Annotated in this window: 49 protein-coding genes (2 of these 49 cut by a window edge); 24 read left to right on the top strand and 25 right to left on the bottom strand. The window is 65.6% G+C overall.

Annotated features, from left to right (window positions below; genetic code table 11):
* The 9 genes from ACQR1H_RS09825 to ACQR1H_RS09865 all read left to right on the top strand — a co-directional run.
* Positions 1-736, top strand: partial view of a 3-hydroxyacyl-CoA dehydrogenase NAD-binding domain-containing protein gene (locus ACQR1H_RS09825; RefSeq protein ID WP_315805744.1) — the end only. Its footprint begins 1358 nt before the window's first position; only the last 736 of its 2094 coding nucleotides appear in the window; its start codon lies off the left edge, out of view; its stop codon occupies positions 734-736.
* A 175-nt stretch (positions 737-911) separates the two neighbouring features.
* Positions 912-2576 carry a dicarboxylate--CoA ligase PimA gene (gene pimA, locus ACQR1H_RS09830; RefSeq protein ID WP_434907484.1) on the top strand — a complete coding sequence of 555 codons (1665 nt, stop codon included), beginning with the start codon at positions 912-914 and terminating at the stop codon, positions 2574-2576.
* A gap of 19 nt (positions 2577-2595) precedes the next feature.
* On the top strand, positions 2596-3783 hold the full coding sequence (locus ACQR1H_RS09835) for an acetyl-CoA C-acyltransferase (RefSeq protein ID WP_434907485.1): 1188 nt from the start codon (positions 2596-2598) through the stop codon (positions 3781-3783).
* A 226-nt stretch (positions 3784-4009) separates the two neighbouring features.
* On the top strand, positions 4010-5200 hold the full coding sequence (gene pimC / locus ACQR1H_RS09840; RefSeq protein WP_434907486.1) for a pimeloyl-CoA dehydrogenase large subunit: 1191 nt from the start codon (positions 4010-4012) through the stop codon (positions 5198-5200).
* A 145-nt stretch (positions 5201-5345) separates the two neighbouring features.
* Positions 5346-6488, top strand: a complete 1143-nt coding sequence (gene pimD / locus ACQR1H_RS09845) for a pimeloyl-CoA dehydrogenase small subunit (protein ID WP_434890308.1) — start codon at positions 5346-5348, stop codon at positions 6486-6488.
* 214 nt (positions 6489-6702) lie between these two features.
* Positions 6703-7476: an SDR family NAD(P)-dependent oxidoreductase gene (locus ACQR1H_RS09850; protein WP_315805749.1), complete on the top strand. Its 774-nt coding sequence runs from the start codon at positions 6703-6705 to the stop codon at positions 7474-7476.
* Between the two features lie 355 nt (positions 7477-7831).
* Positions 7832-9334, top strand: a complete 1503-nt coding sequence (gene glpK, locus ACQR1H_RS09855; protein ID WP_434907487.1) for a glycerol kinase GlpK — start codon at positions 7832-7834, stop codon at positions 9332-9334.
* Between the two features lie 9 nt (positions 9335-9343).
* Positions 9344-9937 carry a GNAT family N-acetyltransferase gene (locus tag ACQR1H_RS09860; RefSeq protein ID WP_434907488.1) on the top strand — a complete coding sequence of 198 codons (594 nt, stop codon included), beginning with the start codon at positions 9344-9346 and terminating at the stop codon, positions 9935-9937.
* Between the two features lie 60 nt (positions 9938-9997).
* Positions 9998-10630 (top strand): glutathione S-transferase family protein, encoded by a 633-nt coding sequence (locus ACQR1H_RS09865; RefSeq protein ID WP_315805752.1) that lies wholly within the window; start codon positions 9998-10000, stop codon positions 10628-10630.
* A gap of 255 nt (positions 10631-10885) precedes the next feature.
* Here the strand turns inward: ACQR1H_RS09865 and ACQR1H_RS09870 are convergent, their stop codons facing one another.
* The 5 genes from ACQR1H_RS09870 to metF form a co-directional block, all read right to left on the bottom strand.
* The gene (locus tag ACQR1H_RS09870; protein WP_434907489.1) at positions 10886-11908 is read right to left on the bottom strand and encodes an HlyD family secretion protein; all 1023 of its coding nucleotides are present in this window, start codon (positions 11906-11908) and stop codon (positions 10886-10888) included.
* On the bottom strand, positions 11905-12624 hold the full coding sequence (locus tag ACQR1H_RS09875) for an ABC transporter ATP-binding protein (RefSeq protein WP_434907490.1): 720 nt from the start codon (positions 12622-12624) through the stop codon (positions 11905-11907). The genes ACQR1H_RS09870 and ACQR1H_RS09875 overlap by 4 nt, the downstream gene beginning before the upstream one ends.
* A complete protein-coding gene (locus ACQR1H_RS09880; RefSeq protein ID WP_316238189.1) occupies positions 12621-13754 on the bottom strand; it encodes an ABC transporter permease in 1134 nt (377 codons plus the stop codon). The genes ACQR1H_RS09875 and ACQR1H_RS09880 overlap by 4 nt, the downstream gene beginning before the upstream one ends.
* Before the next feature lie 337 nt (positions 13755-14091).
* Positions 14092-17961: a methionine synthase gene (gene metH, locus ACQR1H_RS09885; protein ID WP_434907491.1), complete on the bottom strand. Its 3870-nt coding sequence runs from the start codon at positions 17959-17961 to the stop codon at positions 14092-14094.
* Positions 17961-18878, bottom strand: coding sequence for a methylenetetrahydrofolate reductase [NAD(P)H] (gene metF, locus ACQR1H_RS09890; RefSeq protein WP_315805757.1), 918 nt, complete (start codon positions 18876-18878; stop codon positions 17961-17963). The genes metH and metF overlap by 1 nt, the downstream gene beginning before the upstream one ends.
* Positions 18879-19250: 372 nt before the next feature.
* On the opposite strand from metF, the gene ACQR1H_RS09895 reads away from it, so the two are divergent.
* The gene (locus ACQR1H_RS09895) at positions 19251-20270 is read left to right on the top strand and encodes an LLM class flavin-dependent oxidoreductase (RefSeq protein WP_315805758.1); all 1020 of its coding nucleotides are present in this window, start codon (positions 19251-19253) and stop codon (positions 20268-20270) included.
* A 17-nt stretch (positions 20271-20287) separates the two neighbouring features.
* Here ACQR1H_RS09895 and ACQR1H_RS09900 read toward each other — a convergent pair whose 3' ends face one another.
* Together ACQR1H_RS09900 and ACQR1H_RS09905 are read right to left on the bottom strand one after the other, a co-directional pair.
* Positions 20288-20953: an NAD(P)-dependent oxidoreductase gene (locus ACQR1H_RS09900; protein WP_316177205.1), complete on the bottom strand. Its 666-nt coding sequence runs from the start codon at positions 20951-20953 to the stop codon at positions 20288-20290.
* Positions 20954-21021: 68 nt separating this feature from the next.
* Positions 21022-21891 (bottom strand): SDR family oxidoreductase, encoded by an 870-nt coding sequence (locus ACQR1H_RS09905; RefSeq protein ID WP_434907492.1) that lies wholly within the window; start codon positions 21889-21891, stop codon positions 21022-21024.
* Positions 21892-21993: 102 nt separating this feature from the next.
* Between ACQR1H_RS09905 and ACQR1H_RS09910 the strand changes: the two genes are divergently transcribed.
* The gene (locus ACQR1H_RS09910) at positions 21994-22884 is read left to right on the top strand and encodes a LysR family transcriptional regulator (RefSeq protein ID WP_434894972.1); all 891 of its coding nucleotides are present in this window, start codon (positions 21994-21996) and stop codon (positions 22882-22884) included.
* A gap of 7 nt (positions 22885-22891) precedes the next feature.
* Here ACQR1H_RS09910 and ACQR1H_RS09915 read toward each other — a convergent pair whose 3' ends face one another.
* A complete protein-coding gene (locus tag ACQR1H_RS09915; RefSeq protein WP_315805762.1) occupies positions 22892-23752 on the bottom strand; it encodes a prephenate dehydratase in 861 nt (286 codons plus the stop codon).
* A gap of 33 nt (positions 23753-23785) precedes the next feature.
* Complete coding sequence (locus tag ACQR1H_RS09920; RefSeq protein ID WP_434894973.1) at positions 23786-24526, bottom strand: 3-deoxy-manno-octulosonate cytidylyltransferase; 741 nt, start codon at positions 24524-24526, stop codon at positions 23786-23788.
* Positions 24527-24776: 250 nt separating this feature from the next.
* Here ACQR1H_RS09920 and ACQR1H_RS09925 point away from each other — a divergent pair, with 250 nt between their 5' ends.
* From ACQR1H_RS09925 to ACQR1H_RS09950, 6 genes are all read left to right on the top strand, one after another.
* Entirely contained in the window at positions 24777-25325 is a 549-nt protein-coding gene (locus ACQR1H_RS09925) for a c-type cytochrome (RefSeq protein WP_434881855.1), read from the top strand.
* A 373-nt stretch (positions 25326-25698) separates the two neighbouring features.
* Positions 25699-27543, top strand: coding sequence for an extracellular solute-binding protein (locus ACQR1H_RS09930; protein ID WP_434907550.1), 1845 nt, complete (start codon positions 25699-25701; stop codon positions 27541-27543).
* Positions 27540-29417: an extracellular solute-binding protein gene (locus ACQR1H_RS09935; RefSeq protein WP_434907493.1), complete on the top strand. Its 1878-nt coding sequence runs from the start codon at positions 27540-27542 to the stop codon at positions 29415-29417. The genes ACQR1H_RS09930 and ACQR1H_RS09935 overlap by 4 nt, the downstream gene beginning before the upstream one ends.
* A 3-nt stretch (positions 29418-29420) precedes the next feature.
* Complete coding sequence (locus ACQR1H_RS09940) at positions 29421-30533, top strand: microcin C ABC transporter permease YejB (protein ID WP_315805766.1); 1113 nt, start codon at positions 29421-29423, stop codon at positions 30531-30533.
* Positions 30533-31711 carry an ABC transporter permease gene (locus ACQR1H_RS09945; RefSeq protein WP_315805767.1) on the top strand — a complete coding sequence of 393 codons (1179 nt, stop codon included), beginning with the start codon at positions 30533-30535 and terminating at the stop codon, positions 31709-31711. Before ACQR1H_RS09940 ends, ACQR1H_RS09945 begins: the two co-directional genes overlap by 1 nt.
* A gap of 5 nt (positions 31712-31716) precedes the next feature.
* A complete protein-coding gene (locus ACQR1H_RS09950; protein ID WP_315805768.1) occupies positions 31717-33354 on the top strand; it encodes an ABC transporter ATP-binding protein in 1638 nt (545 codons plus the stop codon).
* A gap of 294 nt (positions 33355-33648) precedes the next feature.
* On the opposite strand, the gene ACQR1H_RS09955 is transcribed toward ACQR1H_RS09950, so the two are convergent.
* From ACQR1H_RS09955 to ACQR1H_RS09965, 3 genes are all read right to left on the bottom strand, one after another.
* The gene (locus tag ACQR1H_RS09955) at positions 33649-34497 is read right to left on the bottom strand and encodes an outer membrane protein (protein ID WP_315805769.1); all 849 of its coding nucleotides are present in this window, start codon (positions 34495-34497) and stop codon (positions 33649-33651) included.
* A gap of 1216 nt (positions 34498-35713) precedes the next feature.
* Entirely contained in the window at positions 35714-36553 is an 840-nt protein-coding gene (locus ACQR1H_RS09960; RefSeq protein WP_434873374.1) for an NlpC/P60 family protein, read from the bottom strand.
* Complete coding sequence (locus ACQR1H_RS09965; protein ID WP_434907494.1) at positions 36546-37928, bottom strand: leucyl aminopeptidase family protein; 1383 nt, start codon at positions 37926-37928, stop codon at positions 36546-36548. The genes ACQR1H_RS09960 and ACQR1H_RS09965 overlap by 8 nt, the downstream gene beginning before the upstream one ends.
* A 193-nt stretch (positions 37929-38121) precedes the next feature.
* Between ACQR1H_RS09965 and ACQR1H_RS09970 the strand changes: the two genes are divergently transcribed.
* The gene (locus ACQR1H_RS09970; RefSeq protein WP_434907495.1) at positions 38122-38931 is read left to right on the top strand and encodes a tetratricopeptide repeat protein; all 810 of its coding nucleotides are present in this window, start codon (positions 38122-38124) and stop codon (positions 38929-38931) included.
* Positions 38932-38956: 25 nt separating this feature from the next.
* On the opposite strand, the gene ACQR1H_RS09975 is transcribed toward ACQR1H_RS09970, so the two are convergent.
* From ACQR1H_RS09975 to ACQR1H_RS10020, 10 genes are all read right to left on the bottom strand, one after another.
* A complete protein-coding gene (locus ACQR1H_RS09975; RefSeq protein ID WP_434907496.1) occupies positions 38957-40198 on the bottom strand; it encodes a Zn-dependent hydrolase in 1242 nt (413 codons plus the stop codon).
* Positions 40199-40282: 84 nt separating this feature from the next.
* Positions 40283-41257 carry a type II secretion system F family protein gene (locus tag ACQR1H_RS09980; protein WP_315753445.1) on the bottom strand — a complete coding sequence of 325 codons (975 nt, stop codon included), beginning with the start codon at positions 41255-41257 and terminating at the stop codon, positions 40283-40285.
* 8 nt (positions 41258-41265) lie between these two features.
* Positions 41266-42240 (bottom strand): type II secretion system F family protein, encoded by a 975-nt coding sequence (locus tag ACQR1H_RS09985; RefSeq protein ID WP_315804693.1) that lies wholly within the window; start codon positions 42238-42240, stop codon positions 41266-41268.
* Between the two features lie 11 nt (positions 42241-42251).
* Positions 42252-43715, bottom strand: coding sequence for a CpaF family protein (locus ACQR1H_RS09990; protein ID WP_316177231.1), 1464 nt, complete (start codon positions 43713-43715; stop codon positions 42252-42254).
* Between the two features lie 21 nt (positions 43716-43736).
* The gene (locus ACQR1H_RS09995) at positions 43737-45005 is read right to left on the bottom strand and encodes an AAA family ATPase (protein WP_434838568.1); all 1269 of its coding nucleotides are present in this window, start codon (positions 45003-45005) and stop codon (positions 43737-43739) included.
* Entirely contained in the window at positions 45002-45742 is a 741-nt protein-coding gene (locus tag ACQR1H_RS10000) for a CpaD family pilus assembly protein (RefSeq protein WP_316177233.1), read from the bottom strand. The genes ACQR1H_RS09995 and ACQR1H_RS10000 overlap by 4 nt, the downstream gene beginning before the upstream one ends.
* A gap of 22 nt (positions 45743-45764) precedes the next feature.
* Positions 45765-47246 carry a type II and III secretion system protein family protein gene (locus ACQR1H_RS10005; protein ID WP_316177235.1) on the bottom strand — a complete coding sequence of 494 codons (1482 nt, stop codon included), beginning with the start codon at positions 47244-47246 and terminating at the stop codon, positions 45765-45767.
* Between the two features lie 17 nt (positions 47247-47263).
* A complete protein-coding gene (gene cpaB, locus ACQR1H_RS10010) occupies positions 47264-48064 on the bottom strand; it encodes a Flp pilus assembly protein CpaB (protein ID WP_315713815.1) in 801 nt (266 codons plus the stop codon).
* 126 nt (positions 48065-48190) lie between these two features.
* Positions 48191-48715, bottom strand: a complete 525-nt coding sequence (locus ACQR1H_RS10015) for an A24 family peptidase (RefSeq protein WP_315734617.1) — start codon at positions 48713-48715, stop codon at positions 48191-48193.
* 326 nt (positions 48716-49041) lie between these two features.
* Entirely contained in the window at positions 49042-49206 is a 165-nt protein-coding gene (locus tag ACQR1H_RS10020; protein ID WP_231317342.1) for a Flp family type IVb pilin, read from the bottom strand.
* A 451-nt stretch (positions 49207-49657) separates the two neighbouring features.
* Here ACQR1H_RS10020 and ACQR1H_RS10025 point away from each other — a divergent pair, with 451 nt between their 5' ends.
* The 4 genes from ACQR1H_RS10025 to ACQR1H_RS10040 all read left to right on the top strand — a co-directional run bounded on the left by ACQR1H_RS10025 (position 49658) and on the right by ACQR1H_RS10040 (position 52828).
* Positions 49658-50485 (top strand): sterol desaturase family protein, encoded by an 828-nt coding sequence (locus ACQR1H_RS10025; protein ID WP_315804697.1) that lies wholly within the window; start codon positions 49658-49660, stop codon positions 50483-50485.
* Positions 50486-50619: 134 nt separating this feature from the next.
* Positions 50620-51120, top strand: a complete 501-nt coding sequence (locus tag ACQR1H_RS10030) for a pilus assembly protein N-terminal domain-containing protein (RefSeq protein WP_315804698.1) — start codon at positions 50620-50622, stop codon at positions 51118-51120.
* Between the two features lie 533 nt (positions 51121-51653).
* Positions 51654-52199, top strand: coding sequence for a TadE/TadG family type IV pilus assembly protein (locus ACQR1H_RS10035; protein WP_315804699.1), 546 nt, complete (start codon positions 51654-51656; stop codon positions 52197-52199).
* Positions 52200-52267: 68 nt separating this feature from the next.
* Positions 52268-52828 carry a TadE/TadG family type IV pilus assembly protein gene (locus tag ACQR1H_RS10040; RefSeq protein WP_315804700.1) on the top strand — a complete coding sequence of 187 codons (561 nt, stop codon included), beginning with the start codon at positions 52268-52270 and terminating at the stop codon, positions 52826-52828.
* 171 nt (positions 52829-52999) lie between these two features.
* Here ACQR1H_RS10040 and ACQR1H_RS10045 read toward each other — a convergent pair whose 3' ends face one another.
* The 3 genes from ACQR1H_RS10045 to ACQR1H_RS10055 form a co-directional block, all read right to left on the bottom strand.
* Positions 53000-53212, bottom strand: a complete 213-nt coding sequence (locus tag ACQR1H_RS10045; protein ID WP_006612155.1) for a cold-shock protein — start codon at positions 53210-53212, stop codon at positions 53000-53002.
* A gap of 301 nt (positions 53213-53513) precedes the next feature.
* Positions 53514-53804, bottom strand: a complete 291-nt coding sequence (gene infA, locus ACQR1H_RS10050; RefSeq protein WP_315804701.1) for a translation initiation factor IF-1 — start codon at positions 53802-53804, stop codon at positions 53514-53516.
* Positions 53805-53828: 24 nt separating this feature from the next.
* Positions 53829-55238, bottom strand: coding sequence for a DEAD/DEAH box helicase (locus tag ACQR1H_RS10055; RefSeq protein ID WP_316238217.1), 1410 nt, complete (start codon positions 55236-55238; stop codon positions 53829-53831).
* Positions 55239-55746: 508 nt separating this feature from the next.
* On the opposite strand from ACQR1H_RS10055, the gene urtA reads away from it, so the two are divergent.
* Positions 55747-57069, top strand: a complete 1323-nt coding sequence (urtA, locus tag ACQR1H_RS10060) for an urea ABC transporter substrate-binding protein (RefSeq protein ID WP_315804702.1) — start codon at positions 55747-55749, stop codon at positions 57067-57069.
* 88 nt (positions 57070-57157) lie between these two features.
* Positions 57158-57671, top strand: the beginning of a protein-coding gene (gene urtB / locus ACQR1H_RS10065) for an urea ABC transporter permease subunit UrtB (RefSeq protein WP_409997975.1). It continues 1100 nt past the right edge of the window; only the first 514 of its 1614 coding nucleotides appear in the window; the start codon lies at positions 57158-57160; its stop codon lies beyond the right edge, outside the window.

Genomic DNA, 57671 nt, shown 5'->3' on the forward strand with positions numbered 1-57671 from the left:
GGACGCGCTCGTCACCGCCGTGTCGATCGCCCGCAAGATCGCCAAGGTGCCGGCCGTGGTCGGCGTCTGCGACGGCTTCGTCGGCAACCGCATGCTGGCGCAGCGTGGCAAGCAGGCCGAGAAGCTGTTGTTCGAAGGCGCGCTGCCGCAGCAGGTCGATGCCGTCGTCACCAAGTTCGGCATGCCGATGGGCCCGTTCGCGATGGGCGATCTCGCCGGCCTCGACATCGGCTGGCGCTCGCGCAAGGACCGCGGCATCAAGAGCGAGATCGCGGATGCGCTGTGCGAAGCCGGCCGCTTCGGCCAGAAGACCGGCAAGGGCTACTACAAATACGAGGCCGGCTCGCGTGCGCCGCTGCCGGATCCCGATGTCGAGAAGTTGATCGACGAGACGCTCGCCAAGCTCGGCCTCAAGCGCCGCGCGGTCAGCGACGAGGAGATCCTCGAGCGCATGATGTATCCGATGATCAACGAGGGCGCGAAGATCCTCGCCGAGGGCATCGCCGCGCGTCCGTCCGACATCGACGTTGTCTGGCTCTACGGCTATGGCTGGCCGATCTATCGCGGCGGCCCGATGTACTGGGCCGACAGCGTCGGCCTGAAGCACATTGCCGAGCGGCTGGCGTTCTATGCCAAGGAGACCAATGACCCGTCGCTGGAGCCAGCGCCGCTGCTGAAGAAGCTCGCCGACGAAGGCAAGACCTTCGCCTCGCTGGCGCAGGGGAAGGCCGCTTGAGGCGGCCCAACTATCACTCTGCGCCCGGCTGCGCTCCCCTCCCCCTTGCGGGGAGGGGTTGGGGGTCCACACGGGCAGTCTCGCCCGGGGCCGCCCCCCTCCCTGACCCTCCCCCACAAGGGGGGAGGGAACGGAGACAGCGGGGCCGTCTTACGCCAACGGACATTGAGCTCGCATGACCCATCCTGGCGAACAGTTCTATCCCGAAGGTGTCCGCTGGGATGCGCCGCTTGCGCGTGGCACCTTGCCGGATCTGCTGGCAAAGGCGGTCAGTGACTTCGGCAATGGCGACGCGCTGGAATTCCGCGACCGCCCCATCACTTTCAAGCAACTCGCGGCGCTCGTCGACCAGGCCGCCGCGGCGTTCCTGCGCGCCGGCTTCGGCAAGGGCGCGTCGATCGCGCTGTTCCTCGGCAATACGCCGGATCATCCGATCAACTTCTTCGGCGCGCTCAAGGCCGGCGCCCGCGTGGTGCACCTGTCGCCGCTCGATGGCGAGATCGCCTTGTCGCACAAGCTCAGCGATTCCGGCGCGCGCATTCTCGTCACGTCGAACCTATCAGCGCTGCTGCCGACCGCGTTGAAGTTCCTCGCCAAGGGACTGATCGATCGCCTGATCGTCTGCGAGGATGATGATTGGGGCAAAGTCGGCACGCCGCAGACGGCGCTGCCGGACAATCCCGCGGTGATTACGCACCGCGCCTTCGTCGAAGGCGCCGTTGCGCCTATGGCGTGGCCTTCGATCTCGCCCGACGACATCGCCCTGCTGCAATATACCGGCGGCACCACCGGCCTGCCCAAGGGTGCGATGCTGACCCATGGCAATCTCACCTCCGCGGTGTCGATCGCCGAAGTCTGGGGCCGCGCGACGCGTGCAAACGGTAACGGCTCCGACCGCGTGATCTGCGTCTTGCCGCTGTTCCACATCTATGCACTGACGGTGGTGCTGCTGACCTCGCTGCGCCTCGGCAGCCTGATCTCGCTGCACCAGCGCTTCGATCTCGACGCCGTGATGCGCGACATCGAGGTCAAGCGCGCGACCTATTTTCCCGGCGTGCCGACGATGTGGATCGCGATCGCCAACCTGCCCGATCTCGACAAGCGTGATCTGTCGTCGTTGACCAGCGTCGGCTCCGGCGGCGCGCCGCTGCCGGTCGAGGTCGCGCGCATCCTGGAGCGACGCGTCGGCATGAAGCTGAAGAGCGGCTGGGGCATGACCGAGACCTGCTCGCCCGGCACCGCCCATCCCAAGGGGGGCCCGGACAAGCCCGGCTCGATCGGGATCACGCTGCCCGGCATCGAGATGGACGTCGTGTCGCTCGAGGATCCCGCAAAGGTGCTCGGCGTGAACGAGGTCGGCGAGATCCGGATCAAGGGGCCGAACGTCACCAAGGGTTATTGGAACCGGCCGGAGGAAACGGCGCAGTCGTTCGTCGGCGATCATTTCCTGACCGGCGACATCGGCTATGTCGACGCCGACGGTTTCTACTTCCTGGTCGACCGCAAGAAGGACATGATCATTTCCGGCGGCTTCAACGTCTATCCGCAGATGATCGAGCAGGCGATCTACACCCATCCGGCGGTGCAGGAGGTCATCGTGATCGGTATTCCCGACGCCTATCGCGGCGAGGCGGCCAAGGCCTTCATCAAGCTGCGAGACGGCTTCGCGCCGTTCCCGGTCGAGGATCTCCGCGCCTTCCTCACCGGCAAGCTCGGCAAGCACGAGCTGCCGGCGGCGGTCGCGTTCGTCGACGAGCTGCCGCGCACGCCGGTCGGCAAGCTGTCGCGTCACGAATTGCGCCAGCAGCAATCACCCGCGTCTCACATCAAACATCAGTGACAACAACAGGAGGTCGCCCATGACCGATGCCGTCATCGTTTCCACCGCCCGCACGCCGATCGGCAAGGCCTATCGCGGCGCGCTCAATGCCACCGGCGGCGCGACGCTGCTCGGCCACGCCATCGGCGAGGCGGTCAAGCGCGCCAAGGTCGATCCGGCAGAGGTCGAGGATGTCGTGATGGGCGCGGCCTTGCAGCAGGGCTCGACCGGCGGCAACATCGCGCGCAAGGCGCTGCTGCGTGCCGGCCTGCCGGTGTCGGTCGGCGGCACCACGATCGACCGCCAATGCGCCTCCGGTCTGCAGGCGATTGCGCTCGCGGCGCGCTCGGTGATCTTCGACGGTGTCGAGATCGCAGTCGGCGGCGGCGGCGAATCGATCTCGCTGGTCCAGAACGACAAGATGAACAGCTTCCAGGCCACCGATCCGGCGCTGCTCGAGATCAAGGGCGACGTCTACATGCCGATGATCGACACCGCCGAGATCGTCGCCAAGCGCTATGGCATCTCCCGCGAACGGCAGGACGAATATGCGCTGGAGAGCCAGCGCCGCACCGCAGCCGCGCAGCAGGGCGGCAAGTTCAACGACGAACTGGCGCCGATCTCGACCAAGATGGCGGTCACCGACAAGGCCACCGGCAACGTCTCGTTCAAGGACGTCACCCTGTCGCAGGACGAAGGTCCGCGCCCCGAGACGACCGCCGAAGGTCTCGCCGGCCTCAAGGCCGTGCGCGGCGACGGCTTCTCGATCACCGCCGGCAATGCCAGCCAGCTCTCCGACGGCGCCTCCGCCTGCGTGATCATGAGCGACGCCACCGCGGCGAAGCGCGGCCTGCAGCCGCTCGGCATCTTCCGCGGCTTCGTCGCGCATGGTTGCGAGCCGGACGAGATGGGCATCGGCCCGATCTTCGCGGTGCCGCGTCTGTTGAAGCGCCATGGCCTGACCGTCGACGACATCGGCCTGTGGGAGCTCAACGAGGCGTTCGCCGTGCAGGTGCTGTACTGCCGCGACAAGCTCGGCATCGACCCCGACAAGATCAACGTCAATGGCGGCGCCATCGCGGTCGGCCATCCCTACGGCATGTCGGGCGCGCGGCTCACCGGCCACGCCCTGATCGAAGGCCGCCGCCGCAAGGCCAAGTACGCCGTCGTCACCATGTGCGTCGGCGGCGGCATGGGCGCCGCCGGCCTGTTCGAGGTGCTGCAGTAACGAACGACCGAAATCCCACGCGCAACTCGCGCGGGATTTCACTCGGTGTCGTCCCGGGCAAGCGAAGCGCAGACCCGGGACCCATACCGCGTGATGTTGCTTGGGGCATGACGGCAGATGCCTGTGCTCTCAAACGACCGTCGGTGGTTATGGGTCCCGGCGTTCGCCGGGACGACGGCGGAACAAGACGAACGAACGCGATTCAAACTACACACGGGAGGATCCGATGGATCTTGCATTCACGAAGGAAGAGCAGGCGTTCCGCGAGGAAGTCCGGCAGTTCTTCAAGGACAACGTGCCGCCGGAGACACGGCGGAAGATGATCGAGGGCCGCCATCTGTCGAAGGACGAGATGGTGACCTGGTGGCGCATCCTCAACAAGAAGGGTTGGGGCGTCTCGCACTGGCCGACGGAATATGGCGGCACCGGCTGGACCTCGGTGCAGCACTACATCTTCAACGAGGAGCTGCAGGCCTATCCGGCGCCGCAGCCGCTCGCCTTCGGCGTCAGCATGGTCGGCCCGGTGATCTACACCTTCGGCAACGAGGCGCAGAAGAAGCAGTATCTGCCGCGCATCGCCAATGTCGACGACTGGTGGTGCCAGGGCTTCTCGGAGCCGGGCTCCGGCTCCGACCTGGCCTCGCTGAAGACCAAGGCCGAGCGCCGCGGCGACAAGTGGATCATCAACGGCCAGAAGACCTGGACCACGCTGGCCCAGCACGCCGACATGATCTTCTGCCTGTGCCGCACCGATCCCTCCGCGAAGAAGCAGATGGGCATCTCCTTCATCGTCTTCAGCATGAAGTCGAAGGGCGTCACCGTGCGTCCGATCCAGACCATCGACGGCGGCCACGAGGTCAACGAGGTGTTCTTCGACGACGTCGAGGTACCCTATGAGAACCTGATCGGCGAGGAGAACAAGGGCTGGGACTACGCCAAGTTCCTGCTCGGCAATGAGCGCACCGGCATCGCCCGTGTCGGCGTCTCCAAGGAGCGCATCCGCCGCATCAAGGAGCTCGCCGCCAAGATCGAGTCCGGTGGCCGTCCGGTGCTGGAAGACCCGTCGTTCCGCGAGAAGCTCACCGCATGCGAGGTCGAGCTCAAGGCGCTCGAGCTGACCCAGCTGCGCGTCGTCGCCGACGAGGGCAAGCACGGCAAGGGCAAGCCCAATCCGGCGTCTTCGGTGCTGAAGATCAAGGGCTCGGAGATCCAGCAGACCACCACCGAGCTGCTGATGGAGGTGATCGGCCCGTTCGCCGCGCCCTACGACATCCATGGCGACGACGACAGCAACGAGACCATGGATTGGACCGCCCAGATCGCGCCGAGCTACTTCAACAACCGCAAGGTCTCGATCTACGGCGGCTCCAACGAGATCCAGCGCAACATCATCGCCAAGGCGGTGCTGGGGCTCTGACCTGTGAGCCGCAGCGCCTCGACAACGCACGCCGTCATGGCCGGGCTTGACCCGGCCATCCACGCGCAGCCCTGCCCGGGCACGACGTGGATGCCCGCGACAAGCGCGGGCATGACGGAGAATGGGGATACTGGAGAGTCAACCAATGGATTTTGATCTCACCGAGGAGCAGCGTCTCCTCAAGGACAGCATCGACGGCCTGCTGGCGGATGCCTATGATTTCGACAAGCGCAAGCTCTACATGAAGGAGAAGGGCGGCTGGAGCCGCGCGATGTGGTCCAAGCTCGCCGAGCAGGGCCTGCTCGGTCTGCCGTTCTCCGAGGAAGACGGCGGCTTCGGCGCCGGCGGCGTCGAGACCATGATCGTGATGGAGGCGATGGGCCGCGCGCTGGTGCTCGAGCCTTACCTCGCCACGGTCGTGCTTGCCGGCGGCTTCCTCCGCCATGGCGGATCGGCGGCGCAGAAGGCCGCGCATCTGCCAGGGATCATCGACGGCAGCAAGACGTTCGCCTTCGCCCAGCTCGAGAAGCAGTCGCGCTACGACCTGTTCGATGTCGCCACCTCCGCCAAGAAGAAGGGCGACGGCTGGGTCATCGACGGCGAGAAGTTCGTCGTGCTCAATGGCGAAAACGCCGACACGCTGATCGTCACCGCACGCACGGCTGGCGGCCAGCGCGACAAGTCCGGCATCGGCCTGTTCATCGTGCCGGCCGACGCGAAGGGCGTCACCCGCAAGGGCTATCCGACCCAGGACGGCCTGCACGCGGCGGACATCACCTTCACCGGTGTGGAAGTGGGCGCCGACGCCGCGATCGGCGATCCTGCCAACGCTCTGCCGCTGATCGAGCGCGTCGTCGACGAGGCCCGCATCGCACTGTGTGCGGAAGCCGTCGGCCTGATGGACGAGTCGCTCAAGACCACGGTCGAGTACATCAAGACGCGCAAGCAGTTTGGCGTCGCGATCGGCTCGTTCCAGTCGCTGCAGCACCGCGCCTCCGACATGTTCGTCGCGCTGGAGCAGGCCCGCTCGATGTCGATGTTCGCCACCATGGCCGCCGACTTCGACGACGCCAAGGAGCGCGCCACCTCGATCGCCGCGGCCAAGGTGCAGATCGGCAAGTCGGCCAAGTTCGTCGGCCAGCAGGCGATCCAGCTCCACGGCGGCATCGGCATGACGATGGAGGCCAAGATCGGCCACTACTTCAAGCGCCTGACCATGATCGAGAGCACCTTCGGTGACACCGACTACCATACCCGCCGCGTCAGCGAGGCGGGTGGGCTGATCTGAGATGGTCCGTCGTTGCCGGGCTTGACCCGGCAACCCATCGCTCCTTGATGATGGATGCGCGGGTCAAGCCCGCGCATGACGAGCGTGAGAGCCTACGCCGGCTCGGTTGTTTTGAGCCGTCATTGCGAGCGTAGCGAAGCAATCCAGGGCGTCACGCGTCGCCCTGGATTGCTTCGTCGCTTCGCTCCTCGCAATGACTCGGAGGAAGCAGAACATGATCCCCAATCCCTTCAACCTCTCCGGCCAGGTCGCCGTCATCACCGGCTCGAGCCGTGGCATCGGCCGTGCTTCCGCGGAGCTGCTGGCGCAGCTCGGCGCCAAGGTCGTGATCTCCAGCCGCAAGGCCGACGCCTGCGAGGAAGTGGCAAGCGGCATCCGCGCGAGCGGTGGCGAGGCCCGCGTCATCCCCTGCAACATCTCGCGCCGCGCCGAGGTCGATGCGCTGATCGACGGCGCCGTCAGCCAATACGGCCAGGTCGACATCCTCGTCTGCAATGCTGCGGTCAACCCGTATTACGGTCCGCTGCTTGACATCACCGACGAGGCCTTCGACAAGATCATGGCCTCCAACGTGAAGAGCAATCTCTGGCTCTGCGCCAAGGCGATCCCGCCGATGGCCGCGCGCGGCAAAGGCTCGGTCGTCATCGTGTCCTCGATCGGAGGACTGCGCGGCTCGACCGTGATCGGCGCCTACGGCATCTCCAAGGCCGCCGACTTCGCGCTGTGCCGCAGCCTTGCCGGCGAATGGGGCCCGCAAGGCGTGCGCATCAACTGCGTCGCGCCGGGCCTGATCAAGACCGACTTCGCCCGCGCGCTGTGGGAGGACGAAGCCCGCCTGAAACAGCGCTGCGCGACGACCCCGCTCCGCCGCATCGGCGAGCCGCATGAGATCGCCGGCGCGGTGGCGTATCTGGCGTCGGATGCCTCGACCTTCATGACGGGGCAGACCATCGTGGTCGACGGCGGCGTCACGACGGCGGCGGTGTAAAAATCTCTCCACACGATAGCCGCACCCTCTCCCCTTGTGGGAGAGGGTGGTTGCGCGAAGCGCAACCGGGTGAGGGGTCTCTCTCCGCGTACTCAGAGCGCGCATGTGGCGCCAACCGCTCACCCGAGTGAGCTTGCGGCTGTCGGCGGTGTGGCCCTCTCCCACAAGGGGAGAGGGCCCAGCCATGCGCAGCGCAGTGGTCCCAGCCAAGTTCGGACACGGGGTTGGATGCTCGTAAGGTGCGAACTCTCCACTTTTTCCAGAAGGACGTCGCGCGCTCCCAACCTCCTTGACCTTCCCCCGCCAATCCGCTTGCTTGTCGGCCCAACGTCGTCAACTCCCGGGAAGAAGCCCCATGTCCTTCGTGCTGGCCATCGATCAGGGCACCACGTCCTCGCGCGCGATCGTGTTCCGCTCCGACATCTCGATCGCCGCGGTGGCGCAGCAGGAATTCCCGCAGCATTTTCCGGCCTCGGGCTGGGTCGAGCACGAGCCGGAGGACATCTGGACCTCGACGGTGATGACCTGCCGCGATGCGCTGGAGAAGGCGGGACTGGCGGCCAAGGACATCGCCGCGATCGGCATCACCAACCAGCGCGAGACCACCGTGGTGTGGGACCGCGCCACCGGCCAGGCCGTCCACCGCGCCATCGTCTGGCAGGACCGCCGCACGGCCGACATCTGCGCCAAGCTCAAGGCCGACGGTCACGAGCCCGAGGTCAGCGCCAGGACCGGCCTGATCATCGATCCCTATTTCTCCGGCACGAAGGTCGCATGGATCCTCGATCACGTGCCGGGCGCGCGCGAGCGCGCCGAGCGTGGCGAGCTGATGTTCGGCACCGTTGACTGCTACCTGCTGTGGCGGCTGACCGGCGGCAAGGTGCACGCCACCGATGCCACCAACGCCTCGCGCACGCTGCTGTTCAACATTCACACCGGGCAGTGGGACGATGCGCTGCTGAAGCTGTTGCGCGTGCCGCGCTCGATGCTGCCGGAGGTGAAAGATTCCTCGGCTGAGTTCGGCACCACCACGCCCGACCTGTTTGGCGGTCCGATCAAGGTCGCGGGCATCGCCGGCGACCAGCAGGCGGCGACCATCGGCCAGGCCTGTTTCACGCCGGGCATGATGAAGTCCACTTACGGCACTGGCTGCTTCGCGCTGCTCAATACCGGTGCCACGCCGGTGAAATCGAACAACAAGCTGCTGACGACCATCGCCTATCAGCTCGACGGCGTCCGGACCTACGCGCTCGAAGGCTCGATCTTCGTCGCCGGCTCGGCCGTGCAATGGCTGCGCGATGGGCTCGGCATCATCAAGCATGCCGCCGAAACCGGCCCGCTCGCCGACAAGTCCGACTCGATGCAATCGGTCTATCTGGTGCCGGCCTTCGTCGGCCTCGGCGCACCGTATTGGAATCCGCGCGTGCGCGGCGCGCTGTTCGGCCTGACCCGCAACACCGGCCCCGCCGAGCTCGCGCATGCCACGCTGGAGAGCGTGTGCTACCAGACCTACGATCTGTGGGCCGCGATGCGCGCCGACTGGCCCGATGCGTCCGCAGCCACGATCGTGCTGCGCGTCGACGGCGGCATGACCGCATCGGACTGGACCATGCAGCGTCTCGCCGACCTGCTCGACGCACCAGTCGACCGTCCGATGATTCAGGAGACCACCGCGCTCGGCGCCGCTTATCTCGCCGGCCTCCACGCGGGCGTCTATCCGGAGCCGGAAAAGTTCGCCGACAATTGGCGGCTCGAGCACCGCTTCCGGCCGGCGATGAGCGCGGCCACGCGGGAGCGCAAGCTCGCCGGCTGGGCCCGCGCCGTGAAGGGCGTGCTGGCGAGCGACGAGGGCGAGTAGGTGAACAGCATGTCGGTCCTCGACGGCCACTACGACGTTCCACCCGGCAAGGTCGCGGCCGTGGTGACCTCGCTGGAAATGGTGGCGCCGCCGGTGTTGCCGCCGGATCCGATCGGCGACTGGAGCATTCGCCGCGTCGCGCAGCCCGATCTCGATTGGTACCGCGACCTCTATGCCCGCGTCGGCTGGGAGTGGCTGTGGTCGCAGCGCACGCGGATGAGCGATGCGGAGCTTGCCAAGACAGTTCGCGCCGACGGAGTCGAGATCTACACCTTGGCGCATGACGGCGGTGACGAAGCCCTGCTGGAGCTCGACTTCCGCAACAAGACCGATTGCGAGCTGGTGCTGTTCGGCGTCACCGACAGGCTGATCGGCACCGGCGCCGGACGCCTGCTGATGAACCATGCGCTGCGCCGCGCCTGGGCGCAGCCGCTGACGCGGCTCTGGGTCCACACCTGCAGCTTCGATCATCCGCGCGCGCTGGCCTTCTACCAGCGCTCCGGCTTCCGCCCCTATCGCCGCCAGATCGAGATCGCCCCCGATCCCCGCCTCGACGGCACCCTGCCGCGCGCTGTCGCCGCGCATGTGCCGCTGCTCGCCTGAACGTGGCAGCTGACAACGGCGCCGAACGGCGCTTCAATGCGCCGCACAGGAGGATAACCGATGTTCCTGATCGGCCAATACGACTCGCCTTTCGTCCGCCGCACCGCGATCGCGCTCGAGCTCTACGGCATCCCGTTCGAGCACAAGCCGTGGTCGACCTTTGGCGATGCCGACAAGATCGCGCCGTACAATCCGCTGCTCCGGGTGCCGGTGCTGGTGCTCGATGACGGCGAGGCGCTGATCGATTCGGCGGCGATCCTCGATCACCTCGATGAGGCCGTCGGGCCCGAGCGTGCCATGCTGGCGCGCAGCGGCGCGCCGCGCCGCAGGCAGCTGCATACGATCGCGCTCGCGACCGGTCTCGGCGACAAGGCCGTCAGCCTGATCTATGAGCGCGTGCTGCGCAAGGACCGCCTGGCCCTGTGGGTCGCGCGTTGCGAGACGCAGATCTCCGGCGTGCTGGCGATGCTGGAGGCGGAGCGCGCCGCCGCGACGACGGATTATTGGTATGGCGAGCGCATCGGCCACGCGGACATCGCCGTCGCCTGCGTCCTGCGCTTCACCCGCGAGGCGCATCCGCATCTGTTCGACGCGACGCGTTACCCGGCGCTGGCCACGCACGCCGCCCGCTGTGAGGCGCTGTCGCCATTCCAGGCTTTCGTCCAGCCACTGGCGCCGCCGAGCGGGGATTGAGCTCGTTGGAGCGAGCCGTCGCCCCGGCGATGGTGCGCTCCTTCTCCCGTTCCTCACGGGGAGAGGGGCAGCCGCACGAGAAGTGTCAGCGGAAAGACCTGCACCCCCTCACCCGGATTGCATCTGGCGATGCAATCCGACCTCTCCCCGCAAGCGGGGCGAGGTGCACCGCGCCAGCGGCGAGAGATGTTCTCACCTCGGCCCGCCAAGAGAAGCTGTGCAGCCAGGCGCGGAGCGCAGTCGAGCCACCAGCCCTCACGGCCTGAAATACACGTCCACCTTCATGCCCACCGCGAACGGACCCGGCTCGGCGAGATCGACCAGCACTTCCACCACGTCGACATCGGTCATGTTGCGCTGGCTGAGCGCAGCCGTGCGGCTGCTCTCGACCAGCGGGGCGATGGCGGCGACCTTGCCGGCGACGTCGCGGCCCCGGAAGGCGTCGGAGCGGACCACGGCCTGCTGGCCGACCTTGATCTTGTCGAGGTCGCGCTGGTCGAGCTCCGCGCGCACGCGCAGCGAGGACGTATCGCCGAGCAGCACCAGCGGTGGCGTTGTCTGCGGCGAAGCGATCTCGCCGGTGCGCGCATTGACCTGCAGCACCGTGCCGTCGAGCGGCGCGCGGATGGTGAGCTTTTCCAACGTGGCGCGGGCGCCCTGCAGTTCGCTGCGGGCGACGTTGAGCTGGCCCTCGGCGCTGACCGGCAGCGGCGCATCCGCGGTGACCTTGCGCAGCTCGTCGGCCTGCTGCTCCAGCTTCGCCTGCGCGGCTGTCAGTTGCGTGCGTGCGGTGTCGACATCGGCATCGGCGCCGCGCCCGGCGCGCCGCTCGGCCACGGCCTTGTCGAGCGCAGCACGCGCGTCGAACACCGCCGCCTGCGCATCGGCGAGGCCGTCTTCGGCGCGGCGCCGCGGACCCGCGCCAGACGGCGTCGACTCCTTGTTGCGCACGCGCTTGCGCATCGCGACCTGCGCCTCGGCGCTGGCGAGCTGCGCGCGGGCTTCGGCGTCGCCGAGCCGCACCAGCGCCTGGCCGGCGAACACGGTCTCGTTCGGCTTGACCAGCACCTCCTGGATCGGCCCGACCACCGGCGCGCCAAGCTTGATCAGGCCGGATGCCGGCTCGACCCGGCCGGGTGCGACGGCCAGCCAGCGTTCCTCCTGGGCATTGGCGGCGCGCGCTGTCGGTGGAATCGAGGTCGGCGTGACGATGATCGCCAATGCAGCCGCGGCGACGAGCCCGAGCAGGTGAGCGCGTTCTGGAATTCCCGATATCATGCGTGCGAGACTTTCTTCATGGACTCGCCGCCGCTCTCCTCGCGGACGATGCGGCCGTCCTCGATGTGGATGACGCGATTGGCAAACGGCAGAATGCGCGGATCGTGCGTCACCACCAGCACCGCGCGCGACGGATCCCTGGCGATATCGGCGAGCAGGGTCATGATCGCCTGGCCGTTGGCGGTATCGAGTGCGCCGGTCGGCTCGTCGGCGAGAATGACCTGCGTCTTGCCGACGATGGCGCGGGCGATCGCGACGCGCTGCTGCTCGCCGCCCGAGAGCTGGCGCGGGAACGACCGCTTCTTCGGGCCGAGGCCGACCCTGTCGAGCACCTCGCGCGCCGCCTTCTTCGCCGACCCCGCGCGTTCGCCGCGCACATCGAGCGCGAGCCGCACGTTGTCCTCGGCGTTCAGCGTCGGAAACAGATGATAGGATTGGAAGATGAAGCCGATGCGCTCGCGGCGCAGCTTCGCCAGCGCCTCGGGATCGAGCCCCGCGACCGGCTGGCTGGCAACCCGCACGGTTCCGCCATCCGGCGTCATCAGGCAGCCCAGGATCGACAGCAGCGTCGTCTTGCCGCTGCCCGAGGGACCCATCAGCAGCGCCAGCTCGCCGCCCTTCAGCGACAGGCTCACGCCCTTCAGCGCCTGCACCCGGCCGGCCCCCTGGCCGAGGTGATGCACGAGATCGGTGGCCTCGAGCACGGTCTCGGTCATCGCGAGAACACCAGCGTCGGATCGATGCGCATGACCTTGAGGATCGCCGCGATCGCCGAGCCGATGCACATCGTCACCGTCAGCACGAACAGCGCGACCGTCAGCGCCGGCGTCATGATGACCGGCAGCGCCGATTCCGCCGTCGCCGCCGCCACGATCTTGCCGATGCCGGCGGCTCCGGCGAAGCCGACGATGGCGCTGAGCAGCGCCTGCCAGATGATGACGGTGTAGATGTAGCGGCTGGTCGAGCCGATCGCGCGCAGCGTCGCGAACTCGTTGATATGATCCTTTGTGCTGGAATAGAGCGTCTGCGCCACGATCACGGTGCCGACGATCAGTCCCAGCAGCGCGCCGGCGAATAGCGCCGCGCCGGCGCCGGTGCCGAACAGCCAGAACGAGCGGCTGCGGCTGCGGAACTCGGCTGCGGTCAGCACGTCGACGTTTCCGAGATTGCCGCGCAGCGCCTGCTGCACCGTGCCGAGATCGGCATCGGGCGTCAGCTTCACCAGCAGATAGGACGCCTTGTTCGGCGCGATGCCGGTATAGGTCCGCGCGCGCTCCACGTCGGTAAAAACGTAAGGCGTCGTCGTGAACGAGCGGATGCCCTTGGTCACCGCCATCACCTGCACCTTGCGATCGCGCAGCTCCGCGGCCTGCTCGACGCCGGTGATGCCGAGCCGCTCGAAATAGGTCCGGTCGATCGCGACCGCGCCCGGCACCGACAGGTCGTCCAGCCGTCCCTCCACCACGTTCCAGGGATGCAGCCCGAGTCCGCGCAGCTCCGAGCCGACCACGAAGACCGGCGTCGTCGTGCCCTGCGGCAGCCGCCATTGCGCGTAGCCGATCACCAGCGGCGTCGCCTCCGCCACGCCGGGAACGGCAAGCGCGCGAAACCGCTGCCGCTCGTCGAGCAGCGAGGGGTCCTCGAAGCATTTGGTGCCGACTGGCATGATCCACAGCTCGGCCGGGGAGTGGTCGATCATGGTCGTGACCATCCGGCGGAAGCCGACATAGAGACCCATCTGCACGGTCACCAGCACGATCGAGAAGATGATGCCGATGATGGTCGCGATGAAGCGCAGCCTGTCATGGAACAGGTTTCGCGACGCAAGCCTGAACTGCAACGACATGAACCAAAACCACCCGAAGGCCCCGGGCCTATTTCAGCCGGTTACGGCGGCGATGTCCACGCCGCATCGGCTGGCGGCGACTGTGGCGCCTTGTCATTCGGAGCGGTCGTGGCGCTGGAGACACGGAGGATGGCTCCAATCCTCGGTGTCGCGAACGCCGATGAGAGGCGAGAGCCGTCCGCCATCACGAGGTGTCGTCCCGGCGAACGCAGGGACCCATAACCCCGGAAAGTTGTTGGTGAGCTCGGTCTCCGCGATCGCGTACGACCGATACATCACGCGGTATGGGTCCCCGCGTTCGCCGGGACGACAGTTGTGGGCGTGGTGACTGCGCCGGCTACTTCGCGCCGACCGCCTTCTTGCGCCAGGCCAGATGCACGGCGCAGGTGCAGCCGGCCGGATGACTGGCGAGCTCCGCGGGCGCGGCGTCGTTGGCTGCTGCGGGAGCGGGCGCAGCGGTTGCGCGAGGCGTCTCTGCCTGCTGGCCGCCCCTCGCCGGGATGTAGTTCAGGATCGGCGCCAGCCAGCGCTCGACCTCGGTCACCGTCATGCCCTTGCGCGCGGCGTAGTCCTCGACCTGGTCGCGCTCGATCTTGCCGACGCCGAAATAGAAGCTCTCCGGCGAGGCGAAATAGAGGCCCGAGACCGACGAGCCCGGCCACATCGCAAAGCTCTCGGTCAAGCGGACGCCGGCATTCTTCTCGGCATCGAGCAGCTCGAACAAGGTCGCCTTCTCGGTGTGGTCGGGCTGCGCCGGATAGCCGGGGGCCGGGCGGATGCCCTGATACTTCTCCAGGATCAGGTCATCGGCGGAGAGCGCCTCGTCCGGGGCGTAGGCCCAGAACTCGCGGCGGACGCGGGCATGCAGGCGTTCGGCAAAGGCTTCGGCGAGGCGGTCGGCCAGTGCCTTGACCAGGATCGAGGAGTAGTCGTCATTGGCGTTCTTGAAGCGGTCGGCGACGGCGTCCTCGCCGAGGCCCGTCGTGACGACGAAGCCGCCGACATAGTCCGGCACGCCGGCATCCACAGGCGCGACGAAATCGGACAACGCGGTGTTGAAGCGGCCCTCGCGCTTCTCGAGTTGCTGCCGCAGCGTGTGCAGCGTCGCGATCTCCTGGGTGCGGCCGTCGTCGGCATAGAGCACGATGTCGTCGCCGACGGCGTTCGCCGGCCAGAAGCCGATCACGGCGCGCGCCGTGAACCACTTCTCGTCGACGATGCGCTCGAGCATTTTCAGCGCGTCGTCATACAGCGCCCGCGCGGCCTCGCCGACCTTGGCGTCGTCGAGGATGCCAGGAAAACGGCCGGCGAGCTCCCAGGTCTGGAAGAACGGCGTCCAGTCGATATAGGGCACGAGCTCGGCGAGGTCATAGTCGACGAACGTCTTGGTGCCGAGGAACGTCGGCTTCACCGGCCTGGCCTTGGCGAAGTCGATCTTCGGCGCGTTGGCGCGGGCGTCCGCGAGCTTCAGCCGCTTCTTGTCGGCCTGGCCGCGCAGATGCGCCGCGGCGATCTTCTGATACTCGCTGCGAACCTCCGTGGCGTAGGCATCCTTGCGCTCCGGCGACAGCAGTGAGGAGGCGACGCCGACGGCGCGGCTGGCGTCGTTGACGTGAACGACCGGGCCATTCTGGTAGTTCGGATCGATCTTGACCGCCGTATGGACGCGGCTCGTGGTGGCGCCGCCGATCAGCAGCGGCACATTCAGGCCCTGGCGCTCCATCTCCGAGGCGAGATACGCCATCTCGTCGAGCGAGGGCGTGATCAGGCCGGACAGGCCGATGATGTCGGCGTTCTCGGCCTTCGCCGTCTCGATGATCCTGGCGGCGGGCACCATGACGCCGAGGTCGATGACCTCGAAATTGTTGCACTGGAGCACGATGCCGACGATGTTCTTGCCGATGTCGTGCACGTCGCCCTTGACGGTGGCGAGCACGATCTTGCCGGCGTTGGAGCGCTCATTGGCGCGGCCCTTGTTGGCGGCCTTCTCCGCCTCCATGAACGGCATCAGATAGGCGACCGCCTGCTTCATCACGCGCGCCGACTTCACCACCTGCGGCAGGAACATCTTGCCGTCGCCGAAGAGGTCGCCGACCACGTTCATGCCGGCCATCAGAGGGCCTTCGATGACGTCGAGCGGCCGCGTCGATGCGGCGCGCGCCTCTTCGGTATCCACATCGATGAACTCGGTGATGCCGTGCACCAGCGCGTGCGAAAGCCGCTTGCCGACCGGCCATTCGCGCCAGGCGAGATCGGCCTCCTTGGTCTGCTTGCCCTGGCCACGGAATTTCTCCGCCAGCGCCAGCAGCCGCTCGGACGCGCCGGGATCGCGGTTCAGAACCACGTCCTCGCACACCTGGCGCAGCTCGGGATCGATGTCGTCATAGACGATCATCTGCCCGGCATTGACGATGCCCATGTCCATGCCCGCCTTGATGGCGTGATACAGGAACACCGAGTGCATCGCCTCACGCACCGGCTCATTGCCGCGGAACGAGAACGACAGGTTGGAGACGCCGCCGGAAATATGAGCATGCGGCAGGTTCTGGCGGATCCAGCGCGTCGCCTCGATGAAGTCGACGCCGTAGTTGTTGTGCTCCTCGAGACCGGTGGCGATCGCAAAGATATTGGGATCGAAGATGATGTCTTCGGGCGGGAAGCCGACCGTCTCGACCAGGATCCTGTAGGCGCGGGCGCAGATCTCGGTCTTGCGCTGGTAGGTGTCGGCCTGACCCGTTTCGTCGAACGCCATCACGACGACGGCCGCGCCGTGGCGTCGCGCAATCTTGGCCTCGTGGATGAACTTCTCCTCGCCTTCCTTGAGCGAGATCGAGTTCACCACAGGCTTGCCCTGCACGCATTTCAGGCCGGCCTCGATGACGTGGAATTTCGAGGAGTCGACCATCACGGGAACGCGGGCGATGTCCGGCTCCGCGGCGACGAGGTTGAGGAAGGTCCGCATCGCGGCTTCCGAATCGAGCAGGCCCTCGTCCATGTTGACGTCGATGACCTGGGCGCCGTTCTCGACCTGGTCGCGCGCGACCTGCAGCGCCGCGGTGTAGTCGCCGGCGGTGATCAGCTTGCGGAATTTCGCCGAGCCGGTGACGTTGGTGCGCTCGCCGACATTGACGAAGGGAATGGCGGGCGTCAGCTCGAACGGCTCCAGGCCCGACAGCCGCAGCCGCGGCGCGATCTCGGGCACGGCGCGCGGCTTGTGCGGGGCAACGGCGGCGGCGATCGCGGCGATATGGTCGGGGGTGGTGCCGCAGCAGCCGCCGACGATGTTGACGAGGCCGGCCGACGCGAACTCGCCGATCAGTCGCGCCATGTAGGCCGGCGTCTCGTCGTACTGGCCGAACTCGTTGGGCAGGCCGGCATTGGGATAGGCGCAGACCAGCGTGTCGGCGACGCGGCCGATGTCGGCGACATGCTCGCGCAGATCCTCGGCGCCGAGCGCACAGTTGAAGCCGATGGTCAGCGGCTTGGCATGACGGACCGAATTCCAGAACGCCTCCGGCATCTGGCCCGAGAGCAGGCGGCCGGACTTGTCGGTGATGGTGCCCGAGATCATCACGGGCGCGTCGATGCCGCGCTCCTCGCAGAGCTCGGCGATGGCGTACAGCGCCGCCTTGGCGTTGAGCGTGTCGAAAATGGTCTCGAGCAGCAGGATGTCGGCGCCGCCATCCAAGAGCCCGCGCGCCTGCTCGCCATAGGCGAGCCTGAGATCGTCGAAGGTCACGGCGCGGTAGCCGGGGTTCGACACGTCAGGCGAGATCGAGGCGGTGCGGTTGGTCGGACCCATCGCGCCGGCGACGAAGCGCTGTTTGCCGTCCTCGGCGGCGACGCGGGTCGCGGCATTGCGGGCGAGCCGGGCGCCCTCGCGGTTGAGCTCGTAGATGATGTCGGAGAGGTCGTAATCGGCCTGCGCGATCGAGGTCGCCGAGAACGTATTGGTGGCGACGATATCGGCCCCGGCGCGCAGATATTGCGCGTGGATGTCCTCGATGGCGTCGGGCTGGGTGAGGATCAGCAGGTCGTTGTTGCCGCGGAGGTCGCGATGGAAGTCGCGGAACCGCTCGCTGCGGAAGGCGGCCTCGTCGAGCTGCAGCGCCTGGATCATCGTGCCCATGGCGCCGTCGAGAATCAGGATGCGCTCGCGGGCAGCGGCAAGGAAGGCGGTACGCGCTGGAGATACAGGGGCGGACATCAGGCGGCAGCCTTGTTGGCGGACTTCGGACGGATGCCGAGTAGATGGCTGATCGCGAACACGAGGTCGGCGCGGTTCATGGTGTAGAAATGGAAGGTGTCGACGCCATGCTTGGCGAGCTTTTGCACCTGGCCTGCGGCGACGGTCGCCGCGACCAGCTTGCGGGTCTCGGGATCGTCGTCGAGACCGTCGAATTTTTCGGCCAGCCAGTCCGGCACCGTCGTGCCGGCGCGGGTCACGAAGCCGCGCGCCTGCTTGAAATTGTGCATCGGCATGATGCCGGGCACGATCGGGATCGTGATGCCGCGGGCGCGGACACGGTCGAGGTATCGGAAGTAGAGATCGTTGTCGAAGAACACCTGGGTGATGGCGCGGGTGGCGCCGGCGTCAACCTTGGCCTTGAGCATGTCGATGTCGGCGTCGAAGTCGCGGCTCTCGGGGTGCTTCTCCGGATAGGCCGAGACCGAGACCTCGATATCGGGATGGCGCTTCTTGATGCCGGCGATCAGCTCGGGCGAGCTCTGATAGCCTTCGGCATGGGTGTAGTAGGGCGTGCCGATGCCGCCGGGCGGATCGCCGCGCAGCGCCACAATGTGGCGGACGCCGACCTCGTGATAGCGGTCGACGACCTCGTCGATCTCGTGGCGCGAAGCGCCGACGCAGGTGAGATGCGCCGCCGGCAGCAGCGCGGTTTCCTTCAGGATGCGCGCGATCGTGGCGTGGGTGCGCTCGCGCGTCGAGCCGCCGGCACCATAGGTCACCGAGACGAAGCTCGGCTCCAGCGGGGCGAGGCGCTCGATCGAGGCCCACAGCGTCCGGTCCATCTCCTCGGTCTTCGGCGGGAAGAACTCGAACGAGATCTTCGGCCGGGGAATCGCGGTGTGGCCGTCGGCAATGGCGGTGGCGAGGTCGGTCATGGCAACGCAGGTTCCGGCTGGGGCGTAAATTTCAACTCAAGAGGGGATCGGCCTCTGGATGTGCCAAGATAAGGGAAGGGCGCTGCAATAAACAGCCCACCAGAAATGGGATTTGGCCCACTGATATGGCAAGAAGCGGATTTTTGAGGAGCTATTGGAAATGCATAGTGGGACGATAAAGGTAAACAATATCAAAGGTTATCGATTATGGCGAAGGGGTTTTTATCAATTATGAATGTGGGATAGTTTTGTTTTGTTGATGTATACAATCGTATTGTCCCAACATTAGGTCCAGCCATCCACTGCATTTCCGGCAGGTCACCATCGCTTCCAGCCCATTGTGGCGCGCCTCGCAGTCATTAGGTTGAAGCCATGATCCCGATTTCAGTCCTCGACCTCTCCGTCACCACCACCGCCACGCCGGCGTCAGTGGCGCTGCGTAACAGCATCGACCTGGCCCGTCACGTCGATCAGCTCGGCTACGTCCGCTACTGGCTGGCCGAGCACCACAGCCTGCCGTCGGTGGCGAGCCCGTCGCCCGACATCATGATTGGGCAGATCGCGGCAGCGACGCAGCACATCCGCGTCGGCTCCGGCGGCGTGATGCTGCCCAACCATGCGCCGCTGGTGGTCGCGGAGCGCTTCAAGATGCTGGAGGCACTGTTTCCCGGCCGGATCGATCTCGGCCTGGGCCGCGCGCCCGGCACCGACGGCACCACGGCCTATGCGCTGCGCAGCCGGCTCGACCGTCGTGAGGGCGATGACTTCCTGGAGCGGCTGCATGAGCTGATGCTGTGGGAGACCCGCGAGTTCCCCGCCGGCCATCCCTACAACAACGTGATCGCCATGCCCGATGATGCGCCGCTGCCGCCGATCTGGCTGCTCGGCTCCAGCGACTATTCCAGCGAGCTGGCGGCGCAGCTCGGCATGGGGTTCGGCTTCGCGCATCATTTCGCGAGCCACGATGCCGTGGATGCGATGCGGACCTACCGCGCGCATTTCACACCGTCGCGCTGGCGCTCGCAGCCGCATGCGATCCTGGCAGTCGCAGTGGTGACAGCCGAGACCGACGCCGAGGCCGAGCGGCTGGCGTCGTCGATGGACCTCAACCGCTTGCGGCGCGACCGCGGCCAGTTCCTGCCGCTGCCGAGCCCGGAGGAAGCGGCGGCGTACATGTATACAGACGCGGACCGGGCCTCGATCGCGCGCAACCGCTCGCGGCTGTTCGTGGGCGCGCCGGCGACGGTGCGGGCCAAGCTCGATCCGATGATCGCAGCGAGCCAGGCCGACGAGCTGATGGTGATCACCGCGATCTACGATCACGACGCCCGCAAGCGCTCCTACAGCCTGCTCGCCGACGCCTTCGGCCTCGAGCGGAAGGCGGCGGCATAAGCAGGACGGCGCTGGTCTCACCATGTGATCAGCGGCGAGCGATGCAGAAAGCTGTCGTCGCTCACCTGGTCCACCACGAAGCGCGCGACGTCGGCCCGCGCAATCGTGCCGCCGTGAAAGCCGGCGAGATCCGTCAGTGCACGCAGCTTCTGCCCGCCAGGCTTGTCGTTCAGCATGGCGGGGCGAACGATGAGCCAATCGAGCCCGCTGTCGCGAATGACGGCCTCCTGCCGGTTCTTGTCCGCGTAGACGTTGCGCAGCAGCAGCGGCAGGATCAGCCGGTCGTAGACGAAGCCGCCATGGCCGCGGCTGTCGCCGGCGCCGATGCCGGTGATGGCGACCAGACGCGCGACATGCTCGGCCTTCATCGCGTTGACGAGCGCGCGCGTCGAGGTCGAGAGCGTCGTGACCTCGCGGAATGGACTGAGCGGTGTGCCCAGTGAGCTGATCACGGCGTTCTGTCCCTTGAGCGCCTTGCGCAGCGTAGCTTCGTCGCGGGCATCGCCGACGATCAATTGCGCGCCTTGCAGATCCCCGGCCCTCTCCGGCGAGCGCACCAGCGCGGTGACGTGATGGCCGCGCGCCAGCGCGTCGCGCACGATCAGCCGTCCGGTGCCGCCGGTCGCGCCGAGCACGAGGATGTTGGGCTTCATGGTGACGCCATCGTTCGTTTGATTGGTCATGATGACCTCCTTGGATTGCGCGGGACGCTCTCATGGAGACGTCCCGCAGACGCATGGGGTGTGTGCCGTCAGGCGACGGTCGCGATCTCGGCGACGAAGTCGCGATAGGAGCGCAAGGGGCGGCCGAGCAGCGCGGTCAGGCGGGCGACGTCGCCATCGTCCGGCACCATGCCGTCGGTCTGAAAGCGCTCGCTCATCAGCCGCATGTCGAACGCCATCCAGCTCGGCATGAGCTGCCGCAGGTTGGTCTCGAAGCCCGCGGTGTTGTCGCCGCCATAGCCGATCGGACGCCCCAGCACCTCGGACCAGACAGCGGCGGCATCGGCGCCGTTCAGCGTGTCGGGGCCGACAAGGTTGATCCGCGTCAGCGGCAGCGGCGTCGAGGACTGCTCGCGGCGGATCAGCTCGATGGCCGCGATCTCGCCGATGTCACGGGCATCGATCATGGCGAGGCCTTTGCTGCCGATCGGCATCGGGTACACGCCGTAGCCGCGCACGACGTCCCTGATCGTGAGATCGTTGTTCATGAAGTAGGCCGGCCGCAGGATGGTGGCGTTGAGGCCCATCTGCTCGATTATCCGCTCGACGGCGAATTTGCCGGCGAAGTGCGGCACGTTGACGTAGACGTCGCTGTGGATCACCGAGAGATAGACGATCCGCTCGATGCCGGCCTCGCGAGCGATGTTGAGCGCGACCAGCGCCTGGGTGAATTCGTCTGAGGTGACGGCGTTGAGCAGAAACAGCGTCGAGACGCCAGAGAACGCGCCGCGGAGCGAATCGATGTCGAGCAGGTCGCCTTGGGCGATCTGAACGCCCGCTGGAAAGTTGGCCTTGGCGGGATCGCGGACGAGGGCGCGGACATCGGCGCCGCGCTTGACGAGCTGTTCGACGACGCGGCGGCCGACATTTCCAGTGCCGCCGGTCACGAGGATGGTCATGGGGATCACTCCGGGTTGGTTGTTGGGACACCCGGAAGATATCGATCCACACGCGAGCCAATAGACGCTATATCTGGACAGGTCGTCTCACTGGTGGAACGGATGGATCTGCTTGCGCTCGCCGATTTCAACCTCGTCGCCCGCCACGGCGGCTTCGGCCGTGCCGCCCGCGCCAGCGGTCGTCCCAAGGCAACGCTGTCCCGCCGGGTCGGCGAGCTGGAAGCGAGCCTGGATCTCAGGCTCATCGAGCGCGGCGGACGCGCGCTGAAGCTGACCGAGGAGGGGCGGGCGCTGTTCGAGCGCGCGGGGGCGCTGCTGACCGAGCTCGACGAGACGGTCGCCGCCATTTCCTCCGGCGGCGACAAGCCGCGCGGCCGGTTGCGGATCAGTGCGCCGCTGCTGTTCTCGCAGACCGCGATGGGCAAGCTCGCCGCCGCGTTCGCGCTCCGATATCCCGAGGTCCGGCTGGACGTGACCACCGACGACCGCACCGTCGACATGGTCGAGGAAGGCTATGACCTGGTGATCCGGGTCAATCCCGATCCCGATGAAAGCCTGGTTGGACGCATCTTCCTGCGCGACCGACTGGTGGTCGTGGCGAGCCCAGGCCTGACGCGGCCGGCGGATCACGCCGTCATTCCAGCGGTCGTGCGCGGCAGCGATCAGAACGCAGTCTGGGAGGTGAAAGCGCCGGCGGCACGATCGCGCATCGCGTTCGACCCCATCCTGCGCCTGTCGTCGCTGATCATGGTTCGCGATGCGGTCCGCGCGGGCGTCGGCGCCGCGTGCCTGCCGCTGTCGCTCGTCAGCCACGATCTGGCGGCCGGCCGGCTGGCGCATTGGGGCGATCTGGACGCGCCCGCCATCGCGCTGTGGACGCTCTATCCATCGCGCCGGCTGCTGAGCGCGCGCGTCTCCGCCTTCCTCGACTTCCTGAAGGAGGCGTTCCCGACGGGAACGCCCGCTGAGCTGGCGGCCTATATCGAAGCGTGAGCCCCGATCACTCCATCCGCTCGCTGAACGTCGCGCGGAACGGATGCGCCGGATAGACGCCGACGATGCGCAGCTCGCGCGAGAAGAACTTCAGCTCCTCCAGCGCGAAGGCCAGCCCCTTGTCGTTGGGATGGCCGTCGACGTCGGCGTAGAACTGCGTGGCGAAGAAATTGCCGTCGACCATGTAGCTCTCGAGCTTGGTCATGTTGACGCCGTTGGTGGCGAAGCCGCCGAGCGCCTTGTACAGCGCGGCCGGCAGGTTGCGGACGCGGAACACGAAGCTCGTCACCAGCGGCCCGGAATTCTGCTCGGCCCACTGCTCCTGGCGCGCCAGCACGACGAAGCGGGTGGTGTTGTGGGCCTCGTCCTCGATGTCCTCGGCGAGGATGTCGAGGCCGTAGATCTCGGCGGCCAGCCGCGAGGCGATCGCCGCCACGCTCTTGTCGCCGCGCTGCGAGACGTCCCGCGCGCTGCCCGCCGTGTCGCCGGCGACGATCGGCCGGACGCCGAGCTGGCGGATGATGCGGCGGCACTGGCCGAGCGCGTGGACATGGCTCTCGACCGTCTTGATGTCGGCGAGCTTGGTGCCCTTCAGCGCCATCAGCTGGTGGCGCACCGGCAGGAACCATTCGCCGATGATGTAGAGGCCCGAGGCTGGCAGCAGATGGTGGATGTCGGCGACGCGGCCGGCGACCGAATTCTCGATCGGGATCATGCCGAGATCGGCCTCGCCGGAGGAGATCGCGCTCAGCGCGTCCTCGAAGGTCGCGCAGGGCATGGCCTCGGCGGTCGGATAGGCCTCGGAGATGGCGATGTGGGAATTGGCTCCCGGCTCGCCCTGGAATGCGATTTTCAAGATCTTGCTCATGGTGGGCCTTCTAGCAGCTCAAGCCTTTGTCAATTAAGCCTTGGACAGCAGCCGGCGTGCGGTTTCGAGGTCGGCCGCGGTGTCGACGCCGCGCGGCACGGCGTCGACCACCATCACGTCGATGCGCATGCCGTCCTCCAGCGCCCGCAGCTGTTCCAGCTTCTCCTGCTGCTCCAGCGGCGATGGCGGCAGGCTGACGAAGCGCTCCAGCGCCGCCCTGCGGTAGGCGTAGAGGCCGATGTGATGGTACCTCGGTCCGTCGCCATGCGGCGCCGTGGCCCGGGTGAAATACAGCGCGCGCAGGCGCCGTCCACCGACAGGCGAGCCGACCGCCTTGACGACGTTCGGGTTGAGGCTCTCCTCCTCGGTATGGATCTGCGCGGCAAGGGTCGCGATGTCGACCGCGGGATCCTCCAGCGGCGGCAGCACGTCGCTGATGTTCTGCGGGTCGATGGTCGGGAAATCGCCCTGCAGGTTGACCACGATCTCGGCGTCGCGGGCCGGGTCGAGCGTGCACATGGCCTCGTAGATGCGGTCCGACCCCGAGGGATGATCGGGCCTGGTCATGACCACCTCGCCACCCGCGGCAGCGACGGCGTCCGCGATCTCCGGCGTGTCGGTCGCCACCGCCACCCGGCCGATTCCCGCCTCCTGGGCGCGGCGGAGCACCTGCACGATCATCGGGAGGCCTGCGATGTCGAGCAGCGGCTTGCCGGGCAGGCGGGTCGAGGCCATGCGGGCCGGGATCAGCACGAGGATTTTGGACTTGGTCATCCGGGAAACGGCAGGTCGGAGCCGGTCGCAACAGCGCGGCCGGGCTTGATGGGGACAGCGAAAGCGGCCCGCTTATACGGGTTGCCAGAGCACGGGCAAACCGATATCTCACTTCTGCCGCAGGGGGAGGCGCGACGGCTCGATTCCGCTCGATGCCTTCACGAGTCCTTTCTCGAATCCTGGGGCGACTCACGGTCGCGGCCCCGCGGCCCCCAAGCAATGAAATCCGCCCTCGGAGCCTGATTCCAAAATGGACTCCTTCGAACTGAACAAAATCCTCGGCGCCGTCCTGGCCGCCTGTCTGGTCGTGCTGGTCACGAGCTTTTCCGCCGGCGCGCTGTTCGCGCCGAAAATGCCGGAGAAGCCGGGTTTCGAGATCGCGGTGAAGGAGGCCGAGGGCGCAGGCAAGGAAGCCGCTGCGCCGGCCGCGGCCGAGCCGATCGAGAAGCTGCTGCAGACCGCCTCGGTCGAGAAGGGCGCCGCCGCTGCCAAGAAGTGCGCGGCCTGCCACACCTTCGACAAGGGCGGCAAGAATGCCGTCGGCCCCAATCTCTACGGCATCGTCGGCGACAAGGTCGGCGAAGGCCGCGGCTTCAAATTCTCGGCAGCGATGGCGGCCAAGGGCGGCACCTGGACGATCGAGGAACTCAACCACTTCATCACCAATCCGAAGGGCTACATCCCGGGCACCGCGATGGGGTTTGCCGGCATCCAGAAGGACTCGGAGCGCGCCGACGTGCTGGCCTATCTGAACTCGCTGTCGGACAATCCGGCGCCGCTGCCGACCGCAGCCAAGTGATCGGCTGCTGATCCCCAGTTTCCGACGGCCGGGCCCCAAGCCCGGCCGTTTTGCTTTGCGGGGCGAATTTCGCCGCATTTGGGACCTTTGGTCGCATCCACCTCGTTCACAACCCGGTATCATGAGGAAAAAGCAAGGTTATTGGTCGAAACCTTGCCGTATATTGGTCCCCTGAATGGAACGGGTTCACGGGCTGGAGCACCCTGGCTAAGGGCGGCGAAACCTGCCCTTGCGAATTGGGTTACGATCGAACGTTGGATCTTTGAGCAGCAGCGGCCACGGCCGACCACCTGCTTCAAGCGGTCTTATTCAGAGGAAGTCTCATTTGACGATTACCCGACGACAGCTCCTGCAGAGCAGCGTCTTCGCTGCGATGACCCCGGCGCTCGGCACCGTCGCCAGCCTCGTCCCGCTCGACGCCGCGCAGGCGCAGGCCGGCGAGCAACTGGTCTGGCGCCACGGCCTGTCGCTGTTCGGCGAGATCAAGTACCCGGCCGACTTCAAGCGCTTCGACTACGTCAATCCCGACGCGCCCAAGGGCGGCACAGCCCGGATGATCTCGCTCGGCACCTTCGACAATTTCAACATCGTCGTGATGTATGTGAAGGGCAACATCGCGTCCGCGGCGGGGCTGGTCTACGAGACCCTGATGACGCGGTCGCAGGACGAGGTGTCGACCGAATACGGCCTGCTCGCCGAGTCGGCGGCCTATCCGGACGACTACTCCTGGGTCATCTACCGCCTGCGCAAGGAAGCCCGCTGGAACGACGGCAAGCCGGTGACGCCCGAGGACGTCATCTTCTCGCTGGACGTCCTGAAGAAGAACAGCCCGCACTATTCGTCCTACTACCGCCACGTCGTGAAGGCCGAGAAGACCGGCGATCTCGAGGTCAAGTTCACCTTCGACGGCCCGGGCAATCGCGAGCTGCCGCACATCGTCGGCGAGCTGCTGGTGCTGCCGAAGCACTGGTGGGAAGGCACCGACGCGCAGGGCCGCAAGCGCGACGTCACCGCGACGACCCTGGAGCCGCCACTCGGGTCGAGCCCGTATCGCGTCAAGGAGTTCGTGCCCGGCCGCTCGATCAAGATGGAGCGCGTCAAGGACTACTGGGGCGCCAACCTGCCGGTCCAGATCGGCCAGAACAATTTCGACGAGCTGCAGTTCGAGTATTTCCGCGACAACATCGTCGCCCTCGAGGCCTTCAAGGCCGACCAGGCCGACTGGATCAACGAGAATTCCGCCAAGCAATGGGCGACGGCCTACGACTTCCCGGCCATCAACGACAAGCGCGTGGTCAAGGACGAATTCCCGATCAGCGATTCCGGCCGCATGCAGGGCTTCGCCTTCAACCTGCGGCGTCCGCAATTCCAGGACGCGCGGTTGCGGCGCGCCTTCAACTACGCCTTCGATTTCGAGGAGATGAACAAGCAGCTGTTCTACGGCCAGTACAAACGGATCAACAGCTATTTCGAAGGCACCGATCTGGCCTGTTCCGGGCTGCCGCAGGGCCAGGAGCTGCAGATCCTCGAGGAGTTGCGCGACAAGGTGCCGCCGGACGTGTTCACCACGGTCTACCAGGCCCCGGTGGGCGGCAATCCCGAGAACGTTCGCGCCAATCTGCGAGAGGCCACCAGGCTGCTGAAGGACGCCGGCTTCGAGATCAAGGACCGCAAGCTCGTCGATCCCGCCGGCAAGCCGGTCACGGTCGAACTCCTGGTCCAGGACCCGTCGTCCGAGCGCATCGTGCTGTTCTACAAGCCGGCGCTGGAGCGCCTCGGCGTCGCGGTGACGGTCCGCCAGGTCGACAACGTCCAGTATGAGAACCGGGTGCGCACCTTCGACTACGACATGATCATCGACGTCTGGGGGCAGTCGCTGTCACCCGGCAACGAGCAACGCGATTTCTGGGGCTCCAAGGCCGCCGACGAGCCCGGCTCGAAGAATACGATCGGCATCAAGAACCCCGCCGTCGACGCGCTGATCGAGAAGATCATCTACGCCAAGGATCGCGCCTCGCTCGAAGCCGCGACGCATGCGCTGGACCGGGTGCTGCTGTGGAATTTCTACGTCGTCCCGCAGTTCACCTATCCGTTTTCGCGCAGCGCGCGCTGGGACCGCTTCAGCCATTTCACGCCATTCCCGAAATATGCGCGGTCCGGGTGGCCGAATCTGTGGTGGTACGATGCCGACAAGGCCGCCAAGGTGAAGCGCTCTTGAGCCGGCTTTCTCATTTGTCGCGGCGCGGCGTGCTCGGGCTTGGGCTCGGCGCGCTCGCGGCGCCGTTGCTCACGCCGGCCAAGGCCGCGGAGTTCGGCGCCGAGGCCCACGGCATGTCGGCGTTCGGCGATTTGAAATATCCCGCCGACTTCCGGCAGTTCGACTACGTCAATCCCGACGCGCCGAAGGGCGGGCTGTTCTCGCTGATCCCCTCGGTGCGCGCCTATAACCAGTCCTACCAGACGTTCAACTCGTTCAATGCCTATGTCCTCAAGGGCGAGGGCGCCCAGGGCATGGATATGACGTTCGCGACCTTGATGGTTCGCGCGGCCGATGAGCCCGATGCGGTCTATGGCCTGGTCGCGAAGTCGGTCGCGATTTCGCCGGACAGACTGAGCTATCGCTTCACCCTGCGGCCCGAAGCGCGCTTCCACGATGGCTCGAAGATCACGGCGCACGATGTCGCCTGGTCATTGAACACCTTGAAGGAGAAGGGCCATCCGCTGATCGTCGTGCAGCTGCGCGACTTCGTGAAGGCGGAGGCGCTCGACGAGGCCACCGTCGTCGTCAGCTTCGTCGAGAAGCGCGCCCGCGACGTGCCGCTCTATGTCGTGACCCTGCCGATCTTCTCAAAAGCCTGGTATGCGAACCGCGCCTTCGACGAGGGCCCGCTGGACGTGCCGCTCGGCTCGGGGCCGTACAAGGTCGGCAAATACGAGATCAACCGCTATGTCGAGTACGAGCGGGTCAAGGACTGGTGGGCCGCCGATCTGCCGGTCAGCCGCGGCATGTATAATTTCGACATCGTCCGCTACGAGTTCTATCGCGACCGCGACGTCGCCTTCGAGGGCTTCACCGCCAAGAGCTATCTGTTCCGCGAGGAGTTCACCTCGCGCATCTGGGCGACGCGCTACGATTTCCCGGCGATCAAGGACGGCCGCGTCAAGCGCGAGCTGCTGCCGGACGAGACGCCGTCCGGCGGACAGGGCTGGTTCATCAACACCCGCCGCGACAAGTTTGGGGATCCGCGCGTCCGCCAGGCGCTGACCTACGCGTTCGACTTCGAATGGACCAACAAGACCATCATGTACGGCGCCTATGCGCGCACCGTGTCGCCGTTCCAGAACTCCGACATGGTCGCGGTCGGGCCGCCGTCGCCGGAGGAGCTGAAGCTCCTCGAGCCGTTCCGCGGCCAGGTGCCCGACGATGTGTTTGGCGAGCCCTTTGTCCCTCCCGTCTCCGATGGCTCGGGGCAGGATCGCACGCTGCTGCGCAAGGCCACGCAACTGCTGCAGCAGGCCGGCCTGCCGGTGAAGGACGGCAAGCGGCTGCTACCGAATGGCGAGGTGTTCGCGATCGAGTTCCTGATCGACGAGGTCTCGTTCAAGCCGCATCACGGCACCCTGATCAAGAACCTGCAGACGCTCGGCATCGACGCCGATCTGCGCATCGTCGACGCTGTGCAGTATCGCGCCCGCGTCGAGGATTTCGATTTCGACATCACGGTGCAGCGGTTGTCGATGTCGCCGACCCCCGGCGACAGCCTGCGGCCGTATTTCACCTCGGACGCGGCCAAGACCAAGGGCTCCTACAATCTCGGCGGCATCAGCAATCCCGCGATCGACGCGCTGGTCAACAAGGCGATTTCGGCGGAGACCCGCATCGAGCTGACCTTGGCCTGCCGGGCGCTTGATCGCGTGTTCCGCGCCGGCCACTACTGGATACCGCAATGGTATCGCCAGACCCATCCGATCGCCTATTGGGATCAGTTCAGCCACCCGCCAAAGCCGCCGAAATACGCCTCGGGCGTCGGCGCCCCCGACATCTGGTGGTACGATGCCGCCAAAGCCGCAAAGCTGGAGCAGGCGAAGTAGTTCATGGCCGCCTATATCGCCCGTCGCATCCTGCTGATGCTCCCGACCCTGCTCGGGATCCTCTTCATCTCCTTCGTCGTGGTGCAGTTCGCGCCGGGCGGCCCGGTCGAGCGCGTCATCGCGCAACTGACCGGCGCCGACACCGGCGGCACCTCGCGCATCTCGGGCGGCAGCGGTTCTGATTTCGGCGCGCGGCCGCCGGGACAGGTGGGATCCGGCGGCGAGCTGAACTCGAAATATCGCGGTGCGCAGGGGCTCGATCCCGCCTTCATCAAGCAGCTCGAAAAGCAGTTCGGCTTCGACAAGCCGGCGCCGGAGCGGTTCGCGCTGATGGTGTGGAATTTCGCGCGCTTCGATTTCGGCAAGAGCTATTTCCGCGACACGAGCGTGCTGCAGCTCATCAAGGAGAAGCTGCCGGTGTCGATGTCGCTCGGCATCTGGATGACCCTGCTGACCTACCTGATCTCGATCCCGCTGGGGATCCGCAAGGCGGTGCAGGACGGCTCGCGCTTCGACGTCTGGACCTCGGCCGTGATCATCATCGGCTACGCCATTCCGGGCTTCCTGTTCGCGATCCTGCTCATCATCCTGTTCGCTGGCGGCTCGTTTCTCAACATCTTCCCGCTGCGCGGGCTGACGTCGGATGGCTGGTCGGACTTCCCATGGTACTGGAAGATCATCGACTATTTCTGGCATCTCACTTTGCCGCTAGTGTCGATGGCGCTCGGCGCCTTCGCGACCATGACCCTGCTGACCAAGAACTCGTTCCTCGACGAGATCCGCAAGCAATATGTCATGACCGCGCGCGCCAAGGGCTGCAGCGAGAACCAGGTGCTGTACGGCCACGTGTTCCGCAACGCCATGCTGATCGTGATCGCCGGCTTTCCAGGCACCTTCATCAACGCCTTCTTCTCCGGCTCGCTGCTGATCGAGACCATCTTCTCGCTCGACGGCCTTGGCCTGTTGTCGTTCGAGAGCATTCTCAATCGGGACTATCCCGTCGTGTTCGGCAACCTCTTCATCTTTTCGCTGCTCGGCCTCGCCATCAACCTGATCTCGGATCTGACCTATATGTGGATCGATCCGCGGATCGACTTCGAGGCGCGGGAGGTCTGATGACGATCACAGCCACCCCTCCGGTCGAGACCAAGGCGCAGGCCCCGCTCGGCGAGGCCGTGCCGCCGACGCGGCACCGCTTCCGGCCGTCGCCGCTCAATCAGCGCCGCTGGCAGAACTTCAAGGCCAACCGCCGCGGCTACTGGTCGCTGTGGATCTTCCTGTTCCTGTTCGTGGTGTCGCTGTTCGCCGAGCTGATCGCCAATGATCGGCCGTTCCTGATCAAGTTCGACGGCCACCTGTACTTCCCGGCGTTCGTCACCTATCCGGAAACGGCATTCGGTGGCGACTTCGAGACCGCCGCGGACTATCGTGATCCGTATCTGCAGAAGCTGATTGCGGACAAGGGCGGCACGGTGATCTGGCCGCTGGTCCGCTACTCCTACGCCACGCACAATCTCGATCTGCCGACGCCGGCGCCATCGCCGCCGACCTGGATGCTGACGGAGGCACAGTGCAAATCCGTGGTCGAGAAGAAGGGGCTGAAGAGCTGCCGGGATCTCGAATACAACTGGCTCGGCACCGACGACCAGGGCCGCGACGTCGTCGCACGGCTGATCTACGGCTTCCGCATCTCCGTTTTGTTCGGCCTGTCGCTGACGTTCTTCTCCTCGATCATCGGCATCGCCGCCGGCGGCGTGCAGGGTTATTTCGGCGGCTGGGTCGATCTGTTGTTCCAGCGCTTCATCGAGATCTGGAACGCGATTCCCTATCTCTATCTGCTCCTGATCCTGTCGGCGGTGCTGGTGCCCGGCTTCTTCACGCTGCTCGGGATCATGCTGCTGTTCTCTTGGGTCTCGCTGGTCGGCCTGGTGCGCGCTGAATTCCTGCGCGGCCGCAATTTCGAGTACATCCAGGCGGCGCGCGCGCTCGGCGTCTCCAACGCCGTCATCATGGTCCGCCATCTCCTGCCGAACGCGATGGTCGCGACCATGACCTTCCTGCCCTTCATCGTGTCGAGCTCGGTGATGACCCTGACCGCGCTCGACTTCCTCGGCTTTGGCCTGCCGCCGGGATCGCCGTCGCTGGGCGAGATGCTGTCGCAGGCCAAGTCCAACGTGCAGGCGCCGTGGCTCGGTCTCACCGGCTTCTTCTCGGTCGCGATCATGCTGTCGCTCTTGATCTTCATCGGCGAGGCCGTGCGCGACGCGTTCGATCCGCGCAAGACGTTCAGGTGACCGACATGGATGCGATCAGCCAGCCGCTGCTTTCGGTCAGCGATCTCTCGGTGGCCTTCCACCAGCAGGGCCGCCTGTCGACCGCCGTCGACCACGTCTCGTTCGACATCAAGCGCGGCGAGTGCGTCGCCCTGGTCGGCGAGTCCGGCTCGGGCAAGTCGGTCAGCGCGCTGTCGGTGCTGAAGCTGCTGCCCTATCCGGTCGCCTCGCATCCGTCGGGCAGCATCCGCTTCAAGGGCCGCGATCTGCTGCCGCTGTCGGAAGGCGAGATGCGCGGCATCCGGGGCAGCGACATCTCCATCATCTTCCAGGAGCCGATGACCTCGCTCAATCCGCTGCACACGATCGAGCGGCAGATCAGCGAGATCCTGCATCTGCACCGACCGATCTCGAACGGCGCGGCGCGGGCGCGCGTGCTCGAACTGCTGACGCAAGTCGGCATCCCCGAGCCGGAGACGCGGCTCGGCAGCTATCCGCATCAGCTCTCCGGCGGCCAGCGCCAGCGCGTGATGATCGCGATGGCGCTCGCCAACGAGCCCGATCTGCTGATCGCCGACGAGCCGACCACCGCGCTCGACGTCACCGTGCAGGCGCAGATCCTGGCGCTGCTCGCCGACATCCGCGCCCGGCTCGGCATGAGCCTGCTGTTCATCACCCATGACCTCGGCATCGTCCGCCGCATCGCCGATCGTGTCTGCGTCATGAACGGTGGCAAGATCGTCGAGCAGGGTCCGGTCGAGCAGGTGTTCACCGCGCCGTCGCATCCCTACACCAGGGCGCTCCTCGCCGCCGAGCCGAAGCCGGACCCGGCGCCGCCGCGGCCCGATGCGCCCGTGGTGATGCAGGCGAAAGACCTCAAGGTCTGGTTTCCGATCAAGCGCGGCCTGTTCCGCTCCACCGTCGGCCACATCAAGGCGGTCGACGGCGTCAGCATCGCCGTGCGCAAGGGCGAGACGCTCGGCGTGGTCGGTGAATCCGGCTCCGGCAAGACCACGCTGGGGCTGGCGCTGCTGCGGCTGATCTCCTCCGACGGTCCGATCGTGTTTCTTGGCAACGAGATCCAGGGGCTGACCTTCAAGCAGGTGCGCCCGTTCCGCCGCGACATGCAGATCGTCTTTCAGGACCCGTTCGGCGCGCTCAGTCCGCGCATGTCGGTCGGCGACATCATCGCCGAAGGCCTGAGCGTGCATCAGCCTGACCTGTCGGAGGAGCAGTCCGAGGCGAAGGTCGTCAAGGCGCTCACCGATGTCGGGCTCGATCCGGAGACGCGCTTCCGCTATCCGCACGAGTTCTCCGGCGGCCAGCGCCAGCGCATCTCAGTGGCCCGCGCGGTCGTGCTGGAGCCGAGCTTCGTCGTGCTGGACGAGCCGACCTCGGCGCTCGACATGCTGTTCCAGTCGCAGATGGTTGAGCTGCTGCGCGAGCTGCAGCGCAAGCGCGAGCTGACCTACATGTTCATCTCGCACGACCTCCGCGTCGTTGCCGCCCTCGCCAGCCATCTCATCGTGATGCGCCATGGCAAGGTGGTGGAGGAGGGGCCGGCCGCGCAATTGTTCAAGGCGCCGAAGACCGACTACACCCGCGCACTGTTCGCGGCCGCGTTCAGGAACGAGACGGCGGGGAATGGGGCGGCGGCGAGCTAGGGTCAAGCGCTCGTCCGACGTCTGTTGCGGAATGGCCACGGAGATCGCCGATGAGGCGTAGTCCCTTGGGCTCCCCAGCGGTCATGTCCGGGCGGCCGCGTAACCGGACTTATGGAAGCCGATGGGCAGATCCAGAATAGGGTCAGGTTCGGGCCAACCCCTTGCCGCTAGATCGTAAGCGCTGTCGATGCACCACCCGCGGGGGGCAGTGACAGCGCGATCAATCGACAAACGGTACTACTAAGAAGCGCCATCGTTGCTCTGCGTGTTCAGTACGCATTCAACGTCGCCCGTTTAGAAGCGATAGTTAATGCCCACGCGAACGACCTGGAGTTTCGTGCTCACCGTATGGTTCGCTACTTGTCCAGGGGGACCAAATCCGGCTCCATTATTGAAAGTCGAATAGGAGAAGTTGCCGAGGTCGGCATAGAGATACTCAGCCTTCGCGGACCAATGGTCTCGGAATGCCCATTCGACGCCGCCGCCGGCTGTCCAGCCGACACGGGTGCTGCTGCGGCCGCCGACATGACATTCATTCAAGCCGTTCACGATCGGGCAGCCGTCGGCAAAATCCCACGCAAACCTCTTTGATGCGTCGACGTTGGCGATCGCCGCGCCGCCCGTGCCATAGATCATGAATCGGTCAAAGGCCCAGCCAACTCGCCCTCGGACCGTGGCGAACCAATTCATGCCAATGTGGTCGACTGATGCAACCGTTCTCCCCGATACCGGCTCGACAACATTGCCGGTGTTTCGCGATACGTCGCCATCAATGCCGTTGAAATCGCCCTCGATACCCAAGACGAGCTGCGACCAGCCTGCGGTTGTTGGCTGCCAGTTGCATCCAGCCTGTCCACCACCGGTGATGCCGGTGTGACTCAAGCTCGCCAGACCGGCATTGTTGATTGCCGTTCTTGCAACGCCACTGATGAGATTGGGCGGGAACGGAGGCGCATCGGTCGTCAGGTTGTGTTTCACCTGTCCCCCGCCGAGGTTCGCGCCGACGTAGCATCCCGTCCAACTAAACACGGCAAGCGGCGCAGCTGGGGGCGGGGCCTTCAGCGGCAGATCGGCCGCCGACGCGGCCTGCGCGAACGGAAGGATTGAGACAGCAGAAATGATTGCGATGGATGTGTTACGCATCGTTGCCCCCCAGCGCCAGACCCGAACCACGCTATTCAGGGCGCGAGTTCCGGGTCAACAATTTTAAGTTGCTGCGCGTGTCGTTTCCAGCCAACTGTAGCAATTTCACCACAGGTTGTATAATGCAGAACATAAACCTCGTTCATCGCGCGAAGCTGTCGCTATCCTGTCGAGACCGGGCGTATTACCAAGAGCTCCGAAAGTCAGAATCTCAGATCTCTCGAGTTGAGGCGAGAGCCCACCGACTGCGGGTGATTTGGCCGACGGGCACGGTCTGCGAATGCCTGTCCAGTCCTCTCGCGAAAAATATTCACCTTTCTTTTTTTCGGAAATCGTGCATACTCCGCCCCGTCCTGCCCCACGAGAGGGACGTACGCGTCGTCACGGACGTCGGGTGCGGGATGCGATGGCCGCGATGACGTTGCAGTGTGCATGCGCGCACCGACGAACGGCGTCATGCGGACGGCGAAGTCGTGTGGTCCTGGCGCCCCGATGCTGGCGTCAAGGCCGCGGGAGCCGATGAGGCCTGCGGCCGACAGGGGCAAGACAGCCGGTCCCTGGGGAGATCACGTATAAGCCGTAAAGCCATCGCGCAGGGAAGGCCGGATGTTCGGCCCGTACCTGTGGTGACTACCGCGTGCTTGTTGCACGCAACCACGGGTGCGACCGGCACCCGGCCTTCCCTGCGCCCTCTCATGTTTTCGAGGGCGGATGAATGTCGCACAGCTCGGGCCGATGAGGCCGCGAGAGCGCGGACGCTCGCGCGGTGCTGTTTGGCCCGGCCTGATGCTGTTTGACAGGTGTATTGGATCCTTGCGCCCCTCTCTCCACGTCATTGCGAGCGCAGCGACGCAATTCAGAGTCCTTGCGCGGCCCGGGTTGCTTCACTGCGCTCGCAATGACGGAGGAGAGAGCATGCGAGTCTCTTGGTTAGGAGGAGACGCGCGTCTCTATCGCTTAGGCTCGTTGATGGCCAATACAGCGCCCTCTCCCCTTGTGGGAAAGGGCATCTTCGGCCTCTCCGCGAACTTGCTTGGGTGAGAGGTTGTCTCTTCAAAGAAGGTGCTCGTGGATACAGGCCCCTCACCCGACCGAGCTTGCTGCTCTGTCCTACATGCCCTCTCCCACAAGGGGAGAGGGCCCATTCATGGGCCGTGTAACGGGACTCAGAGCTTGAGCCAACGCGTCGCGGTGATCAAGTCGCGCGGCTACGATCTCAATCGAGCCGCTTGATCGCGAGCACATCGCTCCCGCTCGCCTTGATACGGGCAATCGCTTCGCCGATCGGCTCGATCTGCGTGGCCATATGAAACGCGTTGGCGTGGACGATCGTGTCAGCGTCGCGCACGATGGCGACGTGGCCCTTCCAGAACATCAGATCGCCGCGGCGGAGTGGGTCGCCACCGTCGAGCACGCGACCCAGCGCCGCGAGCTGCATGTCGCTGTCGCGCGGGCACGGCACGCCGGCGGCATTCAGCGACACCTGCACCAGCCCCGAGCAGTCGATGCCGAGGCTGCTCTTGCCGCCCCAGAGATAGGGCGTGCCGACGAAGCGCTCGGCAACGGCGACGTAATCGGGCTCGAGCTGATCGCGCGGCACGACGTGCTGCTTCGGCACGAACCAGGATTCATGCGTGACGACGAAGCTCGCTTCGTCACGCGTCACAGCGATGGTCGATCCCATGAGCAGCGTCTCGAGCGGCGGCAGCTTGATCGACGGTCCGGGAAACGCGAAGCTGCGCAGTGCGCTGATCTTGTGCGTCGGCGCAGCACTGGGCGCCGCCAGCGCCGCCTCCGGCAGCCAGCCGACATAGCCGTCGCTTTCGAGCTGGCCCCAGGCCCAGCCCTCGCCATTGCGGTCGTAGACCGTGACGCGCTCGCCCTTCAGCGCCTGCGTCGCCTGCTCGGCGCCGGAATGCGGCTGCAGCCGCAGTGGCGCGATCGGATCGACGACGACGAGGGTCTCGCCGTCGACGAAGCGCGCAGCCGTCACCTGTCCCTGGAGATGCCTGGCCGCGATATCGCCGCGTGCCGGCGTGAGCCTCGGATCAGCCATAGCGCTCGCTCAAGAGCTTGTAGAGCGCGCGCGCGGCCTGGCACTCGCCGCCCTCGGGGCGGCCGGGCTTGGCCGACGGCGTCCAGGCGAAGATGTCGAGATGCAGCCAGCTCCTGGCGTGCTCGACGAAGCGTTGCAGGAACAGCGCGCAGGTGATCGACCCGGCGAAGCCGCCCGAAGGCGCATTGTTGATGGTCGCGACCTTGGAGTCGAGCCACGAGTCATACGGCGCCCACAGCGGCATCCGCCACAGCGGATCGTTCTCGGCGGCAGCGCAGCGCGCGACATCGGCGGCGAGCGCCTCGTCCTGGGTGTAGAACGGCGGCAGATCGGGACCGAGCGCGACCCGGGCCGCGCCCGTCAGCGTGCCCATGTCGATCAGCAGATCGGGCTTGTCTTCGTCAGCCAGCGCCAGCGCATCGGCCAGCACCAGCCGGCCCTCGGCATCGGTGTTGCCGATCTCGACCGTGATGCCCTTGCGCGACGGAAACACGTCCATCGGACGGAAGGCGTTGCCGGCGACCGCGTTCTCGACCGCCGGAATCAGCACGCGCAGATGCAGCTTGAGCCCGGCGTCCATCACCATCTGCGCCAGCGCCAGCACATTGGCGGCGCCGCCCATGTCCTTCTTCATCAGCAGCATGCTGCTCGACGGCTTCAGGTCGAGCCCGCCGGTGTCGAAGCAGACGCCCTTGCCGACCAGCGTGACCTTGGGATGCGATGCGTCGCCCCAAACCAGCTCGATCAGCCGCGGCGCGCGCGTCGAGGCGCGGCCGACGGCGTGGATCAGCGGATGGTTCTGCTCCAGCAGATCGTCGCCGACGATGCTGGTGAAGCGTGCGCCGAAGCGGTCGGCGACCTGCTTCGCGGCGGCCTCGAGCTCCTCGGGTCCCATGTCGTTCGACGGCGTGTTGACGAGGTCGCGCGCCAATGTCGCCGCGTCGGCCAGGCGGCTCAGCTCGGCGGCGTCGACGCCGTCCGGCGGAACGAGGCGGACCTCCGGCGTCTCGGCCTTGCGGTAGCGGCCGAAGAGGTAGCTGCCGAGCGCAAACGCCAGCGCGGCGAGCCGTGCATCATGCGGCGCATTGGCGAAGCGATAGGTGCCGGCGGGCAGCAGGCCGGGCAGGGCGCCCGGCCGGAACAGGTCACGGTGCTTGGCGTCGTCGTCCTCGATGCCGAACAGCACCTGAGCGATGCGCCCGTCCGCGCCGGGCAGCGCCAGATAGCTGCCGGGCTTGGCGGTGTAGACGTTGGCCTCGGCGAAGTTGCGCGCTTCAGCCGACAGGCTCTCCTTGATCCCCGGCCAGCTCGCCTTTGTCACGAAGGTGATCGGGATGGCGGACGTTGTGGAGGCGGTCTCGAACATCGACGGCATGCCTAATGGTTCCCTAACTGGCGCGCTTGAGCCAGACTTCGCAGAGTTTGAAGGCCGCCGCAATCGCGCCGGGCGCCTCGCCCGCAAGCCGACGCAAATGTGACGTCTGCGCCGTGGCCGCGCCATTAACCGGCTGTTAGCGTTAACAGTTTATTGCTGGCGCGTTCAATTCGCCCGTTCGAGTCCACGTGACATGCGTCAATCGTCTTCCATTCCCCGGCTGCTTGCGTCCGTTGCCCTCACCGCGCTCGTCGCTGCGGGCCTCGGCGGCTGCCAGACCATGTCCGACGTCACGGGCTCGCTGCGCAGCCGGGCCGAGCCGCCGCCGCCCGCGACCCCGCAGCGCGCGGTCGAGGTCTATGGCGAGCGCTACCGCGCCAACCCCAAGGATGCAGCCATCGCGGTCGCCTATGGCCAGGCGCTGCGCGACAACGGCCAGCGCGAGCAGGCGGTCGCGGTGCTGGAGCAGGCCACGCTCGCCAACGCCGGCAACAAGGCCGTGCTCGCGGCCTATGGCCGGGCGCTGGCCGACAACGGCAATTTCAAGCTCGCCTTCGACGTGCTGTCGCGCGCGCACTCGCCCGACAATCCTGATTGGAAGCTGCTGTCGGTGCAGGGCACCGTGCTGGACCAGATGGGCCGCCACGAGGAGGCGCGGCGCTATTACGACAGCGCGCTGAAGATCGTGCCCGGCGAGCCCTCGGTGCTCTCCAATCTCGGCCTGTCCTACATGCTGACGCGGGAGCTGCCGAAGGCCGAGGAGGTGCTGCGCCAGGCCTACGGCTCGCAGCGGGCGGACGCACGGGTGCGTCAGAACCTCGCGCTCGTCGTCGGCCTGCAGGGACGCTTCGCGGAGGCCGAGCAGATCGCGCGGGCCGATCTGCCGCCGGACGAGGCCGCCGCCAACGTCGCCTACCTGAAGCAGATGATCCAGGGGCAGAGCCAAAGCAAGGGCAAGGCGCGCAACGCGGCGCCGATGGCCGCGCTCAATCCGCCGGACTGACGACGTGCCTCGCTGATGGCGGGCCTTATCGTGTGGCGCCCGCCAGCAGGCGGCGGCAGGTATCGACGAACACGTCGGCGCCGGTGACGATGTCGGCATCGGCGGTGTTCTCGGTCCAGTGATGGCTGATGCCGCCGATCGACGGCACGAACAGCATGCCGGCCGGCATGATGGTCGCGAGCACCTGCGCGTCGTGTCCGGCGCCGCTCGGCATCCGCAGCGACCTGCCGGCGGCGAGATCGCGGCTGGCGGCCTCGACCGCATCCTGGAACGTGCCGTCCATCATGGCTGGCGCGCCGGTACGGATGCGCTCGACGGCGACATGGCAGGGACCTGCGTCTGAAGCCTGCGCAGCCATCTCGCGCAGCAGCTCTTCGAGCCGGTCGACCACGGCGGCATTGTCGTCGCGGATCTGGAACAGCATCTCGGCCTGGCCGGGGATGATGCTCGGTGCGCCCGGATCGAGCGTGATGCGTCCCGTGGTCCACACCGTGCGCGGGCCGCAGGCGGCCGGAAAGCGCGCGTCGATGGCGACGCAGAACTTGGCGAGCGCGAGCCCGGCATCCTTGCGCACCGCCATCCGCGTCGTGCCGGCATGGTTCTGCTCGCCGGTGAAGGTGATGCGGTATTGCCAGATGCCGACGATCGAGGTGACGACGCCGATCTTGAGCTCGCCCGCCTCGAGCGTGTCGCCCTGCTCGATATGAGCTTCGAGATAGCCGATATGCCGGCCGGGCTCGGCCTGCAGGCGCGGCCGTCCGGCAAGGCCCATCTCGGCAAGCGTCTCCCGCAGCGTGCGCGGGCTGCTGCGGTCGCGGGCAGCATCGATTTCGGCCTCGCTGACGTCGCCGACATAGGAGCGGCTGCCGAGCATGCTGCCGAAATGGCCCTCCTCGTCGCACCAGGAGGCGACCTCCACCGCACCGACAATAGACGGATCGGGATTGAGCACGCGCGCCGCCTCCAGCGCGTAGACGACGCCGAGCGGGCCGTCGAGCCAGCCAGCCTGATTCTGGCTCTCCAGATGCGATCCGGCCAGCAGCTTGGGGCCGGGCTTGGCGCTGGTGCCCAGCACGTTGCCGATGCCGTCGATATCAGGCGTCAGCTGCGCATCGGGCAGGCGCTCGGCGAGCCAAGCGAGCGATTGACGATGGGCGTCGGAGAAGGTCGGCCGGTGCACGCCGGTCTTGTAGGTGCCGAAGGCGCGCAGTGCGTTCAGATCGGCCAGGACGCGGGCGCCATCGGCGCGGCGGAGCTTGTCGGACATCAGGCGGAGACCTCGATCATGCTCCGCCTAGCTTCCAGGGTAGAGCCCTGACCGCAAGCGAAATTTCTCGCGAGCGGTCTACGTCTACTGCATGGCCGCGACCTTGATGCCGGTCGGTCCCAGAATGACCACGAACAGCACCGGCAGGAAGAACAGGATCATCGGCACCGTCAGCTTCGGCGGCAGCGCCGCGGCCTTCTTCTCGGCCTCGTTCATGCGCATGTCGCGATTTTCCTGCGCCATCACGCGCAGCGATTGCCCGAGCGGGGTGCCGTAGCGCTCCGATTGCTGGAGCGCGAGGCAGACCGACTTCACGCCCTCGAGGCCGGTGCGGCGGGCGAGGTTCTCATAGGCGACCTTGCGGTCCTGCAGATAGGAGAGCTCCGCGGTGGTCAGCGTGAACTCCTCCGACAATGCGATCGACTGGCTCGAGATTTCGATGGCAACCCTGCGGAAGGCGGCTTCGATGGACATGCCGGATTCGATGCAGATCAGCAGCAGGTCGAGCGCGTCGGGAAACGCGCGCTTGATCGACAGCTGGCGCTTGGAGATCGCGTTGCTGAGGAACAGCATCGGCGCCTGCAGGCCGAGATAGGCCATGCCGACGCAGATGCCGATCTTGACCGGCATCGACTTCTGCAGATGCGCGATCACGAAGACGTACAGCACGGACCCGACGAACAGCACCAGCGGCGTCACCAGGCGCGCGAACAGGAAGGTGATGTAGGGCGCCTGGCCGCGGTAGCCCGCCATGATGAGCTTCTCGCGGGCCGCCTCCTGGGCGAGCCATTTGGTGAGGTTGAAATCCTCCACCACGCGAGAGATGAGCTGCTTCGGCGTCTGCCGCAGCGAGACCTTCTCGCCGGCGTTCAACCGCTCGCGCTCGCGCTGCTTGATCCGCTCGCGTTCGCTGGCGACCGCCTTCATGCGCTTGTTCAGGTTCTCGCCTGCGAACAGCGGCATGATCAGCGTATAGACGGTGGCCGTCGCCGCGATGGCGGCGAAGAACATCGTCATGAAGTGCGGGTCGTGCAGCTTGGAGACCAGAATGTCGACCATGGTCCACCTCAGAAATCGAAATTGATCATCTTCTTCATGACCAGGATGCCCATCGACATCCAGATCACGCAGCCGACCAGCATCAGCTGGCCGGTCGGATGGGTCCAGAGCAACGAGATGTACTCGGGCGTGCTCAGATAGACCAGCAGCATCACGATCGGCGGCAGCGATCCGATGATGCCCGCGGACGCCTTGGCCTCCATCGACATCGCCTGGATCTTCTCGCTCATCTTCTTGCGGTCTCGCAGCACCTTCGAGAGGTTGCCGAGCGCCTCGGAGAGATTGCCGCCCGACTTCTGCTGGATCGCGATGACGATGCCGAAGAAGTTGGCTTCGGGAAGCGGCATCCGTTCGTAGAGCCGCGCACAAGCCTCGCCGAGCGGCATGCCGATCGCCTGGGTCTCGATGATCCCGAGGAACTCGCTGCGCAAAGGCTCTGGCGCGTCGGCGGCGACGACCTTGATGGATTCGAACAGCGGCAGGCCGGCCTTGATGCCGCGCACGATCACGTCGACGGCGTCCGGCAATGCCGCCAGGAATTTCTTCTCGCGCCGCTTCTTGAGGTAGCCGAGGATCCAGCGCGGCAGACCGAGACCGGCGGCGAAGCCAAGCCCGAGCGCGCCGAGCGGGCCGCCGCCGGCGAAGAAGGCAACGGCGCAGACGACGAAGCCGAGGACACCGGAAACGATCCAGAATTTCTGCACGGTCCAGTCGAGCCCAGCCTGCGAAATCCGCATGTTCAGCGGGACCTTGCTCTGCTTCTGGGCCTTCGCCTCGAGATCCTTCAGCGAGGATTCGACCTGCTCGCGGCGCGAGCGCTGACTGCGTTCGGCCTGGCGGACCACCGGCTCGGACTTGGCGACGGTGCTACGCCGTTGCTCGGCCTTCCGCTCGCCAGACAGCAGGGGGTAGAGGAACACCCAGGCGATGCCGCCGATCGCGGTGGCGGCGAGGAAGGCAAGGGCGAGAGCCTGCAGCTTCATGGGGTCTCTCCTCAGTCCTTGCTCGCGACTTCGGCGGCGTCGAGCGCAGCCGCAAGCCGCTTCTCTTCGCCGTAGTAGCGCGCGCGCTCCCAGAACCGCGGCCGGCCGATTCCGGTCGAGCGGTGGCGCCCGATGATCTTGCCGTTCGCGTCCTCGCCGATCATGTCGTAGAGGAAGATGTCCTGGGTGATGATGGTGTCGCCTTCCATGCCCATCACCTCGGTGATGTGCGTGATGCGGCGGGAGCCGTCGCGCAGGCGCGCCGCCTGGACGATGACGTCGATCGAGGCGCAGATCATCTCACGGATGGTCCGCGACGGCAGCGAGAAGCCGCCCATTGTGATCATGGATTCGCAGCGGGACAACGCTTCGCGCGGGTTGTTGGCGTGCAGCGTGCCCATCGATCCGTCGTGACCGGTGTTCATGGCCTGCAGCAGGTCGAATGCCTCGGGGCCGCGGACCTCGCCGACGATGATGCGCTCGGGCCGCATACGCAGGCAGTTTCTCACCAGCTCACGCATGGTCACCTGGCCTTCGCCTTCGATGTTGGGCGGGCGGGTTTCGAGGCGAACCACGTGTGGCTGCTGCAGTTGGAGTTCGGCGGCGTCCTCGCAGGTGATGACGCGCTCGTCGTGATCGATGTAGTTGGTCAGACAGTTCAACAACGTGGTCTTGCCCGAACCGGTACCGCCGGAGATCAGCACGTTGCAGCGGACGCGACCGATGATCTGCAGGATCTCCGCGCCCTCCGGCGAAATCGCGCCGAACTTGACCAGCTGATCGAGGGTCAGCTTGTCCTTCTTGAACTTACGAATGGTGAGCGCGGGGCCGTCGATCGCCAGCGGCGGAACGATGGCGTTGACGCGCGAGCCGTCGGCGAGACGCGCGTCGCAGATCGGCGAGGATTCGTCGACGCGGCGGCCGACCTGGCTGACGATGCGCTGGCAGATGTTCAGGAGCTGCTGGTTGTCGCGGAACCGGATGCCCGTGCGCTGGATCTTGCCGTTGACTTCGATGAAGACCGTGCCGGCGCCGTTGACCATGATGTCGGCGATGTCGTCGCGCGACAGCAGCGGCTCCAGCGGGCCATAGCCGAGCACGTCGTTGCAGATATCGTCGAGCAGCTCTTCCTGCTCGGCGATCGACATCACGATATTCTTGATCGCGATGATCTCGTTGACGATGTCGCGGATTTCCTCGCGCGCGGATTCGCCGTCGAGCTTGGCCAGCTGAGCGAGATCGATCGCTTCGATCAGCGCTCCGAAGATCGTCGCCTTGACCTGATAGTAACTGTCCGAGCGCCGGGCCTCGACAACCGGTGGCGGCGGCGGCGGAGCCTGCCGGGTCGGAGCCAGAGGTGGCGACGGCACGGCCGGAGCCGCCGCGCGTGGCGCAGCCGGCGCCGGCTCGGGCGCCGGCGCGGCCGGCCTGAGGGCTCTGGTATCGTTGTCCAATCCGCTACGCTTACCAAACACGACTTAGAACTCCACGCGTGCTTACTTCGCCCTCAGCTTGTCCAGCAGAGGCGACAGGAAGGAGCCTTTCGGCTTCTTTGTCTCGCTGCGGCCGGTGAGCCGCTGCGCGATCTGGAGAAACATCTCCGTCGTCCGATGGCTGGGAGACATTTCCGCAATCATCTGGCCGTTGTTGGCGGCCGCGCCGAAGATCTGCGGCTCGAACGGGATCGTTGCGATCGGTGGGCTTTCGATCGCCTTGGCGAACTCGCTCGCATTGATCTCGGGTCGCTTGGGAACGCCGACCTGGTTCAAGCAGTAGAGCGGCATGCGATCGTTCGGCCGGGCGGCCTTGAGGAGATCGAACATGTTCTTGGTGTTGCGCAGCGAGGCGAGATCCGGCGCCGCGACGATCAGGATGTCGTCCGCGGAGATCAGCGCCCGCTTGGTCCAGCCTGCCCATTGATGCGGAACATCGAGCACGATGCAGGGCATCGAGGCCCGCAGCGTGTCGAACACCGCATCGAATGCCTCAGCGCCGAAATCATAGACCCGGTCGAGCGTCGCAGGCGCGGCCAGCAGGCTCAGATGATCGGTGCATTTCGACAACAGCCGGTCCATGAAGGCGATGTCGATCCGGTCCGGTGAGAACACGGCGTCCGCGATGCCCTGCGCAGGATCCTGGTTGTAGTCGAGGCCGGCGGTGCCGAACGCCAAATCAAGATCTGCCACCACGGAGTCCATCGCCAGGTCGCGCGCGATCGCCCAGGCGATGTTATGGGCCAGGGTCGAGGCTCCGACGCCGCCCTTGGCGCCGACGACGGCAATGATGCGCCCGACGGCCTTGGCTTCCGGCGCCGAGAACAGGTTGCAGATCGAGCGGACGACGTCGATCGGCGTGACTGGCGACAGCACATAGTCGCTGACGCCGCGCCGAACCAGCTCGCGATACAGCGTGACGTCGTTGACGCGGCCGATCACGACGACGCGCGTGCCCGGGTCGCAAACCGTAGCGAGCTGATCCAGACCGGCCAGGATGTCGGTGCGTGCATCCGTCTCCAGGATGATGACGTTCGGGGTCGGGGCAGACCGGTAGGCCTCGATCGCCGCCGCCATGCCACCCATCTGAACCTTCAGATGGGCCTTGCCGAGGCGCCGGTCCTCACCGGCGGACTGAACCGTCGCGGCGGTTTCCACCGTCTCACAGAACGCCTGCACGGACACGCGCGGCGCGGGCGCGATGTGATCGTCGGCCGGCGGTGGCACGACGTCAGGCTGCTCCTCTTGGGTCTGTCGGGCGTAGCTGATCATTTGCCTGTGTCGCTGAGTTTGGCCTTGTCGGCCTCTGGATACGTGATCGCGGTTGATTGTCCCTTGCGATATTTGTCGAACAACGCCGTGCGCCGGGTGGTATAGGACGGCGTTTCGGATCGCGGCTGCACGAGATCCGACGGGTTTGCAACCATTGCCGCCATGTTGCGCTGGTAGGCGCAGCCGTAGTTCCAGTCAGGCTTGTTGTCGAACCAGTTCTTGTTCTTGATCGACGGCCCGAGGTCGTCCGGCCAGAGCCCGCAGGGCCCCGCCGTGGCCGACAGTTTTGGATAGCTCAGCCGGATCGCGGCCATCTGGCGCGGGTCCTTCGGCTGATAGTTGCGTACGGTGATGCCGTGCGGCGGGACTCCGGCGGCGGCCAGCAGGGAGTGGATCTCCCGCATCGAGTCGGCGGCCGCCCGTGCGTTGGGGGTGCCGCTCGGCACGTCGGCGCTGATCGCGCCCGTGCCTTGGCGAATCCAGCTCTGGGCCAGTCCCATCACGTCGGCGCGCTGCTCGGCCGTCAGGCCGCCACGGCCCTGGCCGACGAAGACCACCAGGGAGTCCGGGGCCTCCTGGATCGCGATCGGGTGGCGTAGCCGGTAGTCGTCGGGGATGCTGGCCGTGACGGCCGGATCTCTGCGGAAGTTGCAAGCGCCGAGCAGGACCGCTGCGCCGGCCAGGGCCACGGCAAGTTGCAGTCGGCGGTGTCGAGCGGGGCTGGGTTTCGTGGTCATCGTTGCAGGTCCTTGTCCCGGCTCAGTCCGTGATGAAGCCATAGGTGCCGCGATAGTTGCGTCCGGGTTCGACCCGGCCGGGTACGCCGTAGATGCGGTTGATGCTGCCCAGGAGATCGGCCTGGGGATCGGAGGCGGCCGCAAAGCCGTCGTCTGGGCGGGAGAGATCCTTCTGTGCCACGGCGCGGACGACGAACGGCGTCACCAGAACCATCAGCTCGGTCTGGTTGTTGACGTAGTCGCGGCTGCGGAACAGCGCGCCGAGGACCGGCAGCTGCATCAGGCCCGGCATGCCGCTGATCGCCTGCTTGGTCTGCTGCTGGATCAGGCCGGCCATCGCCATGGCGCCGCCGGAAGGAATCTCCAGCGTGGTCTCGGCGCGGCGGGTCTTGATCGAGGGAACCGTCAACGAGTTGACCGTCGACGCGCTGACGGCTTGCGACAGCGTGATCGAATTCTCGTTTGAGAGCTCGGAGACCTCGGTCATCACCCGCATCGAGATCCGGCCCTCGCTGAGCACGACGGGCGTGAAGTTGAGCGAGATGCCGAACTTCTTGAAGCTGATCTGCGTCGTACAGACATGGGTCGTCGGATCGCAGGAGTAACCGGCGGGAACCGGAAACTCGCCACCGGCGATGAAGGTCGCGGACTCGCCCGAGATGGCGGTCAGATTGGGTTCCGCGAGCGTACGGATCACGCCCGCGTTCTCCATCGCGCGCAGTGTCGCCTGCACCGTCGGGGTCGCTCCGCCTAACGACGCGGTCACGGCGTTGTTGGAGACGAGATTGCTGCCGTAGGCGGTGAACGGATTGGAGTTCGCGTATTTGATAACAGCCGTTCCGTAGTTGAGCTGGCCGGAGAGATCGATGCCGAGCTGCTTGACGACCGAGCGCTGTACCTCGGCGACAGTCACCTTCAGCATGACCTGGTCCCGGCCGCGCACGGTGATCGAGTTGACGACCTTGTCGGCGCCGCCGGCGAGCCGGGCGGCCAGTTCGCCGGCCTGCTGGGCTTCGATCTGGCTCGACGCCGAGCCGGTCAGCACGATGCTGTCGGCGAGGCCCTCGATCTGGATATCGGCATTCGGCAGCAACTGCTTCAGCGCCGCCCGCGCGCCGTTCAGGTCGCGCTTGACCGCGATGTCGTAGGCCGCGATCTGCTGGCCCTGCGCGTCGAAGAAGACGATATTCGTCTGACCGATCGCCGCACCGATGATGTAGGCGCGCTGAGAGGAGCGCACGACGGCATTCGCGATCTTCGGATCGGCAACAAGAACGTCCTTGATATCGCGCGGCAGATCGATGACGACGGACTTGCCGATGCCGAGCGCAAGGAAACGTGCATTGTTCTGGCCGTCCGCGGCGGCGGCTGCAGTCGCCGGGCGATAGTCTGCCGCGATCACCGGCGCGATCGCCGGATTGAGGGTCAGCGCAGCGGCGGCCGAAAACGACAGCGCGCGGACCAGCAGGGTCCGCATCTTCCGCTGATTTTCGCTGCAGGTCATCTGGGTGGTCCTCTTGCTCACTTCTGCGTCGTCATCGTGCTGGGAATGCCGAAGCGGACGACGGCAACGCTGTCGCTGCGCTTGCGGCTGGTCTCGTCCGTGCGGCGCTCGGCCACGTTGACGTCGGCGATGCTGCGGAGCGCCAGGGACAGCGTTCCGGTTTGACGGGCACGCGCGAGCGTCTCGGCCTGTTCCGGCTTCAGCTCCAGCGTGACGGTCTTGCCGACCACCGTGGTCTGGCCGTCCTTTTCCTTGGGGGCCTGATCGATCGCCAGCACACGGATGTTCGACAGGATGATATCGGAGCTGACGACGTCGCCCGCGTTGGGCTGATCCGGATTGCGTTCGCGCTTGGACAGGATCACGTCGACGCGATCGTTCGGCAGGATGAAGCCGCCGGCGCCTGTTTCCGGCGAAATCTCGGTGGACACGGCGCGCATGCCGGCCGGCAGGATCGCGGCCATGAAGCCCGAGCCGTCGGCCTTGACGAGCTTCTGTTCGCGGATGGGCTCGCCGGCAATGAACGGCGCCCGCGCGATCGTGCCGGTGATCTGCGTCTGTCCTTCGGGCCGCTCGTTGCGGCGGATGAAGCTGGCGCTGGCCGTGGCCGCCGGCCAGCTCTGCCACTGCAGATCTTCGGGCTTGAGGGATTGGCCGAGGGCGATGTCGCCCTTGGCGACGAGAACGTCGACGGTCGGCATCTGCGGCGCGGGCGCGGCGACTTGAGCCGGCCGGTCGTCGGACCCGCTCGCGAGATATGCGGCCACGCCGCCAGCGCCTACAGCGATGGTCAGAACCACAATGCGTGCGGTATTCATACGCTTCACTTTCCACATGACGCCGCGACGTTTCCGCCGCCGTGATGGGAGTTGAGCAGTTATTCGTCAAAGCATGGTTAATGAGGCGTATCTAAATCGCCTTAACACCGCGTTGACACGGTGTGTTCAGAGCAATGCAAGACGCGCAGCGTCGATCGCCTTCACCCAATCGGTCTCCGGATAGACCATCAGAGCGCCCAGGGCGAGCGCGATGCCATAGGGCACGCCGCTCTCCTTGGCGTGCAGGCGTGCAAGCCAGGGTTGCCCCGCCAGCATGTAGGGCAACGGCCATTGCCGGAACTGCATGAGAGCGAGGGTGAGCACGCCGCCGAAGATCGAGGCGTACAACAGGTAGTTCATCAGGTGGGCGAAGCCGAACCACAGGGCGGCGGCGGATGCAACCTTGGCGTCACCGCCGCCGATCCAGCCGAATGCAAAGCACGTGAACGCAATCACCAGCAAGGTCGCGCCGGCACCGAGATGCATCAGCATGTCTGCCATGCTCATCCCGCTCAGCGGCGCCAGAACCAGGAAGCCGGCGACGAGCGCCAGGGAGACCCGGTTCGAAATGGTCATCGTGAACAGGTCGCTCGCCGCGGCAAAGGCCATCAGGGCCGGAAACAGCAGGAGGCGCGCGAGATCGAGGGTCATGGGCTCTCAATGGCATCGACGCGGGGCATGGGTGCGCCGCTGCGCCAGAGTCTAGCTGCAAGAAATAAATGATCGGGAAACGGCCGGAATGGCCGGCCGGTTGTCGATCTCACCAGACGCTGACGATGCGGGCCGCCAGAGCGAGGATGGACAGGCCGAGGCCGCCGCAGATCCAACGCAAGGCGACGTCGGTCCCGCTGGGCGGAGGCCGGGACGCGGCTGCGGACAAAACGTGGTTACGCATCACTGAACGCCGCGGAGCTGAAGGTGGAAATGATAAAGGCCCCGGATGTCCGGGGCCTTCTTTGCTCGGCCGTGACGACCGCTTACTTCAGCGAGGTGTTGATCGCGCCGAACTTGGAGCTCAGGCTGGAGCCGAGACCGTTCACTGCGGCAATGATCGCGAGCGAGATGCCGGCGGCGATCAGACCGTATTCGATCGCGGTCGCGCCGGATTCATCCTTCACGAAGCGAGCAAGAAGATTCTTCATAGGTAACTCCATGTACACGTGGCTGGTCGAACAAACTCTGGTCGTTGCGGCGTTCTCAGCACCGTGACCATGCGGCCACCCTAGGGGGCAGGAATTTCGGCGTAGTTAATTCGGTCGCCGAAACCCGGCGACAAATGGCTGTTATTGTGCAGAGTAAACGTAGGATGAAGCGGACCGTGATCATTCTAAATGATCCACGGCACGCGCCGTGCCAATCTCGCTGAAAAGATGAGCGCGAGCTTCCACTGCCGCGCCCAATGTTTCCATCGCAGGAGCCTGCGCCGCATTCCGCACCATAGGCATATGGTCCCGTCGACCTGGCCGGCGAGCCCTTGGCTCCGCGTCGATCGTGCTGGACCGATCGGCAGCCCAGCTCGGCCGGCCACGAGGTTCACGGCTCCTTAAGCGCCAAGGAGTACCCCTCGGAACAGTTCATGAGATGAGGAATGTGATGTCCGGTCTGCCATGGGAAGTCGCGCTGATGCTCGGCCAGACCATCGAGAAGGTGCTGCCGATCACCTTGGTGCTGGCAGTGGTGTTCTCGGTGCTCAGCCACTTCTGGGCCTGCAATCCCGGCAAGCCGTGGTGGCAGAAGCGCGAGCTCGTCACCGACGTGGTCTACTGGTTCTTCGTGCCGGTTTTCGCGCGGGTGCTCCGCATCGGCTTTCTCGTGCTCGGCGCCAGCGTTCTCTTCAAGATCCGCGACGCCGACGAGTTGATCGCCTTCTATGAGAACGGGCACGGCCCGCTGGCGCAGCTTCCGGAATGGCTGCAGGGGCTGCTCTTTCTCGTGCTCTCCGACTTCATGCTGTACTGGACGCATCGTCTGTTCCATGGCGGCGAGTTCTGGAAATACCACGCGGTCCACCACTCCTCGGAAGATCTGGAGTGGATTTCGGCGGCCCGCTTCCATCCCATCAACCTGATCCTCGGCACGATCGCGGTCGACGTCATCCTCCTGATGGCCGGCATCTCGCCCAATGTCATGATCTGGGTTGGACCGTTCACGACGTTCCATTCGGCCTTCGTCCACGCCAATCTCAACTGGACGCTGGGCCCGCTGAAATATGTCCTCGCCACGCCCGTCTTCCATCGCTGGCACCACACGTCGATGGAGCAGGGCGGCAACACCAATTTCGCCGGCACGTTCCCGATCTGGGACATCCTGTTCGGCACGTTCCGGATGCCGGAGGGGCAGTTGCCCATGGCCTACGGCAAGGACGAGGCGACGATGCCCGGTGAGTTCGGCGGTCAGCTCGCGTTTCCGTTCCGAAGATGACGTGTTCTGCAACCGCCCGAGCTGAGATGGCGGCGTTTGCAGAACGTTCACCAATTGAGCGCAGATTTGCCGCGTCGGGCGCCGTCACCGCTGCGTATCGCTTGAGACGGCTCGTCAAGGTCCCGGGGTTGAGTATGTCGTTCTGTGTATCGCGTCGTCCTTCTGTTTCCTTCGCATTGCGGGCGGCTGTCGCCGCCGTGCTGCTGTGGCCGGCTGCCGCCTCGGCGGAACCCGATCCTGCCATCGCCGTGAATGTCGACCAGGCCAAGCTGGTCAAGTTGCCCGACCGGGTCGCGACCCTCGTCGTCGGCAATCCGATGATCGCCGATGTGACCTTGCAGAGCGGCGGCATCATCGTCGTCACCGGCAAGAGCTACGGTGCCACCAACTTCATTGCGATGGATCGCGGCGGACAGGTGCTGATCGATCGCCAGATCCAGGTCGCCGGACCCACCGACCAGCTCGTCACGGTGTATCGCGGCGTCGATCGTGAGACCTATAGCTGCATGCCGATCTGCCAGCGCCGGGTGACCTTGGGCGACGGCGACAACTACTTCAAATCGGTGCTCGACCAGGCTGGAACGATGTCCAGCACGGCGAGCGGCAACGCGGCAGCGGCGTCGAAGACCAACTGAGCGGCTGGCTTGGCCGTGCCTGGCCGGGTCGATGGCGACGTCTGACCGCATCTCCACGCGCGTCGGCACCGACGATGCGGTGAGCCTTGCCGCTGGCGCTGCGGCTCGATAGCCCGATTCGTTTGGTTTCGATGGTCGGATCGGACAGGTGGCGCTGCCTCAAAGGGCTGACTGCGAGCGACCCCCCAAGCATGCAGGGCGATCGCATATGGTTTTCCCGGGCGGAACTTTCATGGCCTCGTGGTTCGAGACGCGTCGCAAGAGCGACGCTCCTCACCATGAGGATCAACAGCTTTGCGGCGGAGAAAGGCCCTCATCCTGAGGAGCCCGCCGAAGGCGGGCGTCTCGAAGGATGGTCGCGAAAAGACTGCGCGCCCAGCTTTTTCACCATATGCGATCGCCCTGCCCAAGCATGGTTAGCGGGACGTTGATGCGGCGGGCCATACTGTCCGTATCGTAGGAAACTCTTTCCCAAGGAGTTTCCGCTATTCGTTTCACTCAGGTTGATGTGCCTTTCCAGTCCGGATGACCCCATGCAAGCCTCCGTCTCCTCGACCGCTTCGATGCGCCGGCTGCTGCGCCGCTTCCGGCGCAACAGGCGGGCATCGGCCGCGCTCGAATTCGCGCTGGTCGCGCCGGTCTTCTTTGCGCTGCTGTTCGCGATCATCGAAACGGCGCTGATGTTCTTTGCCGGCCAGGTGCTCGAGACCATCACGCAGGACTCGGCGCGCATGATCCTGACCGGACAGGCGCAACAGGGCTCCTATACGCAGTCGCAGTTCGCGAGCTACGTCTGCACCCAGGTTCCCGCGCTGTTCGACTGCAACAAGATCTATATCGACGTGAAGAGCTACTCCTCGTTCGGGAGCGTCTCGATCAGCAACCAGATCGACAACAGCGGCAACTTCGTCAACAACATGACCTACAGTCCGGGCGCCGCCGGAGACATTGTCGTCGTCAGGCTGTTCTATCAGTGGCCGATCTTCGTGACCGGCCTCGGCTACAACATCGCCAACCTGAGCGGCAGCAAGCGGCTGCTGGTGGGTACGGCCGCATTCAAGAACGAGCCGTATTCATAACACGGACCTCGCGAGCTGCTTCTGAGGGACACCAGGAATTCATCATGCCGTTGGGAAGAATGCCGGGTATGTCTTCGCGCCTGCGCCTGTGGCGTCGCATCGACGCCTTCGCTGCCGATTGTCGCGGTGTCGCGGCCACCGAGTTCGCATTCATCGTGCCGCTGATGCTGGTGATGTTCTTCGGCACGGTCGAATTCTGCTCGGCCATCGCCGTCGACCGCAAGGTCACTTTGATGGCGCGCACCCTGTCCGATCTGACGTCGCAGTCGACCACGGTCGGCGACAGCGACATGTCGAACTTCTTCGCCGCCTCGACCGGCATCATGTATCCGTACTCGACCACGCCGGTGAATGCGACGATCACCGAACTCTATGTCGATCCCACCACCATGCAGGCGACGGTGAAGTGGAGTAAGGGGTCGACGCCGCGGACCGTGGGCATGACGGTCGGCGTGCCGGCTGAATTGCTGGTGTCCGGCACCTATCTGATCTTCAGCGAGGTGAACTACCAATACGTTCCGACGATCGGCTACGTCATGGGCAAGACGGGCGTCAATCTCAGCGACGTCGCCTATACCCGGCCGCGGCAGTCGACCTGTGTGATGTATAGCCCGGCGACCTCCTGCTGAGCTGAGCGCCGGACTAATCCTGCGCGGCGCCGGGTCCGCTTGCGCGCGGGCAACAGACCGCGTTCCAGGCGATCACAATCCGACGGCGAACAGCCGGCAAATAAAAAAGGCCGCACAAGGCGGCCTTTCGTTGTCCAGGTGGGCAATCGTAGGCGATTGCCCTGGCGTCGCTCAATTGGCGGCGCGGAGATTGTCGGCCGACGACTTGCCCGAACGGCGGTCCGCCACGATCTCGTAGGAGATCTTCTGGCCTTCGCGCAGCGTGCCGAGACCAGCGCGCTCGACGGCGCTGATGTGCACGAACACGTCGTTGCCGCCGTCGTCCGGCTGAATGAAGCCATAGCCCTTGGTTGCGTTAAACCACTTCACGGTTCCCATGCTCACGGGGGTAGTTCCCTTCTCAGATACCAAATGCGTAACCCAGTCTCCTGGGCTGGTTAGATCGAATTTTTGGAAGGGTCGTCAGCGTCTGAACCGGCTGTACCGGTAATAGCTAATCTCGTCCGGCCGAAAATCGATTGCGGGATATATTATTGGAAATGCCCGCGCAAAACAATCCTGAGCTGCGCGAGAGTGCATGATTTTTTGACGCGCCGGCTCGATGCCGACGCGCTGAATTGTCGCTGATTGCGCAAGGCTTGATCAATCCGCCGGGCCGGGCGGAACATTGCTCCGCCCAATCCCCCTAGCGCCGACGGAACTGGCCGCCGCGCTGCGCTGCGCCACGCGGAGGACCGCCGGGCGAGCTGGGACGCTCGTCCTTGTGGCGGAAGATCAGCCGGCCCTTTTCGAGGTCGTAGGGCGACATCTCGACGGTCACGCGGTCTCCCGCGAGCGTCTTGATGCGATTCTTTTTCATCTTGCCGGCGGTGTAGGCAACGATCTCGTGCCCCGCGTCGAGTTGTACCCGATAGCGTGCATCGGGAAGGATTTCGGTGACCAGCCCTTCGAACTGGATCAGCTCTTCCTTAGCCATGTCTTTCTCCAGATCGATAGACGTCTAGTTTGGCCGTTGGTTGCGGTTGTGAGCGTGGTTTTTGGGTCTGCCCTCGCGATGCAGGAAAGCAACGCCTTGAATCGACCCGGCCTTGCCGCCGCCTTGCGACGGCCGCTGGGGCTCCTGACGATTGCCTGGCAGAGGCGCCATCTTAGCATTGGAACGACGGCGACGGCGAGGGCCTTTTGCGGCGGTGCCACCCTCGTTGGTCCGCGCATTCTGCATGCCAGGACGGCCACCGCGCTGAGGCGGTTTGGCCGGTGCTGCAGCTTCGCGGAGGCCGGGCGTGCGGCGATCGTCGCGCGGCAGCGAGATCTTGATCAGCCGTTCGATGTCGCGAAGATAGGACAGCTCGTCCGATCCCGCCACGAGCGAAATCGCAACGCCCTCGGCACCGGCGCGCGCCGTGCGGCCGATCCGGTGGACGTAGGTTTCGGGCACGTTCGGCAGGTCGAAATTGACGACATGGCTGACGCCGTCGACGTCGATGCCGCGCGCCGCGATGTCGGTCGCGACGAGGGTGCGGATCTCGCCGGAGCGGAAGGCGGCCAGAGTGCGCTCGCGGTGATTTTGCGACTTGTTGCCGTGGATCGCCTGGGACGGGATGCCGGCCTTTTCCAGGCTCTTCACGACCTTGTCGGCGCCGTGCTTGGTCCGGGTGAACACCAGCGCGCGGTTGACTGGCTCCTGCTTGAGCAACTGAGCCAGAAGGTTCGGCTTGGCCGAGTGGTCGACGTGGATCACGCGCTGGGCAATGCGCTCGACCGTCGAGGAGACGGGGGTCACCGCGACCCGCGCGGGGTCGCGCAGCATGGCGTCCGCGAGCTCGGCGATGTCCTTAGGCATGGTGGCCGAGAAGAACAGCGTCTGGCGCTTGATCGGCAGCTTGGCCACGATCTTCCGGATGTCGTTGATGAAGCCCATGTCGAGCATGCGGTCGGCTTCGTCGAGCACAAGGAACTCGACATGGGTCAGCTTCAAAGCGTTGCTCTGGACCAGATCGAGCAGCCGGCCAGGGGTGGCAACCAGCACTTCGAGGCCGGGCATCACAGCGCGGACCTGGCGTCCCATCGGCACGCCGCCGATCGCGAGCGCCGAGCTCAGGCGGATGTGCCGGCCGTAGGTGTTGAAGCTGTCGAGGATCTGACCCGACAATTCGCGGGTCGGGCTCAGCACCAGCACGCGTGCCGTCTTCGGCTGCGGCTTGATCCGGTTCTGCAGCAGGCGGTGCAGGATCGGCAGCGCAAACGAGGCCGTCTTGCCGGTTCCCGTCTGGGCGATGCCGATCACGTCGCGGCCTTCGAGCGCGAGCGGGATGGTTTGGGCCTGAATGGGGGTGGGGGTGGTGTAGTTCTCTTCCTTCAGCGCGCGCGTCAGCGCGTCGGCGAGGTTAAAATCCTGGAAGGATGTCAAAAGATTGGGCTTTCCATAAGAGGATAAGGCCCGTGTCGGCAGGCAGCCGGACGCGGGTGGGTGGTTGAGAGACACCCGCGTGTTTGGAGCGCCTAGATTGGATGGGTGAGAATGCAAAGCCAGAAGCTCAGGTCGAGCTAAAGAACACGCGGCTTGCAAAGATCCGGCCGATTCGCCTCGATCTACCGGATATATGGAACAGGTGGACGGCACATGCAAGGCCGCTGCGCAACGGATCGGCTTTCCGGGTGGTACCTGGCTGCTTTAAATTTAGCCATTCAAAACAAAGTGCACAAATCCTGCGCTACATGCTATCTGATTAATCATCGAGCTTGCTCAATTCGACGGCAGAAGGCTGCGACCTCGTGCCACGAGAACGCGAAGTTCCACTTCTGTGTCAATGCCTTACCAGATGTGCACGGCATGGCACACTTCTTGCGATTCTTCCGCCGCAGACCGCCGGCCGCCTTGGCTGCGAAGCACGTCTGCGTCAGGGAGATATTACCTCATGCTTACTCGACTCACTCAGGAATTAACGGCGCCGTTCAGCCGCCGTCGCTGGCTGGCTGCTGCTGCCGGCCTGGCGCTCGGCGCAGCCGGCTTTGGCCCGGCCAAGGCCGCTGACGACACCATCAAGATTGGCGTTCTGCATTCTCTGTCCGGCACCATGGCCATCAGCGAGACCACGCTGAAGGATACGATCTTGTTCCTGATCGACGAACAGAACAAGAAGGGCGGTGTGCTCGGCAAGAAGCTCGAGGCCGTCGTGGTCGACCCCGCCTCGAACTGGCCGCTGTTCGCCGAGAAGGCGCGCGAGCTGATCACCAAGGACAAGGTCGCGGTCGTGTTCGGCTGCTGGACCTCGGTGTCGCGCAAGTCGGTGCTGCCGGTGTTCAAGGAGCTCAACAGCATCCTGTTCTACCCGGTCCAGTACGAGGGCGAGGAGAGCGAGCGCAACGTGTTCTACACCGGTGCGGCGCCGAACCAGCAGGCGATCCCGGCGGTCGACTACCTGATGAAGGAAGAGAAGGTGAAGCGCTGGGTGCTGGCCGGCACCGACTACGTCTATCCGCGCACCACCAACAAGATCCTCGAAGCCTACCTGAAGTCGAAAGGCGTGGCTCAGGACGACATCATGATCAACTACACGCCGTTCGGTCACTCCGACTGGCAGACGATCGTGGCCGACATCAAGAAGTTCGGCTCGGCCGGCAAGAAGACCGCCGTGGTCTCGACCATCAACGGCGACGCCAACGTTCCGTTCTACAAGGAGCTCGGCAACCAGGGCATCAAGGCCAAGGACATCCCGGTGGTCGCGTTCTCGGTGGGTGAGGAAGAGCTCGCCGGCATCGACACCAAGCCGCTGGTCGGCCATCTCGCTGCCTGGAACTATTTCGAGTCGATCAAGACTCCGGCGAACGAGAAGTTCATCAAGGAGTGGCAGGCCTACACCAAGAACCCGAAGCGCGTGACCAACGACCCGATGGAGGCCCACTATATCGGCTTCAACATGTGGGTGAAGGCGGTCGAGAAGGCGAAGTCGACCGATCCGGACAAGGTCATCGACGCGCTCCCGGGCATCGAGGCGCCGAACCTGACCGGCGGCGTGTCGAAGATGCTGCCGAACCACCACATCACCAAGCCGGTGTTCATCGGCGAGATCAAGGGCGATGGCCAGTTCAGCGTCGTCTACAAGACCAAGGATCTCGTCCCGGGCGACGCCTGGTCGAAGGAGCTCGAGGGCTCGAAGGACCTGATCGGCGATTGGGTCGGCAAGAAGTGCGGCAACTTCAACGTCAAGACCAACAAGTGCCTGGGCTCGGGCTCCTGATCCCGACCTGACGCGACCATGACGACAGGAGAAGGCGGCGATGTTGCCGCCTTCTCTTGACCTCCTGAACTCCTGCCGGGGTTGTCCAGTGCCTGCTGTTTTTCTGGCGATCATTCGCCGTCTGCTTGTTTTGCTCGCCCTGATCGCCGTTTCCGTTCCCGCCTTCGCAGCCAGTTTCGAAGAGTCGGTCGCGAAGCTCGCGAACGATGATTTCTCGGACACGGACGAGGCCGTCGGCGAGATCGCGGTGTCGGGCAACCCGCTGGCTTTTCCGATCATCAGCGCGCTCCAGGACGAGCGGCTGATGTTCGATGCCGAAACCAAGAAGGTCTATGTCAAGCAGACCGACGGCAAGATCATCGATGCCGCGACCGGCGCTGCCGTCGACAAGCTTCCGGACAATGCCGCGGCGGTCAGCCTCAACAACCGGCTCCGGCGCAGCGTGGATGCTGCGCTGGGTGGCCTGACGCTGTTGTCGCCGGATACCAACACACGCCTGACCGCCGCCAAATCGGTGTTTAAGTCGCATGAGGAGGCGACCCTGCCGACGGTGGAATCGGCGCTCGCCAAGGAAACCAATCGCGCGGTCAAGCAGGCGTTGA

Source organism: Bradyrhizobium sp. HKCCYLRH2015, from assembly GCF_051168215.1.
Lineage (GTDB): Bacteria > Pseudomonadota > Alphaproteobacteria > Rhizobiales > Xanthobacteraceae > Bradyrhizobium.

Excerpts from the sequence above, each read along its gene's own strand:
- pimD (WP_434890308.1), top strand. The coding sequence starts at position 5,346 with ATGGATTTTGATCTCACCGAGGAGCAGCGTCTCCTCAAGGACAGCATC.
- ACQR1H_RS09970 (WP_434907495.1), top strand. The coding sequence starts at position 38,122 with ATGCGTCAATCGTCTTCCATTCCCCGGCTGCTTGCGTCCGTTGCCCTC.
- ACQR1H_RS09955 (WP_315805769.1), bottom strand. The coding sequence starts at position 34,497 with ATGCGTAACACATCCATCGCAATCATTTCTGCTGTCTCAATCCTTCCG.
- ACQR1H_RS09950 (WP_315805768.1), top strand. The coding sequence starts at position 31,717 with ATGGATGCGATCAGCCAGCCGCTGCTTTCGGTCAGCGATCTCTCGGTG.
- ACQR1H_RS09880 (WP_316238189.1), bottom strand. The coding sequence starts at position 13,754 with ATGTCGTTGCAGTTCAGGCTTGCGTCGCGAAACCTGTTCCATGACAGG.
- ACQR1H_RS09940 (WP_315805766.1), top strand. The coding sequence starts at position 29,421 with ATGGCCGCCTATATCGCCCGTCGCATCCTGCTGATGCTCCCGACCCTG.
- pimC (WP_434907486.1), top strand. The coding sequence starts at position 4,010 with ATGGATCTTGCATTCACGAAGGAAGAGCAGGCGTTCCGCGAGGAAGTC.
- ACQR1H_RS10030 (WP_315804698.1), top strand. The coding sequence starts at position 50,620 with ATGTCGTTCTGTGTATCGCGTCGTCCTTCTGTTTCCTTCGCATTGCGG.
- ACQR1H_RS09905 (WP_434907492.1), bottom strand. The coding sequence starts at position 21,891 with ATGACCATCCTCGTGACCGGCGGCACTGGAAATGTCGGCCGCCGCGTC.
- ACQR1H_RS09945 (WP_315805767.1), top strand. The coding sequence starts at position 30,533 with ATGACGATCACAGCCACCCCTCCGGTCGAGACCAAGGCGCAGGCCCCG.
- ACQR1H_RS09980 (WP_315753445.1), bottom strand. The coding sequence starts at position 41,257 with ATGGTCGACATTCTGGTCTCCAAGCTGCACGACCCGCACTTCATGACG.
- infA (WP_315804701.1), bottom strand. The coding sequence starts at position 53,804 with ATGGCTAAGGAAGAGCTGATCCAGTTCGAAGGGCTGGTCACCGAAATC.
- ACQR1H_RS09960 (WP_434873374.1), bottom strand. The coding sequence starts at position 36,553 with ATGGCTGATCCGAGGCTCACGCCGGCACGCGGCGATATCGCGGCCAGG.
- ACQR1H_RS10025 (WP_315804697.1), top strand. The coding sequence starts at position 49,658 with ATGTCCGGTCTGCCATGGGAAGTCGCGCTGATGCTCGGCCAGACCATC.
- ACQR1H_RS09875 (WP_434907490.1), bottom strand. The coding sequence starts at position 12,624 with ATGACCGAGACCGTGCTCGAGGCCACCGATCTCGTGCATCACCTCGGC.
- ACQR1H_RS09915 (WP_315805762.1), bottom strand. The coding sequence starts at position 23,752 with ATGAGCAAGATCTTGAAAATCGCATTCCAGGGCGAGCCGGGAGCCAAT.
- ACQR1H_RS10020 (WP_231317342.1), bottom strand. The coding sequence starts at position 49,206 with ATGAAGAATCTTCTTGCTCGCTTCGTGAAGGATGAATCCGGCGCGACC.
- ACQR1H_RS09860 (WP_434907488.1), top strand. The coding sequence starts at position 9,344 with ATGTCGGTCCTCGACGGCCACTACGACGTTCCACCCGGCAAGGTCGCG.
- ACQR1H_RS09995 (WP_434838568.1), bottom strand. The coding sequence starts at position 45,005 with ATGATCAGCTACGCCCGACAGACCCAAGAGGAGCAGCCTGACGTCGTG.
- metF (WP_315805757.1), bottom strand. The coding sequence starts at position 18,878 with ATGACCGACCTCGCCACCGCCATTGCCGACGGCCACACCGCGATTCCC.
- ACQR1H_RS09895 (WP_315805758.1), top strand. The coding sequence starts at position 19,251 with ATGATCCCGATTTCAGTCCTCGACCTCTCCGTCACCACCACCGCCACG.
- ACQR1H_RS09865 (WP_315805752.1), top strand. The coding sequence starts at position 9,998 with ATGTTCCTGATCGGCCAATACGACTCGCCTTTCGTCCGCCGCACCGCG.
- ACQR1H_RS09975 (WP_434907496.1), bottom strand. The coding sequence starts at position 40,198 with ATGTCCGACAAGCTCCGCCGCGCCGATGGCGCCCGCGTCCTGGCCGAT.
- ACQR1H_RS09920 (WP_434894973.1), bottom strand. The coding sequence starts at position 24,526 with ATGACCAAGTCCAAAATCCTCGTGCTGATCCCGGCCCGCATGGCCTCG.
- ACQR1H_RS10040 (WP_315804700.1), top strand. The coding sequence starts at position 52,268 with ATGTCTTCGCGCCTGCGCCTGTGGCGTCGCATCGACGCCTTCGCTGCC.
- ACQR1H_RS09835 (WP_434907485.1), top strand. The coding sequence starts at position 2,596 with ATGACCGATGCCGTCATCGTTTCCACCGCCCGCACGCCGATCGGCAAG.
- ACQR1H_RS10005 (WP_316177235.1), bottom strand. The coding sequence starts at position 47,246 with ATGACCTGCAGCGAAAATCAGCGGAAGATGCGGACCCTGCTGGTCCGC.
- ACQR1H_RS09870 (WP_434907489.1), bottom strand. The coding sequence starts at position 11,908 with ATGATATCGGGAATTCCAGAACGCGCTCACCTGCTCGGGCTCGTCGCC.
- ACQR1H_RS09850 (WP_315805749.1), top strand. The coding sequence starts at position 6,703 with ATGATCCCCAATCCCTTCAACCTCTCCGGCCAGGTCGCCGTCATCACC.
- cpaB (WP_315713815.1), bottom strand. The coding sequence starts at position 48,064 with ATGAATACCGCACGCATTGTGGTTCTGACCATCGCTGTAGGCGCTGGC.
- ACQR1H_RS09900 (WP_316177205.1), bottom strand. The coding sequence starts at position 20,953 with ATGACCAATCAAACGAACGATGGCGTCACCATGAAGCCCAACATCCTC.
- ACQR1H_RS10015 (WP_315734617.1), bottom strand. The coding sequence starts at position 48,715 with ATGACCCTCGATCTCGCGCGCCTCCTGCTGTTTCCGGCCCTGATGGCC.
- ACQR1H_RS09910 (WP_434894972.1), top strand. The coding sequence starts at position 21,994 with ATGGATCTGCTTGCGCTCGCCGATTTCAACCTCGTCGCCCGCCACGGC.
- urtA (WP_315804702.1), top strand. The coding sequence starts at position 55,747 with ATGCTTACTCGACTCACTCAGGAATTAACGGCGCCGTTCAGCCGCCGT.
- glpK (WP_434907487.1), top strand. The coding sequence starts at position 7,832 with ATGTCCTTCGTGCTGGCCATCGATCAGGGCACCACGTCCTCGCGCGCG.
- ACQR1H_RS10035 (WP_315804699.1), top strand. The coding sequence starts at position 51,654 with ATGCAAGCCTCCGTCTCCTCGACCGCTTCGATGCGCCGGCTGCTGCGC.
- ACQR1H_RS09930 (WP_434907550.1), top strand. The coding sequence starts at position 25,699 with ATGACCCCGGCGCTCGGCACCGTCGCCAGCCTCGTCCCGCTCGACGCC.
- metH (WP_434907491.1), bottom strand. The coding sequence starts at position 17,961 with ATGTCCGCCCCTGTATCTCCAGCGCGTACCGCCTTCCTTGCCGCTGCC.
- ACQR1H_RS10000 (WP_316177233.1), bottom strand. The coding sequence starts at position 45,742 with ATGACCACGAAACCCAGCCCCGCTCGACACCGCCGACTGCAACTTGCC.
- ACQR1H_RS09965 (WP_434907494.1), bottom strand. The coding sequence starts at position 37,928 with ATGCCGTCGATGTTCGAGACCGCCTCCACAACGTCCGCCATCCCGATC.
- pimA (WP_434907484.1), top strand. The coding sequence starts at position 912 with ATGACCCATCCTGGCGAACAGTTCTATCCCGAAGGTGTCCGCTGGGAT.
- ACQR1H_RS09985 (WP_315804693.1), bottom strand. The coding sequence starts at position 42,240 with ATGAAGCTGCAGGCTCTCGCCCTTGCCTTCCTCGCCGCCACCGCGATC.
- ACQR1H_RS09925 (WP_434881855.1), top strand. The coding sequence starts at position 24,777 with ATGGACTCCTTCGAACTGAACAAAATCCTCGGCGCCGTCCTGGCCGCC.